Raw genomic sequence first — 57,671 nt, 5'->3', positions numbered from 1 at the left:
ATGTGACGCCGCACAGCTTCAGGCACGCGACAGCCGTGCATCTGGTCGCCGCCGGAGTCGACGTCACGGTCATCCGAAGCTGGTTAGGTCACGTTAGCCTCGAAACCACAAACCACTATGCCCAAGCGAATCTGGAGACCAAACGCAGGGCGCTGGAACGGGTCGAAAGACCGAAGACCGATAGCCAGCCTTCATGGCGACGCGACCAGAGCGTGCTCGACTGGTTGGATACGCTCTGACGCGCATCAAAATAATGTGGAGGCCATAAACCGGAAGTAGCGAAAAACCAATATTTTGGCGGACTTCCTCCGCATTATACTCTCCTCGCGATAATTCAGAGAAGCGTTGGAAGACAAGGGGATAAAGGCGTGCATCCCTGGCCGCAAACAGCGTAAAACCCCTGTCAAGTACGACAAGCGCCGTTACAAACGCCGCAACCAGATCGAGATCATGTTCGGCAGGCTGAAAGACTGGAGAAGGGTCGCAACACGATACGACAGATCACCAACAGTGTTCCTGTCAGCTATCGCTCTCGCCGCTCTCGTCATCTTCTGGCTATGAAGGATAACGAGTCCTGACCCTAGAGGCATGAGACAGCTTAAACTGATCCCGATGTCAGATGGTGAAAAAGGGAAACCCGGCGCACAATGGTGGGACGGGGCATATCAATGCCGGAATTTCGAAGGGTATTTCCAGAAACGTAAACAGGGCAGGGGGCCTTGGAAGTTTGACATCGAGGGTGTCGGGTTCGATGGTATTTCAGCCTATGTCTATCGGGTTCGTGAGGATGGAGAACTTGAAGAGGAGAAAGTTCCAATCGACGATCAAGACAGGATCACAGTGAATGGACGAAAGTATGGGTCCAAGAACTGGGAACCCTGTATCGAATTTTTTGTCCAATCAGTAAGCAAAAATTTGCTTCGAGATCCGAAGGCATTATTTGGAAGGTTTTGAATGTTCGTTGCTACAGGTCGGAATTTATGCTTTCTGGTAGCAATCACATATCTAGAGGGGCATCATGAATATTAACCTTGGTCAACTCAGCCGCACTGAACTCGAAATCTTGGCGAAAGATATAGAGGTCCGCATGGTTGAGCTTGAAAAAGAAAACAAGGAGCGAGCCTATTTTGACATGCTCGCCATCGCTGCAAAATACGAAGTAAGTTTTCAGGAGGTCGTCGATAAATTTGCAAAGCCGACGAAGAAATCGACTTCAAAAAGGGCTCCAAGATATGCGAACCCTGAAGATCCTTCACAAACGTGGACAGGGCGCGGTCGTAAACCTATCTGGCTGATCGAGGCTGTTCAATCCGGGGTTTCAATGGAAGAGCTTGAACTCAAATCCTGATTTCTCCACAGCTACAAGAGACCAGTATATCTATCAAAGGTGAGGTTATAGGCCTCACCTTTCTTTTTTAGGAGAACCTGATGAAGGTACTTTCAACGCTATTGATCATACTCACTGCATCAGTATCTCAGGCGGCCCCGGTGAGCAGCGGAGACATCTACATGATCGACGGAGATACGGCTGATATCGGAGGGCAACGGTTTCGGCTGGTTGGCTACGATACGCCCGAGACCTACAAGCCAAGGTGTGGGTACGAGAAAGCGCTAGGAACAGAGGCGACAAAGCGTGCCCGTCAGCTGGTCGATAACGCGGGCAGGGTAGAGGTGGTCGTCCTCCCAGGGCGCGACAAGTACGGTCGAGGACTCGCCCGTTTCTATGTCGCTGGCGTCGATCTGGGCGAGATCCTGATCTCAGAAGGTTTAGCCAGGTCCTACAATGGTGGCCGTCGGTCGAGCTGGTGCAAGTGATAGGGTCAGTGCCGACATAGGTTCACCAGTCCCGTGAACGGTTCGCAAGCGAAGGGTCCGATTGCGGCCGTAGTCCTGGGAGGTCGGGCTTGGAAGGTGTCTCCGGACACGAGCTGCATCATAGCCCAATCTGCTGCTGACATGTCTGGGTCCAATGACATCCTACCTGCTGGCGGGTGATGTGATCCGAGCGGCGTTGAGTTCTGCAGGCCCGTTCTTGGTTCCAGCTTAAAACACTCAATACCAAAAACGTGTTATCATCAGAACGGCTTCAGACTGATCCGAGTCGAGCCGATCTGTGGAGGTGCGTTTGACCGTTCCATCGCTCTTTATTCTGACGCTAGGTTGGGCCGCGATCTTCGGGATTTGGTCAGGTGTTTTAGCGGCCCTCGATTACCTTTTTTTCTTGAGCGTCCTGTCAGGGAAATTCTCGGCGTACTGTGATCGTGTCGCGATCTGGGAGCTGAAACGCTGAATATTTCAGAAGGTCGCGAGACGGGGAGCTGGTATCTTTTTACTCTCCTTATGCGGGTGATTTGAGTGGCGCTGAGTGTTGACGTGGATCGCCAACACTCCCGGCCGAGGATCATTCTCCAAGTTTACTCCAAGTGCCTGTAACCGGGGCTGAAGACACATCGGATGTGGCCTTGGCTACACGGCTCTCACCACCTCCAAAAATCAACTGCATCTTCTGATCGTAGAACGCCCGTGTGATGGTCGCACGGTTTCCAGCGTACCCATGATAAGCAGACTTGCCAGATGTGAGCGGAAGGCCGGCCCAGATGCGCGCCAGGTTGTTCTGATAGGTCGCCAAAGAAATCTTCCCCGATCCAAACTTGTGATGGCCGGCGTCAGCAAGGAGAAGCGCGGCCATTCGGTTCTGAGTGGAGCGGTTGAAGAGAACACCGTCAGGCAGTCCAAGACGTTTTTGCAAATTAAGTAATGTCGAAGGAATGATCTGAAAGTTTCCGATGGCGTGAGGCTGGCCAGGGGTGTCGCCGATCCACTGATAGATTTCTGCCAAGGTCATCTGAGACGGTTGCTTGGCGGGCCGGATTTTGGCGTCATGGTGGATGGAGTCATAGCGACCCTTTGGAGCCTCGGCGAAGGCAATCAGTGCAAAGAGCTGATCGACACTGGATCCTGATGGGAGCTGGAAGGTGCTCGGGGCAGGTGGTCGCTTGCCGGGGCGAGCGCGTTCAAATTCATCGAGAGCGACCCACTGATTTGCCCTGTCCGTGGATCTCCATGGGCTGTGATCGGAGGCGGGGTTTTCCACGAGAGATTTCCGGATCTGAGCCGCTTCTTCGAGGTCAAAACTACCTGAGCTCGACCAGTCATCAGCAAGGATCGCCGTAGGGGGCAGGAGAGCCATCAGGAGCGCAAGGTAGGCCGTCCGTAGCCCAGAGGTGCGGAGGGTAAAGGAAGCGCTCAGCGCCTTCTCGTTGGCGGGCATGAGGCCACGATCTCCTTTGAATATCGGGCCGTCAAAGCTGTGTTCGGCCCTTTGGTCCTCATAAAAGGTCCACACATAACGCAGCAAGCTGTCAGAGCGCATTTTCATATGGCTGCCCACATGAACCTGTATATCTACGAAAACAGCTCCGAAATGCTGATTGCCGATTGACCGATTTTTCCTGAAGTCGCTGACCTCAGGAAAAAATATAGGGCAAACAGGGGCGATATGCCAGCCCTTGCGACGCTCCACACTTTTCTTTTCAGAGCCCTTGTATCGGAAGTTTTGAACTTAATACGGCCCGGCTTAAGAGGGCGCTCCGTTAACTGCAGAGTGGGCGTCATAACTCACTAACCGCCAAAGCTCACGTCTGAAGAACCTGCGTTAACCGCGCCCCCGCAGGAAATGCATCACCCATACGATCAGCAGGTTTCCCGTTCACAAAAACTGATCCTGAGCCCCCCGACAAATTCCGCCCGTGAGCTGGAGCCGGGCAAACACCGCACCCATGGTCTGCATAAGCATCACCTTGACGAACGACATGGTGTGATCGCGGTGGTCGCTCTCCGATGGCGAACGAGGTCTGATAGTATCAGCCTCACCAATCAAAAGCCGTAAGGAGAACGAACATGAGCCATTATGTTGGGTTAAATGTTTCATTGAAAGAAGTTTCGATTTGTGTGGTGGACGCAGGCGGTGAAGTCTTGAACCGCGCGTCTGTGCCGACCGAACCTGATACCATTGCGGAATATGTTGCGCAGAATGCCCCAAGTGCCGAACGCGTTGTGCATGAAAGTGGGGTACTGGCCACCTGGTTGACGCGTGAGCTGGAAAGACGCGGTGTGCCGATCACATGTATCGATGCCCGCATGGCGCACAAGGCGCTGTCAGCGCGCCTCAACAAATCGGACAAGGCGGACGCTGAGGGTCTGGCGCAGCTGGCGCGGACCGGGTGGTTTACGAAAGTCCATATTCGCAGCGAAGCCTCGGACCGTGTGCGGACGCTGGTTGCAGCGCGCGAACGGCTGATCCGCATGCGCAAGGACCTTGAGGCCCACATCCGTGGTGTCCTTAAAACCTTCGGGATCCGCATGGGTCCTGTCTTGCGCGCCCATCATCGCCAGGGGTTCCGTGACCAACTCGCCGAGGCAGGCGCATGTGATCCAATGCGGGGGCTTCTGGCACAGACCATGATACCCATTCACAAAACGCTTTGCGCCTCGGCAGGGGCCCTGGGCGATGAGCTGATGCATGTTGCAAAGCAGAATACACTGGCCCGTCGCCTCATGACGGTGCCGGGCGTCGGCCCACTCGTGGCGCTCAACTTCATCGCAACAATAGATGATGCAAACAGGTTCCGACGATCAACCGATGTCGGCGCGTTCCTTGGCCTGACACCGCGACGATACCAGTCAGGTGAGATCGACAGATCGGGCCGCATCTCCAAATGTGGGGATGCTGAGATGCGCCGCCTGCTGGTCTCTGCCGCAACGTCGCTGATGACGCAGGTCAGGCGGTACTCACCTCTCAAATCCTGGGCAATCCGGCTCAGCGCGCGCAAAGGCTTCAAGAAAGCCGCTGTGGCAACCGCACGCAAAATCGCTGTGATCCTCCATGCGATCTGGCGCGATGGGACTGAGTTCAATTGGACAAAGGAGCCTCTAACCTGACAAACAGCATACCCGCCTGAGGACAGGGCGGGTTCGGCGTCCTCCGGGACGGAGGCAGATCGATCTTGCGTAAAGCGGTCGAGGTGGCGCAACCGGCATCAACCTCGTGAATGACATTCAAGACGATCAGCCCCGGACGCCATCATGAAGCAGCATCGCCTGACTTCGGAGAGAACCACGACCCCGGCGGACAACAAACCCAACGCCCTTGACATAACCGCGATCAGAGAACCGCGATGCGGTTGACGTATGCGTCAGGAGAAGCTCCGGTCGATGGGGTCGGCGGGAAGTGGCATCCGTGACCAGAGCCGATGTCGCCTAATCGAGTTGCTTTTGGCATTATTTGCTCCCCTCCTCCTCGCCAACATCATATTCAGTATCTTTAATTGTTTGCGGCCAAATCTCTATCAAGCTGCTGTCGTTTACTTGGTGTATATCACTCCGAAGCATGCGCGACCTTAGAAAACTGGCTATTTGTGGAGGTGAAGTGCGTAGGAGCTCATAAGGCAAGTCGAAGTTTAGCGGCTCTTTGAGCGCCGCGATCATGGCGCAAATAGGTAGGCTTTTATTGTTACCCGCCTCTGCTATTTCGGCAAGGCTGTTCGTATTAGGCCGTGTTGACAAAAGGGATTCACATCGCGGTTCGGGCATGATTCAAGCTGGTATCTGCGATGGAGACCAGCTTGGCACGAGACCTGATGTCGGACGAGGAATGGGCGTTCTTTGAGCGGTTCATCCTGGCTGTCCGTGCGCCGAACGGGCGCAAGCCGACCAACCACCGGCTTGTTCTTGATGGGATTTTCTGGATTGCCCGCACCGGAGCGCCGTGGCGCGACCTGCCCGAAGAGTTCGTCAAATGGTCGAGCGTCTACCGCCAGTTCCGACGCTGGACACTGGCGGGGCTTTGGGAAGAGATTATGGACGTCCTGAACCATAGCGGGGCCGTGCCGGACGCCCTGCAAATGATCGACAGCACCGTCGTCCGCGCTCATCATCAGGCAGCGGGCGCAAAAGGGGGACTCTGCGCCAAGGTTTTGGCCGCTCAAGAGGTGGTTTCACGACCACGATCCACCTCCGCGTCAATGCAGCGGGCCTGCCCATGAGGAGCGAGATCACTCCGGGCCAGACATCCGATTACCGCGGTTTCGATCTGGTCATGGCCGACAACCTGCCGGAGCCGAGCGTCTTGCTGGCAGATAGAGGTTATGATGCTGACAGCATTTGGAAAAAGATGGAGGTGCGCGACGTGCTCGCCCAAATTCCTATGCGCAAATCACGTAAGATGCGCGTCGGTGTAGATCACTCGCTGTACTCCTTGCGAAACCTTGTCGAACGGTGCTTCAACGGGCTGAAAAAACGCACGCCGGGTCGCCACACGCTACGACAAAACCGCTGAAAGCTTCCTGGGCTTCGTCGACATCACATCTATCCGCCTCTGGGTCCGCCTTTTGTCAACATGACCTAGGGAACAATGATGGATTAATAAAACGTGCTGGACGTTCAAATTCAGGAGTGGGCTTGAGTGGGAAAGCAGAAGCTCTCCAACTGCTCCACACATTCTCAATTTGCGCTCCTTTACACCACGAAAGAGCTAACGCGCCGTAAACAGTCATCCCAACATTTTCACAAAACACTTGCCATTTCTGAGCATCAAAATTCACTAGTTTTTTCATAGCTTTCATGTTGAAGGCATCCAGCGCATCCCCATTCGTTATTCTTGGCTCGGAGCCCTGAGAGTTGAACTGCGTGTTGGCACTGCTATGTATAATAGACCATACTATTGGAGCCGTTGTCTCACCATCATCAAATAAAGATGTTTGGTATTTAAAGTTCATGCGAACTCCTATCAGGGTTTCAAATTCCGCTCATGGCAAGCAGCAATCTCATTGCGAACGTCATCGAGACTATCCATGGGGTCGCCCCTCATTAGATGAACAGGTAAAGTGCATCTTCCATAAAGCTTAAATTTCTCCTGAAGTCGTGGAATGCAACGAAACCCTTCCAGTCTCGGAAGTGTACTACAAGCTTTCAGGGCTTCACGAACGAAAATAAACTGGCCCAACTCATCTGAGTTAACTTCCTTCTCGTATTGCACCGGATCGTAGAAAAGAGAAGAAGCGGGAATTGATTTATTGGGGGGGCGATATGAGCACCGCTACAAACATCGGAGTTCACAACAGGAATCATCACTCGTGGATCATCAAGTAGTTTCGTGTTCTCCGATGCCATCACAGTTGCTCGCTCAAAGGAGAAGAACTGAAGGGTATCAACATCCAAGAGATTTTCATCTCCACTAGATAGATAGACCTCATCATAAAGAAGAGCCAACTCCATCTCAGATAGGGAAACTATCCCTGGCTTTTCCTTCTCAACCAACCCTTCAAATACAGCCTTAAAGAAGTTTAGAAGCTCCTCCTCTCCAAAGTGTTTAAAGTCACCCTGTAACTCATTGAAGTTTTGGCGAAGATGATTTCGCACTGATCCAAATCAGCAACTGCAAACGAATAATATGCAACCGATAGGTCGCTCGCTTCATTTTTAGGCTTGTAGTCCTTTATAGATGCTTGAATCTCTTCCCTGTGCGACTCTCTGTATTCAGGGTTATCGATGGCGATATATAGCTGTTGTTCCAGTAACGTCGGACTATCTGGGGTTCGATTTGGTGATGGATGACAACCTGCCAGAGCCGCGCGTGCTACTGGCCGATCGGGGCTATGACGCTGATCGCATTCGAAATACCATGCGCGAGCGCAATGTCATGCCCCAAATTCCGATGCGCAAAACCCGCAAGATGCGCGTCGGAGTCGATCATGGGCTGTACCGGCTGAGGAGCTTGGTCGAGCGCTGCTTCAACAAACTCAAAAACGCCCGCCGTGTCGCCACCCGATACGACAAAACCGCAGAAAGCTACTTTGGTTTCATCGACATAACTTCGATCCGGCTCTGGGTGCGCCATTTGTCAACATGACCTAAGGCCGCTCAGATCAACTTTCGCAACTGCGATAGAATTCAATGCGCCTAGACGCTAGAAACTGAACAGCTCGGTAGGGTTGGTTTGCAATATAGCTTGCTGAAGTTTGTGTTCAGGGATCGCTCGCAACAATGCTGCGGACAGATCAGGCACTCTTGGCTGATTTGCTCCACCCAACATGATGAATGGCCAGTCGCTTCCCCAGATGCAACGAGTTGGATTGACGGCAAGCGCGGCACGGACAAAGGAGTCAGCTTCAGAAAAGGGGCTTTCGCTGAAGCGGTAGACTCCCGAGAGTTTGAGCCAGACGCGGTCATCGGCTAGCAATGATAGCAGTTGGCTGAAGCCTGCCTCATTCGGGCCCGCGGCCATATCCGGCCAGCCCATGTGGTCGATCACGGTGTCGCATTCCAGCTGTTTCAGGGCGGGAGCGATTTCCGTCATGTGTTTGTGACTGTGCAGCAAGATCTGCACATGCATTCCGCGGGCACGCAGCCTCGGCGCCAGGGCTTGCGTGCCACGCCAGTCAAGAGTGCCTCCATGCACATAGTTTAAGCGCACTCCCTTGAAGCCGTCTTGGGCCATTTTATCAAGCTGGGTTTCGCTAACTTCATTGTCGACAAGTCCTATAGCCCGGAAGTTGGTCTGGCCCAGCTGACGGATGGCCTCTGCTGTAATGCTGTTGTCGAGGCCATAGAGCATGGAATGCACTATGACACCACGTGACAGACCCAGCGACCGCAGATGCGTGCGGTACTGGTCCAGCCAGTAGTGCAGAGAGCCTTGTTCGGGGTCTTCTGCGCGGCTTGATGATAAGGGGAACCGGGGATCATATCCGATCATGTGAGCGTGGCAGTCACAACCTCCGTCAATATCGCCGAACGGCTTGGCATCCGTGATGACCTGCTGAGTGGTTTCGGCGTCAGGCATGCCGGTTCTCCTGATTGTTCGGGGCCAGCCAGTCTAGGGATGGCGGCGCGGGGATGATCCCTGTCGGATTGATGTGAAGGTGAGTTCGGAAGTAATGGGTCATGCATGCCTTCAGATCGAAGGTTTCGGCCACGCCGGGGAGCTGGTGCGTGTGGGCCAGAAAGCGGCTGAGCGCCGGCATGTCCGCTATCCTGCGGGTGGTGGTGCGAAACAGTGGGATATAGATTGCGTCATAGCGCGCCAGTGAGGTGTAAAGCATGAAATCCGCCTCGGTCAGAATGTCTCCGAGCAGCCAGCGGTTCTGGGCCAGATGCGCGTCCCAGTAATCGAGCGCAGTCTCCAACTGGTGCAGTGCGGTGTCGTAGACTTGCTGGTCACGGGCAAAGCCGCATTTGTAGACAGCAGAGGTGACGCCTGAGTAGATCTCGTCGATCATTGCCGTAATCTGCGCGGTTGCAGCATCGGGCAACAGGTTGCTGACTGCCAACGCATGTGCATCAAACTCCGAGTTGAACATCGCAAAGATGTCGCGCGTATTGTTGGACAGTATGCAACCCCGTTCGAGATCATACAGCACCGGCGTTGAGGCTCTACCGGTATAGCTGGGGTCGCTGGCCTGATAGGTTTCGTATAGAAACCGAAATCCGGTTAGCGGTTCGGGCTGGTCTGGCCGAGTAGAGCGAAACACGCGGCCATGGTCCCCCATTTCCGGTAGCACGGACACGGTCGGTACGACAGTTTCAAGGCCTTTCATCCGGTGCAGCATCGAGACCCGCTGTGCCAGTGGGCAGCCGGGGCATTCGATCAGCAGGTAGCGGCCGGGGGTCGGCGGAAAAGGCGTAGAGCCGTCTGCCGAGACCCGTCCGCGGAAGCCTTCTTTGCGCGGTTCCCAGCCAGAAGCGCCGATCTGCCGTTGGGTTCCGCTGATCCATTTGCCATTGACGAGCTGTCCCATTTCGCGAGCCTCCTTGACCTTGCTCTAAATGTACACGTTTACTTTTGTTTAGGCGTGCGTATATCACAAGCGCATGCTATTGAACGATATTTATCCGTCATTGAAATAATTTCATAGCAATGGACACGTGTACATTTTATGTGTCAGCATCAGGGCGACGTTATCGAGTCGGCCGCAGGTCCGGACCATCAGGGAGTAAAAATATGAAAATCGACCGTATAATTACTGCAGCGCTTGTCGTCGCTTTTCCGGCTGTGGCCGGTGCCGATGAGGTGCGCCTGCCGCAGCAGATGACCTGGGCAAGCTATGACAGCCAGTCCATCGTCTATGCAGAATCGATCGCTATCGGGAAGGTGCTGGAGGGCCACTATGGAATGAAGCTGCAGGTGGTTCCGGTGCGCAACGGGTTTTCCCGGATGCTGCCGCTGCTTTCTAGCAAGGCGGATATCGTCACCACCGGCAGTGATGGCTATTTTGCCCAGGAGGGCGCGTTCATCTTTGCCAAGCAGGGCTACGGTCCGCAGCGCCTGCGGCTGGTTTCCTACAATGAAATCAACCCCGGCAATGGTGCCGCGGTCACCGCCGACAGCGGCATCCGGACCTGGGCCGACGCCAAGGGCAAACGGGTCGCTGTGGTGCAGGGTAGCGCAGCCTCGGCCAAGGTCGTCGAGGCCTCGCTGGCCTTTGCAGGCCTGACCTGGGGCGACGTGGTGCGGGTTCCGGTGTCGTCCTGGTCAGCGGGCCAGGAAGCGCTTATCAACGGCCAAGCGGATATTGCTGCCGCCAATACCACCTCGCCCAGCGTCGAGCGTCTGGCCAACTCGCCGCGTGGCATCTTCTGGCCGCCGACGGCCCATGACGACACCAAGGGCTGGGAGCGGCTGACCGCCGTTGCGCCCTATGTCCAGAAGGCCGAGATCTGCCAGGGCATCGGTATCCCCGAGGGCGAGTGCGTAGAGATCAACGGCTATGGCTACCCGGAGTATCTGGCCCGCCCGGATCTGTCCGATGACACGGTCTACGCGCTGATCAAGGCGATGGACGTGCATGCCGAGGAAATGGCAACGGCCTTTCCCCGCGCCAAAGGGTATGCTTTTGACAAGCAGCGGATGCAGCAGGCTTGGCCCTGGCATGATGGCGCCATCCGCTATTTCAAGGAAAAAGGCGTGTGGGATGCCGATGCTCAAGCGCATCACAACATGTTGCTGAAGCGGCAGGATGTGCTGGCGGCTGCCTGGCAGGAGCTGAACGTGGGCGAAGTGCCGGGGGATGAGGCCGATTTTGCCGCCAAGTGGTCCGAAATCCGCGCCAAGCATCTGCGTGAGGCCGGGCTGGCGGTCGTCTATGACGACGTTTGGAACTTCTGAATAACTCTCTTCCCCCGACTGCGGCTCGGCGTTCTGTCGGGCCGATTTTTCCCGAGGTCCGTCCCATGACTGATGCTGCCCCTTCGTCTAACGCGCCTGAACAGGGCCGCCAGCGCCGGCTTTCACCGGGCTGGCAGGCCGTGGTTGGCCTTGCCGCTGCCGCCAGCATCGCGATGGTGGTCTACATGGTGTTCAACCTAGGCCTTTATGCCGGGTATATTCCAATCCAAGCGGTGTATTTCTACGCCGCGCTGACACTGTTGTGCCCGTTGGTGTTCATCCTGTTTCCCGCCCATAAGGGTGCGCCGCGCGACCGAGTGCCGTGGTATGACGTGGCGCTGTTTCTGGTGTTTCTGGCCGCGGGAGCGGTCTGTACCTTCAACACGCGGACGATATTTGACTACGGCTGGGATTACCTGGCGCCGGATTGGGCGCTGTGGATGGCGCTGGCGGTCTGGCTTCTGATGCTGGAAGCAACGCGCCGGGCGGCCGGGTTCGCGGTGTTTGCGGTTGTCGCGGTGGCCAGCTTTTACCCGTGGTTCGGCAGCGCCTCCTTCCTGGGCCTGTTCCAGGTGCCGGGCAGCACGTTGTTGGAAACCGCGCAATACCACCTGTTCGGCACCGAAAGCCTGATCGGCGTACCGATGCAGGCACTGGTTAATATCGTGATCGGCTTTCTGCTGTTCGGCGTCGCGCTGCAAAAGACCGGCGCCGGGCAGTTCTTCATTGATCTGTCCTTTGCAATCCTTGGCGGCACCCGCGGCGGGCCGGCCAAGGTTGCGGTTCTCTCCAGCGGGCTGATGGGGTCGATCAGCGGCAGCCCCGTCACCAATGTGGTGACCACCGGCTCAATGACCATTCCCGCGATGCGCAAGGTCGGCTTCCCGGCAGTCACCGCCGGCGCGATCGAGGCCTGCGCCTCGACCGGCGGGGTGCTGATGCCGCCAGTCATGGGGGCCACAGCCTTTATCATGGCGACCTATCTGGAGATTTCCTACCAGACCATCGCCCTAGCGGCGATCATCCCGTCGTTTCTGTTCTTTCTGGGCCTGTTCCTGCAGATCGATGCCATGGCCGCACGCAAGGGGTTGGTGGGCTTTCCCCGGGAAGAACTGCCGCGTCTGCGCAGCGTGCTGCGCGACGGCTGGTATTTCCTGCTGGCGCTGGTCCTGCTGGTCTGGCTGCTGTTCTTTCTGAAGCAAGAGTCGCGCGCGCCTTTTTTTGCCACGCTGGCACTGATCGCGCTGAACCAGCTGAATCCGACCCGGCGCTGGGGGCTGCGCGACCTGGCAGCCTTTGCCGTGGATTGCGGCCGCCTGTTTGTCGAAATCGCGACCATCCTGGCGGGCGTCGGGTTGCTGCTGGGCGCCTTGGTGCTAACCGGCAAGGTCGGATCCCTGGCCTATGACCTGATTGCGATGGCGGGGGACAACACCTTGGTGCTGCTGCTGGCCGGAGCGCTGACCAGCATGATCCTGGGCATGGGGATGACCATCAGCGCCGCCTATCTATTCCTTGCAATCGCCTTGGCGCCGGCGCTGACTGAAAGCGGGCTCAACGTCCTCGCCATCCATATGTTCATGCTTTACTGGGGTATGATTTCCTACATCACGCCGCCCATTGCCTTTGCGGCCTTTGCTGCGGCGCCGATCAGCGGATCCTCGTCGATGAAAACCGGAATTGAGGCGATGCGCCTAGGCACCATTATCTATTTTATTCCCTTCTTCTTTGTTCTCAACCCGGCGCTGATCGGGCAGGGCAGCATGGCCGAGATCCTGTCTGTGCTGGGCACGGCGGTGATCGGCGTCCTGCTGCTTTCGTCAGCGCTGCAGGGGTATCTGCTGGGAGTTGGCCGGCTGGGCGGCGGTGGCTTGTTTCAATGGCCGATCCGGATGGCGCTGTTTGCAGCGGGCCTGCTGCTGCTGGTGCCGGGCGGTGAGAACTTCGGCAACATCGGGGCCGGCAGCTTTCTTGTGGCAGCGCTGGTCTGCATCATGGCTGCACTGCTGCTGCAGATGGCGCCGAGCTTTTTGCGGAAACATCAGGCATGAACGGCAAGGGGATGCGGCACAAGGCAACCTCAGCCGATGTGGCTAGGCTGGCAGGGGTCTCGCGGGCAACGGTTTCGCGCTGTTTTTCCGAGGCTGACACGGTGCGCAAGGACACCCGCGATCGGGTTATGCAGGCGGCTCGCGACCTCGGCTATGAACCGAACCAGCTGGCCCGGATGCTGCAGACGCGCACCAGCGATATGGTGGCGGTGCTGACGGCTGACTTTGCCAACCCGTTCCAGCCGGCTCTGCTGGAGGCCCTGACCGGCGGACTGGCCGAGATGGGAAAGATGCCGCTGCTGCTGAAAGCAGAGCTGACGCCGGATGCGGCGGATGACCTAGTGCAGGTGGCGCTGGCCTACCGGGTTGCTGCCGTGGTGGTGACGGTTCTGCCGGTGTCCGATCTGGCGATCCGGCGCTGCGTCGAGGCGGAAACACCGCTGATCCTGTTGAACCGGGTGGCGGAAGACAGCCAGGCGATTTCGATCTGCGGCGACCTTCAGGCCGGCGCGCGGCGCGCTGCGGACGTGCTGGCTGATGGCGGGCACCGGCGCATCAGCATGATCACCGGCCGTGCCGGGCACTGGACAACCCGGATGCGGCGCGGCGGCTTTAGCCACCGGCTGGACGAGCACGGGATTGATCTGCTTGCTCAGACATCGGGCGATTATAGCTACAGCGGCGGCTTCCAGGCCGCGCTTCAGATCATGGAGGCCTTCCCGCAAACCGATGCCATCTATGCCTGCAACGATGCTATGGCCTGCGGCGCGATGGATGCGCTGCGCAGCCGCCTGGGCCGCAAGGTGCCCGATGACGTTGCGGTTCTGGGTTTTGATAACGTGCCGGTTGCGGGCTGGGAGGGCTATGGGCTGAGCACCATCCACCAGCCGATCAACAGGCTGATCGGCAATGTTTGCAAGCTTCTTGAAACCCCCGACCGGGGCCTGTCGCAGGCAGGCATGGTGATGCTGGAGGGGTGCCGCTTTGTTCAGCGTGGCAGCACCCGCCCGGTGCCGCTGCAGACAGGAGACATCGACGGCTGCGCCGTCCCGAAAAAAGGAACAGACATTTGACCGGCCATATCGCAATCATCGGCAATTCCATGCTCAATATCGGCGCTGTAATGGCGGCGGATCTTACGCTCGGCGGTGAGGACACGCGGCTGTTCCTGTGGCCTGATCAGGCGGAGCTGGCTGAGGAGGCTGCGGCCAATGGCGGCCTCACGCTGCTAGAGCCGCGTGCGCAGACACAATCCGGCCAGACCGGCTTGGCTGCGCCGCGGATTGTGACCGGATCTCCGGCAGAGGCGGTTGAGGGGGCCGCGCTGGTAGTCATGGATGTGACCGGCGACGAGGTTGAGCGCCGCTTCCGCGATTTGCTGCCGTATCTCTCGGATGGGCAGGTGGTGCATGTGAACACGCACGGCTACTGGCCTTCGCTGCGTGTGGCGGCGATGCTGCGCAAAGCGGGCAAGTTCGGCGTGACCCTGACCGAAGGGGTGACGCCGTCTATCGCCGCCGGGCGCGAGGGCGCGGTGATCACGCCGCATACCCTGCGCCAGAACGTTTTGGCGGCGGCTTTTCCCGCCAACCGCAGCGAGCAGGCCCGGGTGCAGCTGCACCGGATTTTCCACAGCTTCGAGATGGCCCGGGACGTTCTGCACAGCAACCTGTCGGGGATGAATTTCCTCATCCATCCCGGCATTGCGCTGGTAAACATCGGCTATTTCGATCGGGCGGGCAGCCGGGGTGAAAAGATAAGCTTCTACGGCACAGGCAACACCGAGAACGCCATGCGTATGACCGAGCTGCTAGATGCCGAGCGCCCCGGCGTGGCCGCACAGCTGGATGTGCCCTGTCCCAGCGTGGCAGAACAGGTCTCGAAGATCTACGGGCTGGAGCATAAACCTCTGGGCGCGCTTGTGGCTGAAGTTCCCTTTTACCGGGACTTGCCGCCGCTGCCTGCCGATGTGTGGAAGGCCTGGATGCGGTGGGACATTCCCAATGCGCATGTGCCTTTCGTGCTGCTGGCCGAGGCCTTGGGCCAGCCCGCTCCGCTGCATCGCGCTTTGGTGGAAATCATGGATGGTTTGGTGGGGATGTCTTCGTGGCAGGACGGGGTCACGCTGTCCCGGCTGGGGCTGGAGGGCATGACGGCAGATGCAATGACCCGTTTAGTCAGGACGGGCCAAGCCTAGCGTCTGGAGCAAAGCCCCCAGCATAGAAAGATGCTGTGCTGGGGGCACGCGGTGCGCTAACCCGCCACCATGTCCGGGTCGAGCGCGTCGGAAAAAAAGTCCAGCACGTTTTGGCAGGAGCGTGTTGCCATCCGGCGCGCGCCTTCTTGTGTCATCGCTGCGGAATGCGGGGTGACGATCAGCTGGTCGCTGGCCAACAGAGGATCACCGGCGCGCGGCGGCTCCTGTTCCAGTACGTCGGTGGCATAGATCGCGGGCCGGCCTTCGGTGAAGGCAGCTGGCAGTGCGGTCTCATCGACGATGCCGCCGCGGGCGGTGTTCACCAAGATCGCCCCCGGTTTCATCTGCTGCAGCCTGTCGGCGTTGAACAGCATCGCGGTTTCCGGCGTGCGCGGCATGTGAAGGCTGACGATATCGGCCGCCGCCAGCGCTTGCTGCAGGTCGGTCAGGCGCCGGACGTCATTGGGAAGGGGGGCGTCTTCTGGCATGAAGGGATCGTAGACCGTGACATGGGCGCCGAAGGCACGGGCGCGCTCGGCAAAGGCGCGGCCGATGCGACCGAAGCCTGCAACCAGCACTGATGCGCCCATTACCTCGCGCGCATTGAGATTGTCGCGCAGGTCCCAGTTGCCGCTGCGCACCGCCGCATCCGCCGCCACCAGCCGCTTGCAGCCCGCCAGCATCAGCGTAAAGGCCTGTTCCGCGACCGAGATGTAGTTGCTGTCGGCGGCAATCGCCACGGCAATGCCACGGGATTTCAGATACGGCAGGTCCAGATTGTCGCAGCCGACCCCGTGGCGGGAGATCAGCCGTAGCTTCGGCGCTCTGTCCAGCACCTCCCGACTGAGCACCCGGGCCCGCAGCACGATGGCCTCGGCATCGCGGATCTCGCGGGCGATGGCGGCGTCGTCCGGTGCGGGCAGATAGACGGTTTCGGCCTCCGCGCAGGCCTGCAGCAGCGCCACCCCGTCGGGGTGGACCTGGTCAAGGACGAGAGCTTTGGGCATTGGTTTTCCTTTGTTTTTTCAGACACCGGCCGGTTCGGCCGCAAGAAGGCTGCCCTGATCCACCGCCAGCCGCACATCGTCGGCGATGGCCAGGATGTCGCTCCAGACCGCGGCGGCGACCGGCACGCTGTCGGCGCGGGCTGCGCGCAGTTCGCGTTCGATGTCGCCGGGGATACGCACCGCGTCATGGCCCTGCGCCGGGGTCAGCGCGTTCACGAATGCCAGGTACTCCGCGATTTCACCGGCAATGCCGCCGGGGTTATCACAGTGCGCCGGGTCGATGAAAACCGCAAACATGCCGTTGCCGAATCGGTGCCCAGCGGGACCGTTGGTGCCGTTCCCGGTGAGCGCGCCGCCAAGCAGCTCGCATGCCAGCATCAGGCCAGAGCCTTTGTGGCCGCCAAAGCTGCGCAAGGCACCGTCGCCTGTGCGCGGGTTAGGCGTCGGCGCGGTCAGGGTCTCGCCATACAGCACCGCCGGATTTCCGGTGAGCGCGCCGTTTGCGTCAACCAGCGCATCACCGGGCAGGGTGCCGCCGGATTTCGCGGCAACCAGCGCCTTGCCCTCGGCCACCAATGAGGTGGCGAAATCGAGGATGAAGTGCCGCCCGTTCGCCTGCGGCACGCCGACGGTGACCGGCGCGGTGGAGGCGGCGCGCTCTGCCGCGCCAAAGGGCGCCACCAGGCGCGAGCCCGCGACATTGGTGAAAAACAGGCTGATGATACCCTTTTCCGCAGCCTGTTCGGCAAAGGCGCCGACGCGGCCGATATGGCCCGCGCGGCGCAGCAGCACAACGGCGGCTCCCTGGTCCTGCGCTCGCTGCATGCCCGCGCTGGTCGCGCGGTGCGCGGCCCATTGGCCCAGCCCGTCGCCGCCGTCGAATTGCATCAGCGCTCCAAGGTCTGCGACCTGCGCAAACGGCGCGCACGCCACCAGCTGGCCCGATTGCAGCCAGTCGTGATAGCGGCGGATCCGCACGATGCCGTGGCTGTCATGGCCGCTGCGGCTGGCCTCGACTAGATGCCGCGCAACATGGGCGGCCTCCTCGGCGCTGCAGCCATGGGCCGCGAGAAGGCGGGCCAGCAGTTCGGTCAGCGGGTGGGGGCGGAGCTGGATCCTGTCTTGGATGGTCATGCAGGCAGTTCCTCTGTCTGGGTGGAGGCGGCACTGTCCGTGCCGCCAAATAGCCGGTTCGCGATCATCTCGCCGATGGGCAGCGCCGAGGTTGCGGCGGGGGAGGGGGCGTTGAGCACAAACACCGCCCCCGGCGCGTCGGCAAACTCAAAATCATGCAGCAACGCGCCGTGAGCTGAAACCGCCTGCGCACGAATGCCTGCGCCGCCGTGCTTCAAGTCCTCCAGCTGCAAATCGGGGCAGTATTTCTGGCACATTTTCAGATAGCCGCGCTTGTTCAGGGAATTGCTCAGTTCTGCCAGGCCGGGACCGAGATTCCGGTGCAGCATTTTCCAAAAACCGGGGAAGATAGCAATCTCGGACAGGTCGCGCAGCGAGACCGCTGTTTTGGAGTAACCCTCGCGGGCGCGGGCCAGCACGGCGTTCGGGCCAACGGTGACGCTACCGTCGATCATCCGGGTCAGGTGGATGCCCAAGAATGGTAGATCAGGGTCTGGCACCGGGTAGATCAGGTGCTTGAAGCGGCTGTTCCATTTGTCAGCCAGCCGGTAGTATTCGCCGCGGAAGGGCACGATGCGGGTGCGGATATCCAGTCCGGCCATGCGTGCTAGACGGTCGGCCTGCAAGCCGCCGCAGACCGCCAGATTGCTGGCATGGATGGCGTGGCCACGAAGCGCGATCCCATGACCGGTGCTGGCGCTGCGACGAATGCCGCGCACTTCTGCGCCGGTGCGGATGAGACCGCCGGCCTGCCGGATGTCGTTGGCCATGGCCTGGCACAGGGCCGGGTAGCTTATGATGCCGCTGTCTGGGATGAACAGCGCGCCTAGGCCAGTGATGTGGGTTTCGCGTTCGCGCAGCTGTGCAGCGCTGAGCCGTTTGTACGACAACCCATTGCCCGCGGCGCGGGTTTCCAGCGCCGCCAACCGCTCCTGTTCAAGCGGGGTGGTTGCGACGATCAACTTGCCGCAGGTCTCAAACGCAACACCGTGTCGGCGGGCCAGATCCTTGGTCATCCTGGCGCCGCGGCGGCACAGTTTCGACTTCAGCGAGCCGGGCGCATAATAGACGCCAGCGTGGATGACGCCGCTGTTGTTACCGGTCTGGTGACGGGCCAACGCGTCCTCTTTCTCCAACAGGATCAGCGAGGCACCGGGCCGCGCCGTAAGGATCGCCCGCGCGGTCGCCAGACCAACAATGCCGCCGCCGATGATGCAATAGTCATAGGTCATCACGGACCCTCAGGCTGCGGCGGCCCCAAAGCGCGGGACCGCCTGTTGTGGCTTACTTGACTTCGGCAAAGAATTTGGCCGAACCGGGGTGTTGCGGGATGCCGACATCCTGGCCCAGCATGTCCGGCGTGGTCTTGCTGACCGCGGCGACGGCGATGCCGATGTCGTCCAGCCGGTCATGAATTGCCTTGGCGACCTTGTAGATCGCATCCTCGCTGGCATTGCAGTCGGCAATCACATGGGTGCCGAAGCTGACCGACTGTACCGGCGCGTTCATGAAGGGATAGGCGTCCTGCGGGATGGTGATCTGGCCGAAGCCTGCGTTGACCTCCTTCATTTTGGCGAACATCTCGTCAGTGATCGGCAGCAGCCGCAGATCGCGCGAGGCGCCGACGTCCATGATGACGCCCGCGGGCACGCCGGTGGCCTGGAAGAAACCATCGACCTGGCCGTCCTTCATCATGTTCACCTGGTCGGACATCGAGGCAAAGTTGACCTGCCCGAGGTCGTCATAGTCCAGCCCGACGGTGGACAGGGTCAGCCGGGCCAGCTGCTCGGCGGTGTTGCCGCGCGGGGTGACCGCCAGCCGCTTGCCCGTCATGGCAGCGAAATCCGCGATGGAGCTGTCGGTGACCGCGGCCTGGATCACCTGTGGATAGAGATAGGCAACGTTGCAGATATTGCCGATGGGCGTATCGAAGGGCGCCTTGCCCGCGGCGGCATCCACGGCGGAGATGGTGTTGGACATGCCCAGCTGCGCCTTGCCGGCCTCAATCGCCTTGATGTTGGCGAGGCCACCGCCGGGTCGAACCTGGATACCGACGTCGTCGAAGATATCCTCGACCGCGGATTTGATGGCGCCGCCCGCGGGATACCACGAGCCGCCAGGCGAGCCGGTCACGAAGACCAGATTGTCTGCCGCCAGTGCGGGCAGGGCTGCCATGGTGATCGTCGCCGTCAAGGCAAGTTTCAGTGATCCGATCATGTGTCTTCTCCTCCAAGATTGATCTGATGGGTGTCGGGGTGTCCCGGCGCGATCTAGCGTGGCGCGGTGACGGTTTCGTGCGGGCTGGCAAAGCGGTTGGCGATCTGCGCCAGCGCCGCCAGACCGAGGCCGAGGGCATCGCCGACCAGTCCCTGGTCGATCAGCGCGAAGGACGCGCAGACTAGCAGCGCGCGGCTTAGCATGCTGAGGCGCGAAAGCAGGTAGCCATGCAGTCCCGCCGCCATGAAGGTGACCCCGATCAGCGCAGTTGCGGCGGCGAACAGGATCTCGCTCCAGCTGCCCTGCATGATGAGGGCGGGAGAATAGACGAACATGAAGGGCACCACATAGCCGGTCAGCCCCAGCTTCATCGCCGCCGCGGAGGCGTCCCACAGCCTGGCGCCCGAGATCGCGTTGGCGGCAAACAGGCCGATGGCGACCGGCGGGGTGATTGCCGAGAGGATCGCAAAGTAGAGCGCAAAGAGATGCGCTGCCTCCAGCGGCGTACCCAGCTTGACCAGTGCAGGCACCAGCAGCGCGGTCTGCAGGATATAGGCCGGCGTGGTCGGCAGGCCCATGCCAATGACAATCCCGGCGGCGGCGGTCAGCAGCAGCGCCAGCAAGAGCGAGTTCTGGCTGAGACTGCGCACCATGCTGGAAAATTCCAGCCCGAGGCCCGAATGTACAATGATGCCGACCACAATGCCCGCGCAGGCGCAGGCCATCGCCACCTGCACCGCGTTGCGCACGCCGTTCTGCAGCCCCTCGAGGATCTGCTCCAGGCGGAACTCGGCGCGGGTGCTGCGGCGCATCAGGGTGACCGGCAGGATCGACAGGATGCCGAACAGCGCGGCATAGGCCGGGGAGTAGCCGGAGAACAGGCAGCTGACGATGACCAGAAGCGGCAGGATCTGGTGCCCGCGGTCGCGCAGCACCGCGCGGCCGTCGGGGATCTGGTCCTCGGGCAGGCCCTTCAGGCCCTTGCGCTTTGCCTCGAAATGGATCGCCAGGAACACCGCGGTGAAGAACAGCAGCGCTGGGATCAGTGCGATCATCATCACATCAAGGTAGCTGACGCCCATCATCTCGGCCATGACAAAGGCGGCAGCGCCCATCACCGGCGGCATGATCTGGCCTCCGGTCGAGGCGACGGCCTCGACGCTGCCGGCGAAGGCACGGCTGTAACCCAGTCGCTTCATCAGCGGGATGGTGTAGGTGCCGGTTGTCATGATGTTGGCCACCGCGCTGCCGGAGATCGAGCCGAACAGCGCCGAACTGAGGCTGGCGACCTTGGCCGGGCCACCGGTGGATCGGCCGGCGATGGCGGTGGCGAATTCGATGAAGAAGCGGCCGGTGCCCAGCCGTTCCGCCAGCGCGCCGAACAGCACAAAGAGGAACAGGAAGGTGGCAGAGACATTCAGCGGGATGCCAAAGATGCCTTCGGTTGTAAGGAAGTTCACGTCAACCACATAGCCGGGGGTCAGCTGGCCGGTGAACAGGGCAAAGGCGATGAATCCGATGGCGGTCAGCGGCAGTGCAGCGCCCAGGGTGCGGCGGCAGCCTTCCAGCACTAGGAAGATCAGCCCCCAGCCCAGCCACTTCTGCACTATTTCTGGCTCATCCACGAATTGGAAGCGGGAATAGAGCAGCTCTTCGTTGACGATGAGATAGCCAATCGCGGCGGCGGTCAGTACGCCATAGGCGGCATCCAGCCGCGCGCCGAAGCGGCCCTTGGTGCGCGCGTCCGGAAACAGCAGGAACACGATCAGCAGCGCCAGCCCCAGGTGGGTGCCGCGGAAGGTGAACGGCTGCGGCGCCCCGGCCGCGACCACGTAGATGTGAAAACAGATCATTGCCGCCATCAGCGGCAACGCCAGCGCCTCGCGGCGGCCGGCCAGTTGATTTCGCAACCAGTACATGCGGTGTCCTCCCCCATGATATGTGCCGCCGGGGCGCCGCAGCGGGCGCTTGCCGACGGGGTCTTATGCTCAGCCGCCGAAAGCGTCCTGGCGGATGCGGGCCATGCCCTGCATCATCAGTGTGTGTTCGGAACCGATCACGAACATGCTGGCGCCGGCCTCCCGCCAGCGGCTGATGTCCTCGCCCGGCGCGCAATAGAGGCCTGTGGCGGACCCTTTCGCGCCCAGCACGTCGGCGCATTTCTGGCCGATCTCCAGCGCGTGAAAGTCATTGGCGCCGTAGGATACCGCTAGGTCGGCGCGGCCGACAAACAGCGCATCGACCCCGTCGACCGCGGCGATGTCTTCATAGGCGTCATAGCCTTCGGGATCTTCGATCTGGCAGATCACGCTGACCTCGCGGTTGGCGAGCTCGAAATGCTCGGCCAGGCTGCGGCGGGAATAGTCGGCGGCGCGGGTGGTGCCGGCAAAGCCGCGGCCCTGGCCCTGGCCGTAGCGGGTATTGCGCACGATGTCCGCCGCCTGCTGCGCCGATTTCACATGCGGTACCACGATGCCTGCGATGCCGCAGTCCAGCATGCCCAGGATGGTGTCGGGGCTGGCATTGGGAATGCGCACCAAAAGCGGGCAGCTGGTCGCCCGCGCGGCAATTGCGCAGGTGTCGACCGCGGCGCGGTCAAACGGCGCGTGTTCGGCATCAAGGATGACGAAATCGGCGCCGGAGTGGCCCAGCACTTCGGTGACCATCGGATGCGGCGTTTTCACAAACAGGCCGAGCAGCTGCTCGCGGCCAGCCAGGCGGGTTTTGAAGGTTGCGTTCAGTGTCATCTGCGCCTCTGTCTTCGAGTTGCACTAAGGAGGAGAGGCGGCCGCAGCAGGCCGTTGCCGCAGCGGGCGGTGGGTCTGTGCCAGTGTCTCCTCAGCGCGTCCGGCGCTGCCGTCGCGTTGCAACATGCATAGGAAGCAGATACCAGTGTTGCAATATTTACAATATTTCAGTGAAAAATTTCAGCCACTACTGCGTTCGACCAGATAGCAGGGGGTGATCTTGATAGTTCCCAACGCGCCGGGATCGTTGATCAGCTCTGCCATCATGGACAGGGCGTTGCCGACCATCAGGCGGATGCGCTGGCGCACGGTGGTCAGCTTGTAGGATTCCCAGGCCGCCATCGGAATGTCGTCATAGCCGATAATGCCAAGGTCGCTGCCGGGGCGGATGCCCGCCTTTTTGGCGGCATCAATCGCTGCCACCGCCATAATGTCATTGGCGCAGAAAATGGCATCGGGGCGGGCCGGGGCCGCGAGCGCCGACGAGACGGCGGCGTGGGCCTGATCGTACTGAAAGCCACCGGACCAGTCGCCGGCGGGCTGCATTCCGGCCTCGTCCATCGCGTCAAGGAAGCCGCGGCGGCGCTCCAGATGGGTGGAGGCATTGGCGATTCCACCCAGAAAGGCGATGCGCCGGCGGCCCTGATCGATAAAGCGGCGTGCCACCAGGCGAGCGCCATTGTAATTGTCGCCGCTGACGGCGCTGAGCTGGGCATCGACCTGTACCCGGCCAAACAGCACCACCGGCAGGCCGCGGTTGCGGCACTGCCGCGCTAAGTCCGAATTCAGCGTCGCCGAGGTGATGATGGCACCGTCGCTGCCGTCGCGGAACACCTGCGACATGATGCTGTCCACCGTCAGCCCGTTGGGCACCGCGTGGAACAGCAGTTCGATGTTCTGTTCCGCCGCCACCTTGGAAAACTCCTCGAGCACCGAGGCGAAATAGGGGTTGCGGATGTCGCCGACCACCAGCGAGATCGCCAAATTGTTGCCGCGCCCCGAGGGGCGCCGTCCCGGCGGCACATATCCCATCTCATGCGCGGTCTGCAGGATCTGGCTGCGCAGGGTTTTTGACAGAGGAGAATCAGGTTTGAAGGCGCGCGACACCGAGGCCTTGGAGGTGCCGAGCCGTTTGGCAATGTCTTCGGCGGTGACTTTCACGGACGGCCCCTATTGTTGTGCAATTTTTGCAATAAATCTACATCGGCAGGCCGCAAACCGCAAAGGCCAATACACTGCGCCCTGACGGCGGCGCGGTGCGCGGCAGGGGGAATTGCGCTTGGCGACGTTATCCGCTCTATGATCGTGGCATGAAAAAAGTGACTTCCAAGGACGTGGCGGCGCTGGCTGGTGTCTCGGTTTCGGCGGTGTCGCGCGCTTACCGCGCCGATGCGCCGCTATCGGATGACAAACGGCGCCGGATCTTTGCCGCTGCGGCAGAGCTGGGCTACGTCAGTCGCGTCGACCACATCCTGTCGACGCAGTCGAGCAACACCATAGCCATGGTGGTCGGCGACATGCGCAACCCCTTCTATCCCACCGCTGTGGACGAGGCTGCGAGGCTGCTGTCGGAACGCGGGTTACGGCTGATCGTACATGCGGTGCCGACGGGCGAGGATGTGGATCTGGTGATGCGTCAGGTGCTGGACTACCGCGCCGAAGGCGTGATCCTAGCCAACTCGCTGATGGGGTCGAAATTGGCGGCGAAATGCCGCCAGAACAGGATGTCGGCGGTGCTGCTGAACCGGGTGCAGTCAGACAGCCATATGATGGCGGTATGCTGCGACAACTACGGCGGCGCACGGATGATCGCTGAGCGTTTCATCAGCAGCGGACGCCGCCGGATCGCCTTTATCGGCGGCCAGCGCAACACCTCGACTCACTTGGAGCGGATGCGCGGGTTTACCGATCACCTGGCGGCACAGGACGTTGATCTTGAGGTGCAGCTGGACGGCGGCTACAGTTATCGACAGGCGCATGAGGCCGCACAGGGGGTGCTGGCAAGGCGTCCGCTGCCGGAGGCAGTGTTCTGCGCCAATGACATTATGGCGATAGCGATGCTAGACGCCGCGAGGATGCTGGGCGTCCGGGTGCCGGGTGATATTGCGATCGCCGGATTCGATGATATTCCAATGGCTTCCTGGGATGCTTACCAGCTGACCACCGTGCGCCAGCCGTTGCGGCGGATGCTGGCCCAGGCAATCGGCATGATCGGCGGCGGCGATCCGGGCGAGGGCGATATCCGCATCCTGCCTGGGGAGCTGAAGATCCGCCGTAGTGCATAGTGAAAAATTTTCACCACCTGACGCAACAGTTGCGCAGTGATGCACATTTCAGCATGTCTTTCTGATCCGCGTCTGTTGTTTCAGCGTGTTTTTAATCGGGAGGATACATCATGAAGCTCACATCACTTGCCCTTTCCGCGGCCCTGGCGCTGACCGGAGCGGCTGCGGCAAGCATCGCATCGGCGGAAACCCGGCTGGCCTTCGGCGCCACTAACTCGCAAAGCGCGCATTACGCCTATTTTGCCTCGCTCGCGAAAATCGTGAACGACACCTACCCGGACGCCTACCAGGCCTCGGTGGTGGAAACCGGTGCCACCGTCGACAATCTCAAACGGATGGCGCGCGGGCAGCTGGATATTGGGCTGATCACCACCTCGACGCTGTACCATGCCTATAACGGGGTGAAGAGCTTTGACGGCCGTCCGATCGAATCCAAACTTCTGTGGGCCTATTCGCTGGCGCCGCAGAACGCCGTGGTGCGCCGCGATTCCGGCATCACCGAGCTGCCCGGCCTGTCCGGGCAGAAATTCGGCCCCGGCATGCGCGGCTCCTCCACCGAGGCCACCGCGCTGGAGGTGTTCGAGCTGCTGAAAATCGAGCCCGAGTGGGTGCGCGGCACCAATGGCGAGCAGGCCAATGCGATCAAGGACGGCCGCTCACAGGGGTTTGTCAAAAGCGCCGTGGGCACCTCTTTTGACGCGCTGACCACCGACATCGCCGCCTTCACCCCGCTGCAGGTGCTGGGCATTGACGACGCGCAGGAAGAAAAGATCCGCGCTGAGCTGCCGGAGCTGTCGATCGTGGAAATGCCGGGTGGTGAGATTGAAAACTCCGGGCCCTACACCGCATGGGGCTTTATGATTGGCGTCTCCGCGCGTCCCGATATGGACGAGCAGACCGCCTATGACCTGACCAAGGCGGTGATGGAATCGATGGATGAGCAGGCCGCTGCCTTCCCGGCGGTCAAGGGGCTGAACCTGCCCGAGCTGACGCTGCAATATGCCACCAGCCCGCTGCACCCCGGCGCCGTGCGCTACTACGAAGAGATCGGCCTGACCGTGCCGGACCACCTGAAGTAACCTGCAGTTGGGGCCGGTGCCTGTCTGGTGCCGGCCACGCTGCCTGCAGCCGAGCGAGGCATTGCCATGACTGCGTCCCCCCCGTATTCCACCCTGCGCCAGAAGGCGATTGCGGTTCTGTCCGTGATGCTGGGCCTGTTTGTTTTCTACACCTCCTTCAACGGACCATTTGAATCGCTGGTGCAGCGGGCGCTGTTCGTGATGACCATCGCCGCACTGGCGGTGCTGATGCATCCCCTGTGGCACGGCACCCGGCTGCGCTGGCTGGGCATCCTCATCGACACCGCCATCGTTGCTATGGTGACAGTCTCTGGCTGCTACATCATCGCCAATTACGAGACGATCATGACCGATCTGCCCTGGGCAGGGCCGCTGGACATGATCATGGCCTTCGGCACGCTGGCGAGCGTGCTGGAGCTGGCACGGCGCACCTCGAACTGGGTGTTCCCGATGATCGTGGCGCTGGCGGTGGCCTATGCCTTCCTCGGCTATCTGATCCCCGGCCAGTTCGGCCACCGCGGTTTTGACAGCGCTTACCTCAGCGAGATCATCTTTCTGTCGGATCGCGGCCTGTGGGGGATGCTGGTCAATGTGGCGTCGACCACGCTGGCGGCCTTTGTGCTGTTCGGCGCCATCCTGCTGCACACCGGCGCGGGCGAAACCTTCTTTGACCTCTCCGCCCGCCTCGGCGGTTCGCGCCCCGGCGGCGCAGCCAAGATTGCCACCTTCGCGTCCGGTTTCTTCGGCGCTATCAACGGCTCTACCGTGGCAAATGTGGCGACCACCGGCAATTTCACCATCCCGCTGATGAAGCGGTTGAAATACCCGTCCGCCTATGCCGGAGCGGTGGAGGCGATCGCCTCCACTGGCGGCCAGCTAGCACCGCCTATCATGGGCACCGCCGCCTTTGTGATGGCAGAACTGGTGGGCGTGAATTACTGGTCCATCGCCTTGGCCGGGGTTCTGCCCGCGCTGCTGTTCTATCTTGGCATCTATTCCACGGTGCATGTGATCGCCCGTCGCCAGGGCTTCCGCCCGGTGACTGCAGATGATCTGCCGGATTGGCGCGGCGCGATGAACTTCACCCGTCTTGCCCCAATCGCGGCGGCGCTTGGCGGCTTGGGGTTCGGCGTGCTAAACGGCAACTCGGTCGAGCTCACCGCCTGCTACGGCATGCTGGCGATGCTGGCGGCGGTGCTGGTGGCGCGCATTGCCAACGGCGAAAACCCGCGCGAGGTGATCTCGATCATCCTGCGCGCGCTGGAGGCGGGCGGCAAGGGCGTGGTCATCGTCGGCATCCTGCTGGTCGGAGCCCAGGTTTTTGTCGCGATGATCAACCTGACCGGCTTTGGTGTTGCCGTCACCTCGGCGGTGCTGGCCATCGGGCAGGGCAACATATGGCTGATCGCCGCGCTTATGGCAGTGGTCTGTCTGATCGCGGGTATGGGCCTCCCGACTTCGGCCGCCTATGTGATGGTTGCAGCGGTGTTTGCCCCGGCGCTGATCCAGCAGGGCATCGATCCTCTGGTGGTGCATATGTTCGTGCTGTACTACGCGGCGCTGTCGGTGATCACACCGCCGGTCTGCCTCGGCGTCTTTGTGGCCGCAACCATTGCGCAGGCGCCCTGGATCAAGGTCGCAGTGGAAACCCTGCGGTTGGGCGCTACCGCCTATGCGCTGCCGATGCTGTTCCTGGCCTATCCCGGCATGCTGGGCGGCGGCGGAACTGAGGGCATCCTGCTGGCGGCAGTGTCGGGCGTCGTCTTTGCCGTCTCCATCGCCCATCTTCTGGGTGGGGCGCGGCTGCCTTGGGGCGGTGCTTCGCGGTTGCTGTGGGCATTGCCCGCTGGCCTCGCACTGCTCGGTCCCTGGTTGAGCGTCGCCGCGGCCGCGCTGACCCTTGCTACACTGGTCGTGATTGCCCGGCGGCAGCTGGAGCAGCGGCCCGAAACCGCCCCTGCCTGACAACAAGGGCCGGGCGCCACTGACTGTGCCCGGCCAACCAACTTCCCCGGTCTCCCTAATCCGAAAGCAACGCAAGCCTTGGCCCGCTGCCGGTCGCCTGTTTCTGTTTGACTGGAAGTGAAAGTTTTTCACTATGCGTGGAAAATATTGCGAAGCGACGGCCGATGTCTGAAACCTCTGCCAACCCCTGAAAAACAGCCCGTAAAGGAGCCTCCCATGACCATCGAATACCTGAAACGCGGCAAGCCCGAGTCCGACCGTGCTGAGGACGACGCCAAGACCCGCGCCGTGGTCGAAGCGACGCTGAACGACATTGAGACCCGCGGCGACGCCGCCGTGCGCGAGTTGTCCGAGAAATTCGACAATTACAGCCCCGAAAGCTTCCGCCTCAGCCAGCAGCAGATCGACGAGCTGATCGCCTCGCTGACGGAGCGCGAGCTGAAGGACATCAAATTCGCGCAAAAGCAGGTGGTGAACTTCGCCCAGGCGCAGCGCGATTCCATGCTGGACATCGAAGTGGAGACCCTGCCCGGTGTGATCCTCGGCCATAAGAACATCCCCGTCCAGTCAGTCGGCTGCTACGTGCCGGGCGGCAAGTTCCCGATGGTGGCCTCGGCGCATATGTCGGTGGCCACTGCCAAGGTCGCGGGCGTTCCCCGCATCATCGCCTGCACCCCGCCGTTCCAGGGTAAGCCGAACGCGGCGGTGATTGCCGCGATGCACCTGGGCGGCGCCCATGAGATCTACGTGATGGGCGGCATTCAGGCGGTCGGTGCCATGGCCATCGGCACCGAAACCATCGAGCCGGTCCACATGCTGGTCGGCCCTGGGAACGCCTTTGTCGCTGAAGCCAAACGCCAGCTATTTGGCCGCGTCGGCATCGACCTGTTTGCAGGCCCGACCGAAACCATGGTGATCGCGGATGAGAGCGCCGCAGACGCCGAGCTTTGTGCCACCGATCTGCTGGGCCAGGCGGAACACGGCTACAACTCTCCCTGCGTGCTCCTCACCAACTCGCACAAACTGGCCGAGGAGACGCTGAACGAGATCGACCGCTTGCTGGGCATCCTGCCGACGGCGGATACCGCCAAAGTCAGTTGGGAGGAATACGGCGAGGTGATCGTCTGCGACAGTTATGACGAGATGCTGCAGGTCGCCGACGACATCGCCTCCGAGCACGTGCAGGTGATGACCGACCGCGACGACTGGTTCCTGGAATACATGACCTGTTACGGTGCGCTGTTCCTCGGCCCGCGTACCAATGTCGCCAATGGCGACAAGGTAATCGGCACTAACCACACCCTACCGACCAAAAAGGCTGGCCGCTACACCGGCGGGTTGTGGGTGGGCAAGTTCTTGAAAACCCACAGCTACCAGAAAGTCACCACCGACGAGGCGGCGACCATGATCGGCGAGTACGGCTCTCGGCTCTGCATGCTCGAGGGTTTTGCCGGCCACGCCGAACAGTGCAACATCCGCGTGCGCCGCTATGGCGGTGTGGAGGTGCCCTACGCCGGTGCCGCCGCCTGGCGCGAAGCGGCGGAATAACCGCACCTGCTATTGCTGGACCCGAGCCACGCGCCCCCGGGTCCGGCCTGTTCTCCCGGCGGACCGGGGGGCGCCAACCGGAGAGACAGATGAAACTACCGCAAACTCCGAGCCTGCGGCTCGATGGAAAACGCGCGCTGGTGACCGGCGCTACTTCGGGTATCGGACTGGGAGCTGCCACCGCCTTGGCGCGTGCCGGCGCAGAGGTGCATTGCCTGGCCCGTAGCGCCGATCAGCTAGATGCCGTCTGCCACGAACTTGCGGCCGAGGGTTTTACCGCGCTGCCGCTTCCGTTGGACCTAACGGACGTGAAGGCGCTGGAGGTCGAACTGGCGGCAGGCGAGGCCTATGACGTCGTGGTTAACTCCGCTGGCATGGCCCGCCACAGCGCAGCGCTGGACACTGCCCCCGAAGATTTTGATGCAGTTATAGGGCTGAACCTGCGTGCGGCCTACTTTCTCTCCACCGCCGCGGCGCGCCGCATGCTGGAAGCCGGGAAACCAGGCTCAATCATCCATATGAGCAGTCAGATGGGCCATGTCGGCGGCATCGACCGGGCGGTCTATTGCGCATCGAAACATGCGCTGGAGGGCATGGTTAAGGCGATGGCGATCGAATGGGGGCCGCAGCTCGTCCGGATCAATTCGATCTGCCCGACCTTCATCCGCACCCCGCTGGGAGAGCAGACGCTGGCCGACCCTGAACGTCGGCAATGGATTGAAAGCAAGATCAAACTGGGCCGGGTCGGTGAGATCGAGGACATCATGGGCGCCGTCGTTTACCTGGCGTCGGAAGCTTCGGCGCTGGTCACAGGCACGTCGCTGATGATCGATGGTGGCTGGACTGCCGGTTAACCCTGCGCAAGGAAGAAAATATGAAAATAGGCACACCAAAAGAGATAGCCGAGGGCGAGTCGCGCGTAGCGATGACGCCATTGTCGGCGCTTGATCTTCAGAAGCTGGGGTTTGAGTGCTGTATTGAGTTCTGGCGCGGGTGAGGCTGCGGGGTTTACCGATGCGGCCTATGCTGAGGCGGGGGTGGAGGTGATCAAGACCGCCGCCGGGCTGTGGAAGGCCGCCGATATCATCGCCAAGGTCCGCGCACCCAATGAGACCGAGCTGAAGCGGCTCAACAAATCCAAGACGCTGATTTCCTTCTTTAATCCGGGCGGCAATGAAGAAGGGCTGGAGCTGGCGAAATCCAAGGGCGCCACCGTGATCGCCATGGAAATGGTGCCGCGCATCAGCCGCGCGCAGAAGATGGACGCGCTGAGTTCGATGGCCAATATCGCCGGCTACCGCGCGGTGATCGAGGCGGGCAACAATTTTGATCGGTTCTTCACCGGCCAGATCACGGCGGCAGGCAAGGTGCCCCCGGCCAAGGTTCTGGTGGTGGGCGCCGGTGTTGCGGGCCTCGCAGCGATCGGCACCTCCACTTCGTTGGGCGCGGTCACCTACGCCTTTGACGTGCGCCCCGAAGTCGCCGAGCAGGTCGAGTCCATGGGCGCGGAATTTGTCTACCTCGATTTCGAGGAAGAACAGCAGGATGGCGCGGCCACCGGCGGTTATGCCGCTGTGTCGAGCCCGGAGTTCCGCGAGGCCCAGCTGGCCAAGTTCCGTGAGCTGGCACCTGAGGTCGATATCGTCATCACCACCGCGCTGATTCCCAACCGCGAGGCGCCCAAGCTGTGGCTGGCCGATATGGTCGCCGCGATGAAGCGTGGCTCGGTCATTGTGGACCTTGCGGCAGAGCGCGGCGGCAATGTCGAGGGCACCGTTCGGGATGAGAAGATCATCACCGACAATGGTGTGACCATCGTCGGCTACACCGATTTCCCCAGCCGGATGGCGAGCCAGTCCTCCAGCCTCTATGCCACCAACATCCGCCACATGATGACCGACCTGACGCCTGAAAAGGACGGCCAGGTGGTGCATGACATGGAGGATGACGTGATCCGTGGCTCCACCGTGACCCACGCGGGCGAGATCACTTTCCCGCCGCCGCCGCCAAAGGTGCAGGCGATCGCGGCGCAGAAGAAACCCGAGCCGCCCAAAGAGCTGACGGCAGAGGAAAAACGCGCTCAGGAAGTCGCTGCCTTCAAGCAGCAGACCAAGAACCAGGTCACCCTTCTGGCGGTGGGCGCAGCCCTGCTGCTCGGCGTTGGTCTGGTGGCCCCTGCGAGCTTCATGCAGCACTTCATCGTCTTTGTGCTGGCGGTCTTTGTCGGCTTCCAGGTGATCTGGAACGTCTCGCACTCCCTGCACACGCCTTTGATGGCTGTCACAAATGCGATCTCCTCGATCATCATCCTGGGCGCGCTGATGCAGATCGGCTCTGGCTCCTGGCTGGTGATTTTCCTTGCGGCGCTTAGCGTCTTTATGGCCGGAATTAACATCTTCGGCGGCTTCCTCGTGACACGGCGCATGCTCGCCATGTTCCAGAAATCCTGAAGGAGGAGAGATCATGGACTGTGGATTCACGACGGCGGCCTATGTGGTCGCGGCGGTTCTCTTTATCCTCAGCCTCGGCGGTCTGTCGGGACAGGAAAGCGCCAAGCGCGCGGTCTGGTACGGCATTTCCGGCATGGGGCTGGCGGTCTTTGCAACCCTGATCGGGCCGGGCTCCGGCCTTTGGTTCCTGTCGTTGGTGCTGATCGGTGCCGGCGGTGTGATCGGCTATATGCTGGCTTCGAAGGTCGAGATGACCCAGATGCCGGAGCTGGTGGCAGGCATGCATGCGCTGGTCGGTCTGGCCGCCGTCTTGGTGGGCTTCAACGCCCATATCGAACTGGGCCGGGTGCTGGCGATGGACGAAGGCACGCGCAAGACGCTGGAAGGCTTTGCCGCGCTGCTGGCCAAGAAAGACAGCATCGAGATCAACATCCTGCGGGTCGAGGTCTTCCTTGCTGTATTCATCGGCGCGGTGACATTCACCGGCTCGGTGATCGCCTATGGCAAGCTGTCGGGCAAGGTGTCGTCGAAGGCGGAGAAGCTGCCGGGCGGCCATATGCTGAACCTAGGCGCCGCGGTTCTGTCGCTCCTGTGCCTGTTCTGGTATCTCGGCTCCGGTGGTTTTGTGCCGCTGGCCCTGATGACGCTGGCCGCACTGTTCATCGGCTATCACCTGATCATGGGCATCGGCGGCGCCGACATGCCGGTGGTGGTCTCCATGCTGAACAGCTACTCCGGCTGGGCGGCGGCGGCGATCGGCTTCTCCTTGGGCAATGACCTCCTGATCGTGGTCGGCGCACTGGTGGGCTCGTCTGGCGCGATCCTGAGCTACATCATGTGCAAGGCGATGAACCGGTCGTTCGTGTCGGTGATCCTGGGCGGCTTTGGCGGCACCACGGGTCCTGCAATGGAGGTCGAGGGCGAGCAGGTGGCGATCGACGCCGACGGCGTTGCCACGGCGCTGGACGAGGCCGACAGCATCGTGATCATCCCCGGCTACGGCATGGCGGTGGCGCAGGCGCAGCAGAATGTGGCGGAACTCACCCGCCGTCTGCGCGCCAAGGGCAAAAACGTGCGCTTTGCGATCCACCCGGTGGCGGGCCGTCTGCCGGGGCATATGAACGTGCTCTTGGCCGAAGCCAAGGTACCCTATGACATCGTGCTGGAGATGGATGAGATCAACGACGACTTTCCGGAGACGGATGTGGCCATCGTGATCGGCTCCAACGACATCGTGAACCCGGCCGCGCAAGAAGACCCCAACTCGCCCATCGCCGGCATGCCGGTTCTGGAGTGCTGGAAGGCGAAACAGGTGTTTGTCTCCAAACGCGGTCAGGGCACCGGATATTCCGGCATCGAGAACCCGCTATTCTTCAAGGAAAACACCCGCATGTTCTACGGCGACGCAAAACAGAGCCTCAGCACGCTACTCAATATCATCGAGTGAGCGACGTGCATAAAATCCAAAGAAGGGCGCCCTGAGATCGGGGCGCTTTCCTCGGTGGCCATTATTCAACTACTCTAAAATGGCCTCGGCGGGATAAATTCACGACACTATCCCGTGAACCTGATGGACCCACCGAAATTCTAACAACGGCCGAGGGCACGTTGGTTAGCACATCATGATCAGCACGGGCTACCTTCAAACCGCAGACTATTCAGGTGAGCAGGCCATCACCGATATACATTGACTTGTTCAATGACTCTGATGATGTAACCGGCCCCCCGACGGCATCAATGTGCCAAGGTGGGTCTGCAACGATCCACATAGGAGAGCGGGGTTTAGAAGTTTCCCTTTGCTGCCTCAGCCAAGATCAGCTTGTCCAACGTAAGATCAGAAACGGCCTTGCGGAGCCGCTCATTCTCTTGCTGCAGCCGCTTCAGTTACTTCAATTGTTCTGTGCCCATCCCACCGTACTTCTTCTTCCAGCGGTAGAACGTCTGTTCAGTCACACCAATCTGCCGGATCGCATCCAGACGCGGCGTGCCTTGCCCCGTCAGAACCTCAACCTGTAGTAACTTCGTGACAATCTCTTCGGGCTTGGGTCGCTTGTTTGCCATGGCCTTCCTCCGTTTCCTAAACATAGCGGAGGACCACTTCAGTGGGGGAGGACCAGAGCTAGGTGCCGCCAGAGGATCAGATCTGTACCGTATCCGGTGATGGCGCCTACGACACGCGCCGATGCCATAAGGCCATCCTGGATCGAGACGCCGCCGCCGTCATCCCCATCCGCAAGAACGGGCGCCTTTGGAAGGAAGACTGTCCGGCCGCAACGGCTCGCAACGAGATCCTGCGCGCCACCCGGCACCTCGGGCGAGTCATCTGGAAGCGATGGACCGGCTATCATGCCCGAAGTCGGATCGAGGGAAAGATGCGATGCCGGAAATCCTTCGGCGAAAGCATCGCCTCACAAGACCCCGACCGCCAGACCGCCGAAATCCACAACCGTATCGCTCTTATGAACCGCTTCAACGAACTCGGCATGGCCGAGATCGAACGCGTGGCCTGAAATCAATGGGAAAGGGAAAACTCGCTCAGTGGCTGGGTTCTGCAACAATGCCCTGTCAAAGTACCGTTCGCTGGGGCGGCGAAAGCACAGGTCTTTTCTGACATTCAATCGTCTGGTCAGTAGCCGTAACTTCTATAAAACATCCTCCGGGATCCTGGTGGCTGCTTTGTGGGCCTTGCGTTGCTTGAATGCTCGAGAAAGAACGCCGAGTTTTCCCCGCAAACCCGCAAACCCGCAACTTGGCGGTGTGGGAAACTTTCAGCTCTCATCCACTCCCCACCAGCGCATTGTCTGACGGCAGTGGTGGTCAATTGCCTTCGCAGCCTGTTCGGCGTCTTGAGCGCGCAGCGCTGAGATGATGGCGAGGTGTTCATCCATGGCGCTCGCAATGCGGTTGACCAGAAAAGCGCGGGCGGCTTGAATTACAGCAAGACGGTTTCGGTTCGCCTCATAGACGTCGCGCAGAAAAGGATTGTCCAGCCCGCTCGCCAGCAGGTCGTGCAGGCTGAGATCGGTTTCGAGGGCCTGAGCCGGCAGATCTCCAGTCCTGCCGGATTGCGCCAGCTGCAGCATCGTTTCATGCGCGCCCCGCAAACGGTTGAGCGGCATCGGCACGCCGCCTTGGATCAGACGGCAGGCACCCTCCTTGTCCAGTAGGGCCCGCATGTCCAGACAGGCGCGCGTCAGTTCCGGGCTCGCGTCCATCACCACGATGCCGCGCTTAGGTAGGATACTGACCAGGGATTGTGTCTCTGCCCGTTTGACGGCCTCGCGGGTGGCGGCAATCGGAAAGCCTACCAATTCGCCAAGTTTGGGCATGGAAATGAACTCATTGGCCCTGAGAGCGCCGTGCCGCAAAGCTGCGAGCAGCGCTTCAAAAGCCTGGTCCGCCTGTAGTGCTTGTCCTGATCCGGGCGCGTCTTTCATCCTCAACCCTTTGAATATCAAATGAAACAGAAAGTCCTTCAAGAAATACAGATAGATGACTTCGTGAATTCCTGATTGTCTCAGATATAGCATAACACGTAACATTTTACAAAAGATGCCAGAGAGCATGTGAAATGTGACAGCAAGGGAGGAACGCATGTCAAGACAGCAACAGGAGATTGGAGCGGGAGGTCGGGAGGAGGGAACCCGAATGCCGCACATCTATGTGATCCTATTCGTATTCACCGCATTGGCCGCGGTGGCAACGCATTTCGTGCCGGCCGGGCTCTACGACCGGGTGACATTGCCCAACGGACGCAGTGCCGTCGATCCAGACTCTTTCCGCTATGTCGAGGCCAGCCCGATAGGCTGGGAACAGTTCATGCTGGCCGTCCCGAAGGGGTTAGTGAACGCCTCGACGGTGGTGTTTTTCACCTTCATCATTGGTGGCATGTTCATGGTAATCCGCCGCACCGGCGTGATCGATGTGGTGGTGGACAAGCTGACCCGGCGCTTCGCGGCGCGCAGCGTGTTGATGGTGCCCGCGCTGATGGTGATTTTTGCCGTGGTGGCGACACTGATCGGCACTCAGGAGTTGGCGCTGGTCTACGTGCCGGTGATCCTGCCGCTGATGATTGCGCTGCGGTTTGACTCGATTACTGCCGTTGCTACCGCTCTGCTGGCCACCACTGCGGGCTTTACCGCCGGAGTGCTAAACCCGATCAACACCGGGCTGGGTCAGACCATCGCCGAGTTGCCTCTCTACTCTGGTGCCGGGTTGCGGGCGCTGCTGTTCATTTGCCTTCTGGGGGCCGGGATCGCCTACCTGATGCGCTATGCGCTGCGGGTGCAGAAAAACCCGGAGGCCAGCCTGCTGGCCAATGATCCCAAGGAGGCAGCCAAACGCGAAGCCTATGTACATGACCTGGATGCGCCGGCAATGCGCTTTACGATGCGTCAGGCCTGGGCCGGAGTTGCCGCGCTCATGTTTTTGGGCCTGATGGTCTGGGGTGTGCTGACCAGAGGCTGGTTCATGATGGAAATGGCGGGGCTGTTCGTGCTGATGGGCGCGACAGTCGGGCTGATTGCCGGGCTATCGCCGGGCAAGATCTGCGAGGCCTTCAATGAAGGTTTCCGCGACGTACTGATGGGCGCGATCATCGTCGGCTTGGCCCGTGCGGTGGCAGTCATGCTGGAGCAAGGCCAAGTGATGGACACCCTGGTTCATGGCTTGGGCAATCTGGTCGGCGACTTCCCCAGCTCTGTCTCAGCAGTCGGGATGTTCGTATCGCAGCTTGGTTTTAACTTTGTGGTGCCGTCAGGCAGTGGTCAGGCGTTGGTAACAATGCCAATCATGGCGCCGGTTTCGGATTTGATCGGGGTCACCCGCCAGAACGCAGTGCTGGCCTATCAGCTTGGCGATGGTCTCTCCAACATCTTCTACCCGACGTCCGGCTATTTCATGGCAACGCTCGCATTGGCCGGGGTGTCTTGGGATCTCTGGGTCCGGTTCTTCCTGCCGCTGTTCGGGATTTGGGTCGGAATTGCAACCGCATTTTTGATTTACGCGCAAGCAGTGAACTGGACCGGCTGAAGCGAAAACGGGAACTACACGGAACATGCGGTGGCCGCTTGGCGGCCGCCGTGTAGTGTTTGTCAGTATTGCGCAAGGTGCAAACCGGCCTGCATAAAGATGATCTGTGCATGCTGCTGCATTCCGGCTCGTCCGCGCGTGGCACAGGGATTTTCAGGGGCTGGATGATAGCTGGAAACAGGGGGGCGCTGCGGGAGCCGTTCGTACGCAGGCAGCCCCAAAGTGACCGGTGCGAAGCGAGGTTGGTTGCTGTTGCCGCACATGCACAAACCGCGCCTCGACTTCCCGGAACCTGACATTCAAGCAGTCAAACGCGGCTTTTTGCCCTCAATGTCGGCAGTGAGCCCTTCTTGCCCGCGCTGAAAATGAAGCTCTTCGCAGTTGCAGCATAGTATCCTGTGCCGCAGACGGCCCATTCCTGCCGTTGGCCGATACCTAGCAATGCTGCGATGCGGCCCGTCGAACCTGCCATTCGCTGCGACTGCCAAAAACAAGAGGGACGCGGATTCACAGTTCGCGGGACTTTGCCGCCATCTACATCGCTAAAGGCAGTGTCAGCTTTCAGTGCGAATCGTAAAATTCAAACGACGTTATTACCATCGTGCGAGATCAGGTTTCGGCCTAGTTGTTCAGTCCCGGCATTTGGTGGATCGGATTTAGGATGAATCGATCTGGCTCTGATGTCCAGATCTTGCAGATGTATTCGTAAGGCGTAAGCCCGCTGAGGGTCTTGAGGCGTCGCGCGAAGTTGTAGGCTGCCATGAAGTCGGCCAGGTGTGTTCGCAACTGATCGTGGTTTTCGTAGTGGAAGCGTTTGACGGTCGCGTCCTTTATGGTGCGGTTCATTCGTTCGACCTGGCCGTTGGTCCACGGATGGTTTGGCTTGGTCAGTCGGTGCTCGATCTCATTTGCCTCACAGATCATGTCGAACCGCATCTGCCGTGAATATGCTGTGTTCCGGTTGCGGGGCAGCTCGGCGAACTGGATGCCGTTGTCAGTGAGGATCGTGTGGATGCGATAGGGGACGGCCTTCAGCAGGTGTTCGAGGAACTCCCATGCGGTCTTACGATCTGCCTTGCCCACGAGTTGAGTGACTGCAAATTTGCTGGTCCGGTCAATACCCACGAAGAGGTAGAGCTTGCACTCCGCCGTCTGAACCTCGGCGATGTCGATATGAAAGAAGCCGATAGGGTATCGCTTGAATCGCTGCCGCTTTGGCTTGTCGCCCTCGACGTCCGGCAGGCGCGAGATGCCATTCCGTTGCAGGCATCGATGTAGCGCCGAGCGCGTCAGGTGCGGAAGCGACGGCTGAAGCGCATAGAGGCAATCATCCAACTGCAGTAGCGTATGACGCCGGAATGCGACGATCATGGCCTCTTCCGCTTCGGTGAGAACGGTCGAACGCGGCTCCCTCGGCCCAGTCTTCAAGTCCTCCACCGTCGCCCGCTTGCGCCACTTCGCGACGGTCTTGGGATTGATGCCCAGCTCCTTGCTCAGCTGCGCGAGCGAAGCTTGCGATCGCTGTATTGCAGCTCTGACGGCGTGCGTTGTCGTGGCGCTCCCGTGACGAATTTGTCCCATAATGCTTCCTTCCATTCCTGAGAAAGGATCACACCATCAAACCGTGGGATCAAACACCTAGTTCCCAGTGGCGTCGACAGCTTGAAAATGGGCCATCTGCGCAGTGTGTGCCTTCTGAAATGCAGGACGATCCGTCACGCGCTGGATGTAAGCTTCGGATGCCGGGCGATCACCAAAGGACCGAATTTTTTTCACCCGGAGCACATCAGCCAGCAGCAGATCAGCGACGGTAAAGCGATCCGATACCAACCACTCGCGTTCGCTGAGAAGCCCTTCGATATGAGACAGGCGGCTTTCGAGCCAATCGGTGAGACCGTTTTCTTTGGCGCCGGTAATTTCCAGAAACCACCACGGAACAGATACCATTTCGACAGAATTGAGCGCGGCTATTGTCCATTGAAGTGTCTCAGCTTCCCCAACAGGATCGCCAGGCATCAGATTTTCGTTCTTGCGCGCAATATGCAGCAAACAAGCCCCGCTTTCGAATATCTCGATTTCACCATCCTTTATGAATGGCACCTGACCGAAGGGCTGGCGGGAAAAATGTTCGGAGGTCTTCTCCGCGAGCGGGACAGTGCTGACATCGTAGCTGATACCGGCTTCTTCACATGCCCATCTGAGCCGCAAGTCCCGCACAAAGCCAGCGGGACCATTGGTCATTGGAACCCAATCCAGCGTCCATATTTCAAGTTTGTCTGTCATCCTCAGGCTCACGCTTCTGGCGTTCTACGTTTGGACCAAGCTCTCACAAAGCTGACGTTTGTGCAAAACGCAGCATCGGTCACTTGAGAGACTGGGCGTATTCCTCTAGCTGCGTCGCGACGGTGCCCCAACCGTCATAGAAGCCCATGTCTTCATGGTTCTGGCGTGCTTCAGGCGAGCGGTGACGGACGGTCGCGGTGTAGGTTGTGCCGCCCTTTCCGTCGTCTGCAAATTCGATAATCGCCGTCATGAACGGATCAGCAGCAGGCTTCCAGCCTTCGCTGTAGGTGTCAGTGAAGACAAGTCGCTCACCATCCACGATTTCGAGGTAGACGCCCTCGTTTTCCATGAGGTTGCCTTCGACACTCATCGTTGTGTTGAACTTGCCGCCGACCCGCAGGTCGATTTCGCAAGCGTCGATTCCATGCGGTTTTGGCACAAAGAAGTGCTTGATGTGTTCTGGCGTTGTCCAGCAATCCCAAAGCATCGAACGCGGCGCATTGAGTGTGCGGGTGAAGGTCAGGTCGGTCTTCGGATCGAGTTTCATTTGTTGCGCTCCTGCATGAGGTTCTTGATGTAATCGTCAAAGCGGTCGAGCCGTCCTTCCCAAGTTGCGCTTTGCTCGCGCAGCCAATCGTTGGCTGGCGTGAACGCATCGGGAGACAACTCGCAGGTCCGCGTTCGACCTTGTTTCTTCGAGATGATGAGGTTTGCCGCTTCAAGTTTCTTCAGGTGTTCCATGAAGGACGGCAGCGCCATGTCGTGCGGCTCGGCCAACTCGCTCACTGACGCTTCGCCACGCGCAAGGCGTTGAAGGATCATGCGCCGGGTCGGATCACCAAGTGCAGAGAAGCAAAGATCAAGATGCGATTCATACTTAGACATATCCCTTAGTAACATTTCGGGAGTGTGCGATCAAGTTACTAAGGAGAAATCCTAAGTGATGGAATGGCTGCCTTTCGTCACCACGCAGCATTTGGTAGGTGTGGGCTTATTTTGTTGAAAAACTCTTCCTTGATTGAGGCCTGAACTGCTGATTCAATTCGTCCCGTGAGCGGTAGGAGTGGCGGATGTTGGGACCTAGGCAGGAAGCGCAGGCAGCACTTTTCTACGAGTTCTCGCTGGAGGATCACATCCCCACGGATCACCTGCTGCGATCCATTGATCGTTTCGTCGACCTGAGCAGCATTCGGACACATCTGGCAGATTTCTACAGCCACACCGGGCGGCCCTCCGTCGATCCCGAACTCCTCATCCGGATGCTATTGGTGGGCTATTGCTTCGGCATCCGGTCTGAGCGGCGGCTCTGCGAGGAGGTGCATCTGAACCTCGCGTATCGGTGGTTTTGCCGCGTCGACCTGACCGACAGGATCCCGGATCATTCAACGTTTTCCAAGAACCGGCATGGGCGTTTTCGCGACAGCGAACTTCTGCGACACCTGTTCGAGACGACCGTCGCCCGCTGTATCGAGGAAGGTCTCGCCAGCGGTCAGCGCATGGCAGTTGATGCCAGTCTGATCGAAGCGGATGCGAACAAGCAAAACTCAACACCGAAGGAAGAATGGGATGCGTCGTCCATCGATGCCGTAGATGCACCCCGCGCAGTCCGAGAGTATTTCGACACGCTGGATGAGGCTGCGTTTGGCGCGGCCAGCGATGTCCAGCCCAAGTTCACTTCGCATTCCGATCCGGCCAGTCAGTGGACAGCGGCGCGGAAAGGACCTGCTTTCTTTAGCTATTCCGACAATTACCTGATCGACACAGATCACGGTGTTATCTTGGACGTGGAACCCACCCGTTCGATCCGGCAAGCCGAGGTTGGATCGACAAAAACCATGCTAACGCGGGTAAAAGACAAGTTCGGATTGGTCCCTGACTGGATGATCGCCGACACAGCCTATGGTTCCGGCCCAATGCTCGGCTGGCTTGTAGATCGCAAGATCGATCCTTACATCCCGGTGATCGACAAGGCCGGACGCCCTGATGGCACCTGGGCGCGCACAGATTTCGACTGGGATGCACAGAACGATCAATATATCTGCCCCGAGGGTCACGCGCTCAAGCAGTTCCGTCGGAATTATTCCGATCCGGACCGGGGCCCGACCGGCAAGGGCCGCGCGAAGTATCGTGCTCTGAAACTGACCTGCCAGGTTTGCCCATCCAAGCCGAAGTGTTGCCCCAATGCTGACACCAGGTCGATCACCCGTGAAGAACACGAAGATGCCCGCCAAGTTGCCAGGGATTTGGCCAAAACTGATGAATACGTGATTGCGATGAAGCTTCGGAAGAAGGTCGAAATGCTCTTCGCCCATCTGAAACGCATTCTCGGACTCGGACGACTACGATTACGTGGGCCGTGCGGAGCAAATGACGAATTCCTCCTCGCCGCCACCGCCCAAAACCTCCGCAAACTAGCCAAGATCCTTCCTGCACCGCAGCAATCGCGCAAAGCCTGATGAGAAAGGCGCTCGCGATGGATTTTGAGCAGCTATTTCTGCGTACGCAAACGTTAGTTTTTCCACAAAATCCGGACAGAGCTGGCTTTCGCTGCGGTCGCTCGAAGGGCTACTATCGGAATTTTCCAACTATATTGAAGCCTCCTCGACGGCTTCTCGAACTGTCTGGAAAACACCCTTCAGTTCATCTTTTCGAACGCCACCGAAGGCGAGACGCAAAGCCTGAGGGACTGCAATAGTCGTTGCAAATGGCTCTGCTCCTGACGCCAAAACGCCCTGCTCCTTCAGGCGTGTGACAATGGGTTCGGATCGAACACCCTTGTCGAGAGGCAACCAAGCGAAGCCTGCGTAGCGATGCGAAAGAACGGACGATCCACCAAGAACGGTTCGGCAAAGCCGCTGGCGTTCTGCGCCGTCCCGCCGCCGGGTCTCTTCGGAACCGGCAAGCGTGCCGTCCTCCACCCAGCCCGTGACCAGACCGGAGATCAGCGCCGGGGCGTTCCAGGTTGTCGCCCTGATCGCTTCAAGCAATCTGTCTGTGTGGGTCGCGGGCGCGATCAAGTAGCCCAGGCGCAAGCCTGTCGCGAGGCTCTTGGAAAAGCCCCCAACATAGACCGTTCGCTCCGGCGCGAGAGCGATGAGGCTTGGCGGCGGATCTGGCTCCAGAAACGTGTAGGCCGCGTCTTCGATGAGTAACAGGTCATGCGTGCGCGCGATTTCGATCAGACGCAGGCGAGTCGCCTCATTCATGACCGCACCCAATGGATTGTGGACAGTCGGCATCAGATAGACCGCCCGCAACTTGCGCGCGCGACACTGTCGTTCCAGATCGTCGGGGTCCATCACGCCGCCCCGTCCCTCAACCGGAACAATTTCGAGGCCCTGCAACGCCGCAACGGATTTGAAGCCGGGATAAGTCAGGGTGTCGGTTGCGATCCTCTCGCCGCGTTGAAAGAGGCCGAGGGCGATGGTCGCCAACCCATGCTGGCCGCCTGACGTGACCAGAAGGCATTCGGGGTCGATAGGACCAAGGGTCGAGGCAAGGCTTTCCGCAATGATCCGTCGTTCATGCGTTCGCCCGCCGTGAGGCTGGTAACGCAGCATCGCCTCAAGGTCGCCCGCCGCCGCAAGCCGCCGCAGGCCGGCCCGCAACATATCCGCATCGGCGGCGTCCCCCGGCATGTTGAAAACCAGGTCAATGAGGCCATCGCTGGCGGTCTGTCGGACCCCCAGCGTGGGGGGTAATCCGAGATCGCGGACAAAGGTGCCACGCCCGGCTTCGCCGACGATCAAGCCCCTTCGCTCCAGCTCGCCGTGGCAAGGGCTATGTTAAACTGTTCCGCAAACGCGCGGTGCGTTGGCAGCTTTGTGCCCGGAGTCAGCTTGCCCTCCTGAATCGCCGTCGAGAGCATGTCGGCAAGGCGTATGCATCGGGCTTTTCCCATGTTCTCACTGTATCTAGTACAATAGAAAAATTGTCCTGCAGACTACCTCGTGACATTCCGAACTCAAGTCAATCTTAAAGGCTCGCGCCCCATGTCCAAATTGATCCCGGTTTCACTGCTCGCCCTTGGTCTGTTCACGGTGACGTTCGCCGTAAACCTTCAGGCTCCGCTCTACGATGCCTATGCGGTCGAAAGTGATGTCGGGGCAACGGCGGTGACGGTCGCGTTCGCGGCCTATGTTGGGGGTCTCATGCCGACGCTGTTGCTGCTCGGCGGGCTTTCGGACCGGATCGGGCGACGTGTTCCGATTGCACTGGCGTTGATCCTCGGCGCCGTTGCGACAGCGCTTCTCGTCCAGGTGCCAAGCTGGACAAGTCTTGCCGTCGCGCGCTCCCTGCTAGGGATCGGAACCGGTCTGGCGACGACCGCCGGGACGGCTTACATGACGGAAATTCTTGGCTCGGATCGCGCTAAGAATGCCGCCCTTATCGTTACCTCTGCCACATCACTCGGCTTTGGCAGCGGCGCTCTGGCGACCGGTATCAGCCTCGGGGTGCAGGGGCCGACACTCTTGCCTGCCAGCTACATCGCCCTGTTCGTGGCGGCTCCGCTCATTGCGGTGATTACCCTCAGACTGCCCCGAATGGACAAGCCCCGGAGCGCGTCCCTTTTGCGCCTGCCGGTCTTCCCTTCCGGGACATGGATGTTCGGGGCCGCAATGGCGCTGGCCTGGTCCACGACCGGCATGACCATCGCGGTCGTTCCGCTGGAGCTTGCCGCGAACGACCTCGGTGGATGGACCGGACTCGTCATCTTCTTGGCAATCTTCGTGGGGTTTCTCTGCCAACCGATTGCCCGGCGGATGACCAATGACCGCGCGCTCGCCCTCGGGTTCGTTCTGATCCCGCTCGGCTTCCTCGTCCTTCTGGCTGGTGTGTGGCTGAAGATTCTTGCATTCGTTCTCGTCGGCACCTGCATCACCAGCGCGGCAAGCTACGGCTTCACCTATCTCGCTTCATTGGCGGAAGTTTCGTTGCGTGCGCCGGACGACCGGGCGCGGGCGACGGCGGGTCTGTTGGCCTATGCGTATTTCGGGTTCTCACTTCCCGTGATAGCCAGCGGCGCACTGGCCGATATGCTCGGTCTCCGCTCGGCGATGGTGGTATTCGCAGCGGTCCAGATCACAGTCACGGCGATCATAGTGCTGACGTGGAAACGAAGGACCGTTCCGCCCGCCGCAGCCTTCGATGCCGGAAAGTGCCGTGACGGACGCAGAGAACAGAATGCAATTACCTGACTAACGAAGTTGCCATTCGCACGGGACGCAGCATTCGGTAGAATGGGCTCAAAGCGGACATGCGGCGGTTCGGCAGCAGGGTCGCAGCGATTCCGCACCAGGTTCCAGCCGTCAGATGACTGCTGTCAGCCCTTTCCAGACATTGGTTAGATGCTTCGCCATCAGGCAAAGACAACTGCGAAGCAATCGCTCAGACTTTTTGATTGTTAGCCAAGCTGATGGGGTGGATGGCTCCTGCTTCAACCGGCGTCGCAATGCGCCATAATGCAGGTGTCTAAATCTGCTTTGAGAGGAGCCACCCCATGCAAGTTACCACAATCGGCGTTGACCTGGCCAAGAACGTTTTCCAAGTCCATGGTATCGCAGAGAACGACGATGTGTTGTTCAACAAGCCCCTGAGACGGGCGCAGTTTCTGCCGTTCTTTGCTAAGTTAGAACCCGCCTGATCGGTATGGAGTCTTGCAGCAGCGCCCATCATTGGGCCCGCGAATTGACGGCCTTGGGCCACGAGGTGCGTTTGATCCCACCGATGTATGTGAAGCCCTACGTCAAGCGAGGGAAGTCAGATGCAATCGACGCCGAGGCAATCTGTGAAGCCGTGACACGACCCACGATGCGCTTTGTTGCGATCAAAACGGTTGAGCAACAAGCTTTGCTGTCGCTTCATCGGGCTCGCGACCTTTTGGTCCGTCAAAGGACGCAGCTGATCAACGGCCTACGTGGCCTGGTTGCTGAGTTCGGTGTCTACATCCCCAGAGGACTGGCCCGCGTGATTGGGTTTGCTGAGGATATCACACTTGGTGAAGTGCTCGACTTGCCAGACATTGCCAATGAGGTGATCCGCAACCTGTCAGAACAGTTGATGGCATTGCATAAGCGGATCCGATGGTATGAAGAGCGCCTCAAGCAAGTGGCCAAAGAAGATGCGCGTGTCCGTTTGTTGCGCACGATACCCGGCGTCGGCGCGGTGACGGCTTCTGCGATCATCGCCAGCATCGGCGACGGGCATCAGTTCCGAAATGGCCGGGAGTTCGCCGCTTGGCTGGGCTTGACGCCTGCCAATAAATCCAGCGGAGGCAAGGAAAAGCTGGGACGGATCACCAAGATGGGTGACCAGTATTTACGCTCGTTGCTCGTCGTCGGCATGACATCACTGGTCCGACAAACGCGGTCCCACCCTGAACGTGCCAGCAAGTGGCTGACGTCACTGCTCGAACGCAAACCCGCCCGTGTAGCGACTGTTGCCATGGCCAATAAGACCGCCAGGATCGTCTGGGCTGTCCTGACCCGCGACGAACCCTACGGCCCCCGTACGGCAGCCTGAGAAGAAAGGAACCACGAGTTAGCAAGACCCGCGAGATGATGGTGCATAAGTCTGCCGCCAAATCCAAGACACTCCGCCGAATGTCCCGGGCGTCATAGCCCGCTAAGCTGTAAGGAACTTGGTTTGCGGCACCCATCAGGGCCAGCGGTCAAAACCGCGCAAACAGGCCGGACACATGGCTGCTTCTGACAAATGCACAATTCTGATCAAATATGTCTTGCTATGCAGGAGCCATCCACACAGGACATTCGCTGAGGGTGGGATTTCGAGGACCTCGGGCGGTCCTAATGGGCGGAAACTCATTCTGAAAGTCATTATTGCCCTGCCTTCATGTGAGACGAACCTGTAAAAGGTGCCTGAATTCTGAAGTAGCCCAACCTGGTTCTGGAACCAGATTGGGCAGCTGTAGACTTGTATCGGATCAACATGTGATATGACATTGATTCAATTGCGAATGTGTTAGAGTGCCCCCATGTCGCCCAAGTTAGAAATTACCCCAGCCTACGGCCGCAGGAGGTAGATCTTTCTCGATAGTATTTTCCACTACCGAAGACAGGCGATGGACAAGAGGAATTTGTGGTTCAGTCATTGGCTTCTCTGCACCATTTTTCTCTTTGAATTTTGAGATTTCCTGATTCAGTGTGTGCGCGTCTTTCGACAGAAGTTGGCAAGAAGCAGACGTTTGTTCTACCATTGCAGCATTCTGTTGAGTAGCTTGGTCAAGCTGGGAGACGCCCGTATTTATTTCGTTCAGCGCAATTGACTGTTCTGCAGCACCGTTGGAAATCTCACGAATGTGGTTTGAAATCGTGGTCACGCTCCCAATAATCTGTTGCAGTTCTTCGCCAGATTTTCCGACGAGCTTCACACCATTCCCCACGTGTTGGTTACTCTCGCTGATCAGTTGCTTAATTTCACCAGCGGCATCAGACGACCTCTGTGCTAGTCCCCTGACTTCCGATGCGACGACAGCAAAACCGCGCCCAGCTTCTCCGGCTCGCGCCGCTTCAACGCCAGCATTCAATGCAAGCAGGTTTGTCTGGAAAGCTATGTCATCGATAACACCAATGATCATTGAAATCTGCTCAGACGAATTTTCGATTTCAGACATTGCGGTAATGGCATTGTTGACAACCTCGCCGCTGAGTTCCGCAGACGACCTAGCTTCGGAAACAATTTCATCGACTTTTCGTGCGCCATCTGCGGAAGCATTCACCGTAGAGGTCAGTTCCTCAAGAGCTGCAGCGGTTTCCTCAAGTGTCGCGGCCTGACTTTCCGTCCGGTGGGAAAGCTCATTGGCTGCTTGGGTGATCTCTTCCGCAGTACTCCCGACACCTGCAGTTACTTGCTTGACCGACCCGATTGTATCGGACAACTGTTCAAGAGATTGATTGAAGTTGACATAGAGATCACGGAATTCCTCGCTCGCATCTTCTGACATTCGAATCGTGAGATCGCCATTGGCGAGATCTTGCAGGCCTCCACTCAAGTTCTCAACGGCCTGAGCGATTTCCTGTGAGCGTTGCTTTTCACGCTTCTCTTGGTTGCGGCGTTCGATTTCGCCGTCACGGAACACTAGCAAGGCTTGGGCCATTCGTCCCAGTTCATGTTTATGTTCGCCGCCGGTAATCTGGACAGCCATATCTCCGCCTGCCAGTTGCTCAGTTCGGTCGGCCAAACCCCGCACTGCTCCAGCGATCCAGCGACCGATCGCTACAGCAAGGACGATTGAGGTGAGCGCCGCGAGAGCTCCGACCAAAGGCATAAGCCAGCTCATCCTGTCCACAATGGTTTGACCTTCGGGACCCAAAGTGTCCTGGCGGGCAACGGCAGCTTCGATCACTGCCCCATAGCGGTTCCGAAGCTTTGGCCCGATTGCATCCAATTCGTTTGTACGAATGGTGTTACGGTTCGCGATGACGGAATGGATTTCTTCCGCTGTCGAAACGTAAACGCTTTTTAGCATTTTGACAGTTTCGGCTAGCTCTCTGCGACGTGGGTTCTGCAGGCTTTTCAGAAGGGTGTGCATTTGTTCTTCTGCACTAGAAAAATGCTGTTTTACGCGATTAAATGCCCCCTCATCGTTGTTGAGCAGGAATCGTTCCATGTAAAACCGACCCAGCATCACCTCTTGCTGGGCTATCCCCGCATAGAATGCCGCCTCAAGATCTTCATCCCGGTAGGCTGTTTCCATAATTTCTGTGAGCGCCAAACGCATCTGGGGACCGACTTCAACAATCTTCTTTACAAGATCATTGCGCTGTTTCTGCAAACCAACCATCTGATCAAATGAGTTGCCGTAAGAAACTGCAATCTGTTTTAGGCCTTGCAGCTCAACCAGCATATCTGGATGATCCGCGAAAACTGCTTCTAAGCGCGCGTCTTCGACAATATCTTGGACGTTCTTTCGGACTTCAGAAGCGGCGGCATCATCGGGAGAAATGCGGTACTTCAAAGCCGCCAGTCTCGCCTCAAAAGTCTCAGTTACGAAATGGTTAACCAGAAGTGTCTGACGCGCGGACTCGCGGTACTTCTTGAAGGTGGCTCCCAGTGTCGTTACAGCGATGAAGCCAAAAACAGCTAACCCTACCACCATAAAGAACATTGTGATGTAACCCGAAAAGACGCGGGCAGATATTGATAGTCTTTCCATTAGAAACCTCCGATAAAGACGCAAGATCCAAGCAAGGTTTCACCACTAGTTGGCGGTTTGAGCACCCAGCGAAAAAGTTGTTTGCTTTGCGATATTGCGTGGTGTGGCCGCAAGGCACTGAAATTATTAAGCTCGGAAGATCTTGATGCAGCACACTTGCAAAAAGATTAAGGAAGATCCGTTCATCTATCGGTTGTTTTTTGGGCGGGAATTTGCAAAATTTCGGATCACCGTGAGACCAAACACACGTTTGGATTGCTTTTCCACTTGCGAATCATATTCACGAACAGGCGCATCCATTGGAAACCCTCCGCACCAATTCGGGTCAGCCAATTTTTCTTGGGGAACCTAGGGTTAGCATTCAGAAATCTCCGTGGGACAAGGAGTGGAGATCGCATCTCATATGTGGTTAAGAATTCCAACACTGGCCAGAAACCCAGCTTCGGCTCTTTGCACAGTCCAAGTCGCAACCATTCACCCGTCACGACTTTTGCCTTGGGACTTGAATGACTTCTCTGGTGTAAATCCGAAGCTATGGCCATTTGTCTTGGCTATGTAAATCAGGTCTGATCTTCCAAGTTTGCAAAGTCTGCTTCCTGCGCTTCGCTGCCCTTGGAGCTGACCGCAGCATCGGCCAGGGCCGCCACCGCCTGCTGAACGGCGGCTTTCGGGAAAGCTCTCGCGCTCGCAGCAGCGCCTTCGCTGCACCCTGCATGAATGTCGTGATTGGGCTGGGAGCCGCCGATTGCACCTGCAGCGAAGGGTCGTAGCCATGAGCTCAAGTGAGACTTGAGCTGCACAGAGCACGTAGGTCAGCTTCTTGCTTCCAAGTCATTCTGCCTAGTCGACAACAAAAAAACCGAGCCACATTGTCCAGCGGCACAAAAAACCCTCGACAGGGGGGGAGCATGGAAACCGCACGAAACGCGCAAGCTTATAGTACGTTGGCATCCATCCTACTCATGAGTTGGAGCCTCCGGCAAACCTGGCGCGGTTCACTCGACGAAACCGGTCGTCTGTCCGAGCGCCATGCCGAAGAGGACCTTCATGGTCGGGCACGTCTGGATCGCGGCGTCGCTATACTGCGGCTGCCGGCCGCGCTTGCCGTTCGGTAGCGGCACCCAGACCAGTTCCGGATCGAACCAGATCGTCAGGGACCCACGCTGCTTGATGGCTTCTTTGTAGGCCGGCCAGTTCTTAGTCTTGTAGCTCGGCGGGATGGATCTGCTCATACAGTCCAACTAACATGCCGGTTTCACGACATGAATCCCTCTTCGTCTTTGCGCAGCAAAGCCACCTCAAGGCGCGCATCGGCTCTTTGGTCCATCTTGATCGGGGGGGGACATCGTACTCTGCGGCGTTCAGATTAATTCAAAGATGGCTGATATCCATCAACTCCATCAGGTCCTTATCACCTGCGCCGCCGCTGGTGCGGAGGCTAAACTCATGCCCGGCGTCGAGGGGAAGCGGCGTCTGCGTCGTTCGTCAAAGTGACGAGTATGCAGATCACGGTGTGGAGTTCGCCAGGCTCCAGCCGCATAGGCGGAATGTGTCGGGAGGCTCAGCCTTCGTGATCGGTAAGCCTGCCGGTAGAGGAGAGAGCGCGACCTCTTGTTGAAGGAGGGGCGCGCGACCAGGGCAGTCGCCCCCCCCCCCCCCGGCATCAGCGTTCGCGCGGCGGCCAGGGCGCGTCGGGCAGTCTGGTCAGCGGCTCTCCCAGCAGCGGTGACGTCAGCGCATAGACGCCATTCACGGCAAAGGCCCAGATGATATTGCGGTCATATTCCACGAATACCGCAAAGACCGCATTGTCAAAGGTCCAGTCTGGCACCTCATCCGCGGTAGGAAAGGCGGGCACGTAGTAGCCGGAGATCTCCGGCTTGGTGGGATCTTCTACGTCAAAAATCTGGATGCCGGCATTGTAGAAGGCATAGACCACCACGCCGTCGCGTCCGCCGCCCGGCTGGTCGATTCCGCCGGAGCGTTTCGGCCCGAAGCTGCCACCGCGCTGGCAGTAGTCCGTGAAACCGGCCTCTGCCGGTGGCTGTGGACGCGGGAAGGTCGCGGCAACAGCGGGCTTGGTCGGATCGGACACGTCGATGGAGAAGATGTCCTTGTAGGGCTCATAGCAGTTCGAATTCATCGGGTAGCCGTTTGAGAATACATGCCCGGTGCGGGCGTACTGGCTGACGTCAACATTGTCGAACTCTGTGCCCGCATAGCTGGGTGCGACCTGCAGGTCGCCCAGCGGTGTGGGGTTGGCCGGGTCGCTGACATCGAAGGTCCAGAAGCCCAGTCCGCCCATGCCACCAAAGCCAAGCGTGCCGCCGTCCTCTATCGGGACGGGCAGGGCCAGCGGGTTGCGTGATCCCATCCAGGAGGTGCGATTGCCTGCTCGCGGATTCTCTAGATAAGCGGCGAGGTCCGCGGCGTTGTCGATGTCCTGTCCCGGTACCGACAGCTGGCTGACGAACACAGGGTCGGCCGGATCTCTCATGTCCCAGATTTGGTAGCCGGGAGAATGCACATAGTCGGGGTATTCCGTCAGCGCAAAGCTATCGTCGGGGGCTGCGGACAGAACCATGTAGCGCCCGCCGGTCCAGGCCGGGGCATCCAGAGATCCAGACCCCTGCTGTGCACCGATGGGCGCGTCCGGGTTGGCACGGTCGGTGGTGCGCTCGGCGATCATCGTCCAGTCGTCCGGGGTGGGACCGTTCATCTCGTAGACCCGAAAGCCCTTCAGCGAGGTATAGTTGCGCACCAGGGCAATGCCCTCGGGGTCTTCGGATTTGCGCCCCATGACGCCAAAGCGGCCGATCTCATATGAGGCGACAGCAACGTGCTTTTGCAGCCCTGCGTGCCAGACGATCGTCAATCCGCCGAAATACTCGGTGACGCTCTTGCTGTCGAATTCTTCGCTGGAGCCCTCCGGCCCCCAAACGCCGCCATCGCTGTAGACCTCGACCGCATTGGCCGGATCCGTAATGTCCAGCACCCGCATGTAGTCGCGGTCATGGGTGTAGAGATAGCGTTTGCCATCCATATCGACGGCATTGGCCCAGGCATGCCAGGGCGAGGTGACCGTGGGGTAGAAAGCCAGCACATCGACGTTTTTCGCATAGGAGTTCTGGTCCCAGCCGTCCAGCTGACCGGGGAAATTTGGCGCCCAGGACGACAGCGGTGCGGCGTCTGGCGCAACAAAGGCACCGCCTTCGCCGATCAGGCCGTAGTCGCGTCCCGGCTCTGGCAGGGCAGGCGGGTTGTGCGGTGTGGCCTCGAACCAGCGCTGGACGATCGGGTCGCGGATGTCGATGACACCGGGTTCTCCGCCGCCGCCACCCGCGGCGTATGCTGCAGATGCAAGCAGGCTCGCGGCGAGGGTCAGAGATACGGGCAGATGGTGAAACTCAGGCATATAGGCCCCCTGTTTTGACGCTGACGTGAGGCTGTTGCGGTTCCGTCAGCTTGTTGTGATTGCTCGAAAGCCTACGTCATGCCCGGCCTTGCTCAATTCGCATTCCGGGAAACTGGATAGCCAATAATCGAATAGCTGGGACTGCGGAGTTGCGCTCTGCTCTGAGCCACAGGCCGGTCCGTAGGGGGAGTTTCATGCCCAGCCCGCGCGGGGGTCAGTTCAGAAGCAGCAGCGCGCTACCCAGTCCGACCAGCAAAGCCGCGATCAGCCCGCGTGGAGTCAGTTGCATCCGCTGGCGCAGCAGCAGCGTGGCAAACAGGGCGCTGAACAGCACATCCAGAGCCCCGATCAGCGCCACGCTGGTGACAGAAGTGTGCAGCAGGGCCGCCAGCTGCAGCGTCTGCCCTGCGGACAGCAGCAGCGCTGTGCCAAGAAATCCGGCGCTGCGGTCGACCAGCAGATAGTGCAGCCTTGTAAGTCTGCTGTCGCTGCTGCCGTACAGAAATGCCCAACCAAGATAGCACAGGCAGCCTGCACTTGCGCCGGCGCAGGTCGCCAGCAGCGGGTCGGGTAGCTGCATCAGTCCCAATTTGCGCAGGCCGTAGGACAGTGCGTAGCTGGCCGCCGACAGCAGCCCCAGCGACACGCCCGCCAGCGCTCCCACTGGAGCCGCGCTGCCGGAGAAAGCGAACACCCCAGCCACCACCAGCCCCCCGCCCACCAGTTCGGCAGGACCAGGCCAGTCGCCGATCAGCAGGATGGCAAGCGGTATGGCAAAGAGCGGGATCAGGCGGCGCAACATGGCGGCACCGACCGGACCCAGGATTTCGGTCGACCGGTACATAAACAATCGCCCCAGAACTGTCGCACAGACACCGGCCACGGCAAACAGGCCAAGCGCCCGCCAGTGGGTGCCATCCGCTGGAAGCACCGGTGCGCTACCAGCCAGCAGCCACAGCGCCCCGGTCAGCAGTGCAGTCACCAGCACCGACAGGAACACCCCGCCATCGCCGCGCCGCTGGTTGCGGCTGCGGGCGATGGTGACGCCGGCCATCCCGTAGCAGGCGGCAGAACACAGGGCAAAGAGCTCTCCCAAAGGGACCTCAGCTGGCTGAAAATCAAGGGGCAGGGGGAATGATCAGGCCGCGCGGGTGTATGTCCGCGCGGCCTGATCAGTGCAGGGCCGGGAGATCAGGGCAGAAAGGCCGCCGCCCGGCGGGCGCTGCCGTTCAGAGCTTCAGCCCGCAGCCCTCGAACGCCTCGCGGATGGTGGCTTTTTCCGTCTCGGTCAGGTTCAGCATCGGATGGCGCACCGGGCCGCCGACCTGACCCAGCAGCTCCTGCCAGTATTTGCCGAAGGCCTGCGGCTTGTCCGCCGGGCGGCTGCTGGCGATCGCCTCGCGCACGGGGTTCAGGCTGTCGCGCAGGGTGCGGGCCTCGTCGAATTTGCCCTGGAAAGCGAGCTGGGTGTAATCGTGCATGCGCCGGTCATTGCGGGTTTGCAGCTGATAGGGCGGCGAGGAGCAGAGATAGAGCTTCCAGTTCAGCTCCTCGATATTGTCCAGCCATTCATCCTCCGAGGCGGTGGAGACATGGATCTTGTCCCCCACCATATGCGACAGGCGCACGTACATCTCGCGCGGGACCGAGTATTTGATGGCGACGATATTGGGCAGCTCGGCGATGCGGGCGCATTCCTCGGGCTGCATCAGGTAGCCGCTGTCAGGGTGGCTCCACATGGCGATGCCGATGTTCAGCTGATCGCAGAGCGCCTTGAAATACTGATACAGAACCTCACCCTTGTCCTGCACAAAGCTCAGCACCGGGGCATGCACCACGATGTAATCCGCACCGCAGTTTTCGGCGTGTTTGGCTAACTCCAGCACGGTGTTGAAGTTCTGGTCTGACACCGACATGATGGTGCCCGCCTTGCTGCCGCATTCGTCGACCGCGATTTCAAAGTTGCGCTTGCGCTCCTCCAGGCTCATCGAGAAGAACTCGCCCTGTTTGCCGGCGATAAACAGGCCCTGGATGGCCAGATCGTCGATCCAGTGGCGGATGTTGCTGCGCAGCCCGACCTCATTCAGGCTCAGATCCGCGTTGAACGGGTTGAGGGCTGCGGCCCAGATCCCCTGCATATGTTCGCGGGCATAATCCTTGGCTTCGTGTCTTGAGTATTTCATGCGCCGATCCTTGTTCGCTGAATGGCCGGGCGCGCGCCGCGCGGGGCCATCATTGGGTCAGTGCGGAGCATCCCGATCAGCCGGGCAGAAAACAAATCCAAAGAAGTGATCTTGGTATAACCAGAATTAGCATCAGGCCATCCTGAACTGCAGTTATCACAGTGGCAAATGCAAGGGGACTGCGGAATGAAAATTGCTCTCATCGGGTTTGGCGCCATGGCGCAGTATGTTGTGGACCAGTTGGCAGGCAGCCAGACAGACATTGCTGCGGTCATTGTGCCGGAGAATCAAATCGTGCCGCGGCGAGGTGAATTCGGCACCCAGTTCAACTTTGTAACCGAGGCCGCAGACGCCGGGGAGGGCATCGATCTCTTCGTGGATTGCGCGGGCCATGGCGCGCTGCTGCAGCACGGGGTGAAGATCCTTCGGGCGGGGCATGATCTGCTGACGGTGTCGATCGGGGCGCTGGCGGATGCGGCGCTGCTGCAGGAGCTGGACCGCGCCGCAGAGGAGGGCGGCGGCAGTATCCGTCTGGTCTCCGGTGCGATTGGCGCGTTGGATGCGCTGCGCGCGGGCCGGATTGGAACGCTGCAAGCGGTACGTTACATCGGCCGCAAGCCGCCGCAGGGCTGGGTTGGCTCTCCGGCCGAGGCAGTGCTGGACCTTGGCGCGCTGACCGGTGCGGCGCAGGTGCATTTCCGCGGCAGCGCCCGCGAGGCCGCGCTGCAGTACCCCAAGAACGCCAATGTCGCCGCGGCGGTGGCCCTGGCAGGCATCGGTTTTGACGACACGCAGGTAGAGCTGCTGGCGGACCCCGGCATCAGTCGCAACATCCACGAGATCGAGGCGGAGGGTGATTTCGGCTCTTTCCGTTTTTCCATCGAGGGCAACCCGCTGCCGTTGAACCCGCGCACCTCTTCGCTTGCTGCTATGAGCGTGATAGCAAGCATCAATCAATATGCCGAGCGCATGAAATTCTGAAACGCTAGGAAGATGCCACATGGTCAGCCGCCACACCCGGATCGTTGAAAAGGTACAGACCCGGCTGAAGTTCCGGCAGCTGCGGCTGCTGGTTGCGGTGGGGCAGCATCAGAACATTCAGGGCGCGGCGCGGGAGCTGAACGTCTCGCAGCCGGCAGCCACCAAGATGATCAAGGACCTGGAGCTGGACTTTGAAGTCCAGCTTTTTGACCGCACCAACCGCGGCGTGATCCCCACCGCCTATGGAGAGGCCTTGATCCGGCAGGGGCAGCTGATCCTGGCGCAGGTGTCAAACGCGGCGCAGGAGTTGGATGATCTGAACGACGGCAGCAGTGGCCGGGTGGTGATCGGCTCGCTGCTGGCGGCCTCTTCAGGGCTGCTGCCGCAAGCGATCGACCAGCTGATGCACGAGCGGCCGCATGTGGCGGTGAAGGTGGTTGAAGGCACCAATGACGCGCTGATGCCCGCTCTGCGACGCGGCGCGATCGACATGGTGGTTGGGCGGCTGCCTACCCATCGCCACCGCGACGAGATCGCGCAGAGCAAGCTGTTCGATGAAACTATCGTGGCGGTGACCGGCCCGGATCATCCGCTGGCGGGCCAAAGTGGGCTGAGTTTCGAGGATCTCAAGCCCTTCGGATGGATTCTGCCCCCGCCGGAAACCAGTCTGCGGCGGCAGGTCGACATGTTTTTTGGCGGCCAGGGCATGTATGCGCCTGCGTCTTACGTGGACTCGGTCTCCTTTCTGATCAATCGCAGCTTGCTGCAGCGGCGTCCGCTAATCTGCCTGATGCCACGCCATGTGCCGGAGCAGGACATCGCCTGGGGTAGCCTGGCCAGGCTGGACTGGCAGGTGCCCTTTGGTGCCGGGCCGGTCGGCATTTCACTGAACGCCAAGGCGCGGCTGTCGCCGGCCGCCGAGGCGCTGATCGGCTATCTTGAGCAGGCCGCTGCCGAGCAGTTATAGCAGCGCCGTGGACAGCAGCGGCCAGTAGCTGAGCGCCACGAGAACCACCGCCACCGACAGCAGGAACGGCCACAGCGCGGACAGGATCTCGGCCACCCGGATGCCGGTCATAGACGAGGTGATGAACAGCCCCACGCCGACGGGCGGCGTCAGCAGCCCCAGCACCAGGTTCAGGCACATCACCACGCCGAATTGGAACGGGTCGATATCATAGGACCCGGTGGCGATCGGCAGCAGGATCGGAGTGACCAAGATCACCGCCGCGATGCCGTCGATCAGCATCCCCACGAACAGCAGCAGCGCGTTGACGATCAGCAGGAACAGGAACGGGTCGCTGGTGATCGCAGTGATCGATGCGGCCAGCTTCTGCGGCAGCGCCTCGTAGACCACTACCCAGCCGAACACATTGGCCGCCGCGATCATGAAGACCACCATGCCAGAGTTAACGGCGGTGCGGCGGAACAGGCGAAATAGCCGCGGCAAAGTCAGCCGCTGGCCGGAGAACCAGGCCATGGTAAAGGCCGCCAGCGAGGCGACGGCAGCAGATTCAGTGGGCGTGGCGATGCCGAACAGAATGCCGCCGATGATGGTTACCGGTATCAGGCTGGCGGGCAGGCAGCCCAGCAGGGCCTGTGCAGCTTCTGATCGCGACATCCATTGCCCCTGCGGGAAGCCCTGTGCGACCCCGATGAGGGTGATGACAATAACAAAGGCGCCAAACAGCAATAGCCCCGGCAGGATGCCAGCGATGAACATATCGCCGATCGGCAGCTGCGCCAGCACGCCGTAGATGACGAACATCATCGAAGGTGGCACCACCGGCGCCAGCAGGCCACCCGCAGCGGTGGTGGCCGCGGCAAAACCGGGACGGTAGCCTTCCTGCTTCATCTCGGGCACCATGGCGCGACTCATCACTGCGATTTGACTGGCTGCAGAGCCGATGATCGCCGCCATGAACATGTTGGCCAGAAGGTTGATATAGGCAAGACCCCCACGAAAACCGCCGACAAATACCCGCGCCGCCTGAACCAGCCGCCGGGTCATGCCGCCCTCATTCATCAGCTCGCCAGTCATCATGAACAGCGGGATCGCCAGCAGGCCGTAGTTTTCAAGCCCGGAAAACAGCTGCTGGGCGAAACTGTCGAGCAGCACCGCGTTGCCGCTGGCCTGCACATAGGTGATTGCAGTCAGGATCAGCACAAAGGCGACCGGCACCGCGCAAAACATGCAAAGAATGAAAACGGCGATTGTCATCAGGATGTGCCCTTGCGGTCGGTTGCGGTGGTGAGATTGCTGAGGCTGTGCAGGATCAGGCCGAAGGCAAACACCCACATGATGGACCAGACCCAGACCTTGCGCAGGCCCAGCGTGTTGGTGGGCTCAGAATAGATGAAGTTGAAGGTGGCGCCCTGAAAGGTCTCGACGTCAAAGCCCGCGCGCGCAAATTCCAGCGGCAGGAACCAGCGCCAGCAGAACCAGGCTGTCAGCAGCGCCAGCGCAAAAATCACCGCGTCGACGAGGCGTGAAAGGACACGCGCGGCATCCTGCGGCAGGGCGTCGGTGGCGATGGTGACGGCGACCGCGTCCTTGTGGTGGACCGCCGCCGAGGCCGCCAGCAGCGTCATCCAGATCATGGCATAGACCGCAAGCTCATCGACCCAGTAGAGCGCAAAGCCAACGCTGCGGGTCAGCACGTTCAGCAGGATCAGCGCGGTGATCGCGGCGGCGAGGGCGGCGGCACAGGCCAGTTCCGCCCGCGCCCACCGCCGGGAAAAAGTCTGAAGCATCAGGG

45 protein-coding genes and 8 pseudogenes (1 of these 53 cut by a window edge) are annotated in these 57,671 nt (G+C 60.0%); 26 read left to right on the top strand and 27 right to left on the bottom strand.

Annotation, left to right across the window (positions count from 1 at the left end):
- From R1T40_RS21900 to R1T40_RS21880, 5 genes and pseudogenes are all read left to right on the top strand, one after another.
- Positions 1 to 239: the end of a site-specific integrase gene (locus tag R1T40_RS21900; protein ID WP_317387104.1), read on the top strand. Its footprint begins 760 nt before the window's first position; only the last 239 of its 999 coding nucleotides appear in the window; its start codon lies beyond the left edge, outside the window; it ends in the stop codon at positions 237 to 239.
- Positions 240 to 333: 94 nt separating this feature from the next.
- Positions 334 to 561, top strand: a pseudogene (locus R1T40_RS21895) (transposase); the annotation flags it as partial.
- A 27-nt stretch (positions 562 to 588) separates the two neighbouring features.
- Entirely contained in the window at positions 589 to 954 is a 366-nt protein-coding gene (locus R1T40_RS21890) for a hypothetical protein (RefSeq protein WP_106165035.1), read from the top strand.
- A 64-nt stretch (positions 955 to 1,018) separates the two neighbouring features.
- A complete protein-coding gene (locus tag R1T40_RS21885) occupies positions 1,019 to 1,348 on the top strand; it encodes an H-NS histone family protein (RefSeq protein ID WP_317387103.1) in 330 nt (109 codons plus the stop codon).
- A gap of 80 nt (positions 1,349 to 1,428) precedes the next feature.
- A complete protein-coding gene (locus R1T40_RS21880; RefSeq protein WP_106165033.1) occupies positions 1,429 to 1,815 on the top strand; it encodes a thermonuclease family protein in 387 nt (128 codons plus the stop codon).
- Between the two features lie 586 nt (positions 1,816 to 2,401).
- Here R1T40_RS21880 and R1T40_RS21875 read toward each other — a convergent pair.
- Entirely contained in the window at positions 2,402 to 3,523 is a 1,122-nt protein-coding gene (locus tag R1T40_RS21875) for a hypothetical protein (RefSeq protein ID WP_317387102.1), read from the bottom strand.
- 377 nt (positions 3,524 to 3,900) lie between these two features.
- Between R1T40_RS21875 and R1T40_RS21870 the strand changes: the two genes are divergently transcribed.
- Positions 3,901 to 4,941, top strand: coding sequence for an IS110 family RNA-guided transposase (locus R1T40_RS21870; RefSeq protein ID WP_317387101.1), 1,041 nt, complete (start codon positions 3,901 to 3,903; stop codon positions 4,939 to 4,941).
- Positions 4,942 to 5,612: 671 nt separating this feature from the next.
- Positions 5,613 to 6,401 (top strand): annotated as a pseudogene (locus tag R1T40_RS21865) (IS5 family transposase).
- On the opposite strand, the gene R1T40_RS21860 reads toward R1T40_RS21865, so the two are convergent.
- Together R1T40_RS21860 and R1T40_RS21855 are read right to left on the bottom strand one after the other, a co-directional pair.
- Positions 6,393 to 6,776 (bottom strand): hypothetical protein, encoded by a 384-nt coding sequence (locus tag R1T40_RS21860; RefSeq protein WP_317387100.1) that lies wholly within the window; start codon positions 6,774 to 6,776, stop codon positions 6,393 to 6,395. The pseudogene R1T40_RS21865 and the gene R1T40_RS21860 overlap by 9 nt on opposite strands.
- Positions 6,777 to 6,969: 193 nt before the next feature.
- Positions 6,970 to 7,419, bottom strand: a complete 450-nt coding sequence (locus R1T40_RS21855; RefSeq protein ID WP_317387099.1) for a hypothetical protein — start codon at positions 7,417 to 7,419, stop codon at positions 6,970 to 6,972.
- A 160-nt stretch (positions 7,420 to 7,579) separates the two neighbouring features.
- Here R1T40_RS21855 and R1T40_RS21850 point away from each other — a divergent pair.
- A pseudogene (locus R1T40_RS21850) lies at positions 7,580 to 7,909 on the top strand (transposase); the annotation flags it as partial.
- Positions 7,910 to 7,966: 57 nt separating this feature from the next.
- Here the strand turns inward: R1T40_RS21850 and R1T40_RS21845 are convergent.
- A complete protein-coding gene (locus tag R1T40_RS21845; RefSeq protein ID WP_317387098.1) occupies positions 7,967 to 8,842 on the bottom strand; it encodes an amidohydrolase family protein in 876 nt (291 codons plus the stop codon).
- Positions 8,835 to 9,797 carry a glutathione S-transferase C-terminal domain-containing protein gene (locus tag R1T40_RS21840; RefSeq protein ID WP_317387097.1) on the bottom strand — a complete coding sequence of 321 codons (963 nt, stop codon included), beginning with the start codon at positions 9,795 to 9,797 and terminating at the stop codon, positions 8,835 to 8,837. The genes R1T40_RS21845 and R1T40_RS21840 overlap by 8 nt, the downstream gene beginning before the upstream one ends.
- Positions 9,798 to 10,000: 203 nt before the next feature.
- On the opposite strand from R1T40_RS21840, the gene R1T40_RS21835 reads away from it, so the two are divergent.
- The 4 genes from R1T40_RS21835 to R1T40_RS21820 all read left to right on the top strand — a co-directional run bounded on the left by R1T40_RS21835 (position 10,001) and on the right by R1T40_RS21820 (position 15,412).
- Positions 10,001 to 11,164: a TAXI family TRAP transporter solute-binding subunit gene (locus R1T40_RS21835; protein ID WP_317387096.1), complete on the top strand. Its 1,164-nt coding sequence runs from the start codon at positions 10,001 to 10,003 to the stop codon at positions 11,162 to 11,164.
- A 65-nt stretch (positions 11,165 to 11,229) separates the two neighbouring features.
- Positions 11,230 to 13,215 (top strand): TRAP transporter permease, encoded by a 1,986-nt coding sequence (locus R1T40_RS21830; protein ID WP_317387095.1) that lies wholly within the window; start codon positions 11,230 to 11,232, stop codon positions 13,213 to 13,215.
- Positions 13,212 to 14,288: a LacI family DNA-binding transcriptional regulator gene (locus tag R1T40_RS21825; RefSeq protein WP_317387094.1), complete on the top strand. Its 1,077-nt coding sequence runs from the start codon at positions 13,212 to 13,214 to the stop codon at positions 14,286 to 14,288. Before R1T40_RS21830 ends, R1T40_RS21825 begins: the two co-directional genes overlap by 4 nt.
- Positions 14,285 to 15,412, top strand: coding sequence for an NAD/NADP octopine/nopaline dehydrogenase family protein (locus R1T40_RS21820; RefSeq protein WP_317387093.1), 1,128 nt, complete (start codon positions 14,285 to 14,287; stop codon positions 15,410 to 15,412). The genes R1T40_RS21825 and R1T40_RS21820 overlap by 4 nt, the downstream gene beginning before the upstream one ends.
- 56 nt (positions 15,413 to 15,468) lie before the next feature.
- Here R1T40_RS21820 and R1T40_RS21815 read toward each other — a convergent pair whose 3' ends face one another.
- The 7 genes from R1T40_RS21815 to R1T40_RS21785 all read right to left on the bottom strand — a co-directional run bounded on the left by R1T40_RS21815 (position 15,469) and on the right by R1T40_RS21785 (position 23,678).
- Positions 15,469 to 16,419 (bottom strand): hydroxyacid dehydrogenase, encoded by a 951-nt coding sequence (locus tag R1T40_RS21815; protein WP_317387092.1) that lies wholly within the window; start codon positions 16,417 to 16,419, stop codon positions 15,469 to 15,471.
- 18 nt (positions 16,420 to 16,437) lie between these two features.
- The gene (locus R1T40_RS21810; protein ID WP_317387091.1) at positions 16,438 to 17,553 is read right to left on the bottom strand and encodes an Ldh family oxidoreductase; all 1,116 of its coding nucleotides are present in this window, start codon (positions 17,551 to 17,553) and stop codon (positions 16,438 to 16,440) included.
- On the bottom strand, positions 17,550 to 18,785 hold the full coding sequence (lhgO, locus tag R1T40_RS21805; RefSeq protein ID WP_317387090.1) for an L-2-hydroxyglutarate oxidase: 1,236 nt from the start codon (positions 18,783 to 18,785) through the stop codon (positions 17,550 to 17,552). Before lhgO ends, R1T40_RS21810 begins: the two co-directional genes overlap by 4 nt.
- A 52-nt stretch (positions 18,786 to 18,837) precedes the next feature.
- Positions 18,838 to 19,770: a TAXI family TRAP transporter solute-binding subunit gene (locus tag R1T40_RS21800; RefSeq protein WP_317387089.1), complete on the bottom strand. Its 933-nt coding sequence runs from the start codon at positions 19,768 to 19,770 to the stop codon at positions 18,838 to 18,840.
- Positions 19,771 to 19,823: 53 nt separating this feature from the next.
- Entirely contained in the window at positions 19,824 to 21,689 is a 1,866-nt protein-coding gene (locus tag R1T40_RS21795; protein WP_317387088.1) for a TRAP transporter permease, read from the bottom strand.
- Between the two features lie 69 nt (positions 21,690 to 21,758).
- On the bottom strand, positions 21,759 to 22,517 hold the full coding sequence (locus tag R1T40_RS21790) for an HpcH/HpaI aldolase family protein (RefSeq protein ID WP_317387087.1): 759 nt from the start codon (positions 22,515 to 22,517) through the stop codon (positions 21,759 to 21,761).
- Between the two features lie 180 nt (positions 22,518 to 22,697).
- Entirely contained in the window at positions 22,698 to 23,678 is a 981-nt protein-coding gene (locus tag R1T40_RS21785) for a LacI family DNA-binding transcriptional regulator (RefSeq protein ID WP_317387086.1), read from the bottom strand.
- A gap of 149 nt (positions 23,679 to 23,827) precedes the next feature.
- Between R1T40_RS21785 and R1T40_RS21780 the strand changes: the two genes are divergently transcribed.
- From R1T40_RS21780 to R1T40_RS21750, 7 genes and pseudogenes are all read left to right on the top strand, one after another.
- Positions 23,828 to 24,802: a LacI family DNA-binding transcriptional regulator gene (locus R1T40_RS21780; protein WP_317387085.1), complete on the top strand. Its 975-nt coding sequence runs from the start codon at positions 23,828 to 23,830 to the stop codon at positions 24,800 to 24,802.
- 110 nt (positions 24,803 to 24,912) lie between these two features.
- The gene (locus tag R1T40_RS21775) at positions 24,913 to 25,881 is read left to right on the top strand and encodes a TAXI family TRAP transporter solute-binding subunit (RefSeq protein ID WP_317387084.1); all 969 of its coding nucleotides are present in this window, start codon (positions 24,913 to 24,915) and stop codon (positions 25,879 to 25,881) included.
- 66 nt (positions 25,882 to 25,947) lie between these two features.
- Positions 25,948 to 27,846: a TRAP transporter permease gene (locus tag R1T40_RS21770; protein WP_317387083.1), complete on the top strand. Its 1,899-nt coding sequence runs from the start codon at positions 25,948 to 25,950 to the stop codon at positions 27,844 to 27,846.
- Between the two features lie 216 nt (positions 27,847 to 28,062).
- Positions 28,063 to 29,394 carry a histidinol dehydrogenase gene (hisD, locus tag R1T40_RS21765; protein ID WP_317387082.1) on the top strand — a complete coding sequence of 444 codons (1,332 nt, stop codon included), beginning with the start codon at positions 28,063 to 28,065 and terminating at the stop codon, positions 29,392 to 29,394.
- An 89-nt stretch (positions 29,395 to 29,483) separates the two neighbouring features.
- Positions 29,484 to 30,248, top strand: coding sequence for an SDR family NAD(P)-dependent oxidoreductase (locus tag R1T40_RS21760; protein WP_317387081.1), 765 nt, complete (start codon positions 29,484 to 29,486; stop codon positions 30,246 to 30,248).
- A 20-nt stretch (positions 30,249 to 30,268) separates the two neighbouring features.
- Positions 30,269 to 31,844: pseudogene (locus R1T40_RS21755) on the top strand (Re/Si-specific NAD(P)(+) transhydrogenase subunit alpha).
- 13 nt (positions 31,845 to 31,857) lie between these two features.
- Positions 31,858 to 33,291, top strand: coding sequence for an NAD(P)(+) transhydrogenase (Re/Si-specific) subunit beta (locus R1T40_RS21750; RefSeq protein WP_317387080.1), 1,434 nt, complete (start codon positions 31,858 to 31,860; stop codon positions 33,289 to 33,291).
- Between the two features lie 344 nt (positions 33,292 to 33,635).
- On the opposite strand, the pseudogene R1T40_RS21745 reads toward R1T40_RS21750, so the two are convergent.
- Positions 33,636 to 33,905 (bottom strand): annotated as a pseudogene (locus R1T40_RS21745) (transposase); the annotation flags it as partial.
- A 71-nt stretch (positions 33,906 to 33,976) separates the two neighbouring features.
- On the opposite strand from R1T40_RS21745, the pseudogene R1T40_RS21740 reads away from it, so the two are divergent.
- A pseudogene (locus R1T40_RS21740) lies at positions 33,977 to 34,354 on the top strand (transposase); the annotation flags it as partial.
- A gap of 258 nt (positions 34,355 to 34,612) precedes the next feature.
- On the opposite strand, the gene R1T40_RS21735 reads toward R1T40_RS21740, so the two are convergent.
- Positions 34,613 to 35,440, bottom strand: a complete 828-nt coding sequence (locus R1T40_RS21735) for a GntR family transcriptional regulator (protein WP_317387079.1) — start codon at positions 35,438 to 35,440, stop codon at positions 34,613 to 34,615.
- A gap of 52 nt (positions 35,441 to 35,492) precedes the next feature.
- On the opposite strand from R1T40_RS21735, the gene R1T40_RS21730 reads away from it, so the two are divergent.
- Positions 35,493 to 36,875, top strand: coding sequence for a YfcC family protein (locus R1T40_RS21730; RefSeq protein WP_317387078.1), 1,383 nt, complete (start codon positions 35,493 to 35,495; stop codon positions 36,873 to 36,875).
- 621 nt (positions 36,876 to 37,496) lie between these two features.
- On the opposite strand, the gene R1T40_RS21725 is transcribed toward R1T40_RS21730, so the two are convergent.
- The 4 genes from R1T40_RS21725 to R1T40_RS21710 all read right to left on the bottom strand — a co-directional run bounded on the left by R1T40_RS21725 (position 37,497) and on the right by R1T40_RS21710 (position 40,043).
- Positions 37,497 to 38,456, bottom strand: a complete 960-nt coding sequence (locus R1T40_RS21725) for an IS481 family transposase (protein WP_317387077.1) — start codon at positions 38,454 to 38,456, stop codon at positions 37,497 to 37,499.
- Between the two features lie 57 nt (positions 38,457 to 38,513).
- Positions 38,514 to 39,158: a glutathione S-transferase family protein gene (locus R1T40_RS21720; RefSeq protein WP_317387076.1), complete on the bottom strand. Its 645-nt coding sequence runs from the start codon at positions 39,156 to 39,158 to the stop codon at positions 38,514 to 38,516.
- A 79-nt stretch (positions 39,159 to 39,237) separates the two neighbouring features.
- Positions 39,238 to 39,705: an SRPBCC family protein gene (locus tag R1T40_RS21715; RefSeq protein WP_114963889.1), complete on the bottom strand. Its 468-nt coding sequence runs from the start codon at positions 39,703 to 39,705 to the stop codon at positions 39,238 to 39,240.
- Positions 39,702 to 40,043 (bottom strand): ArsR/SmtB family transcription factor, encoded by a 342-nt coding sequence (locus R1T40_RS21710; protein WP_114963890.1) that lies wholly within the window; start codon positions 40,041 to 40,043, stop codon positions 39,702 to 39,704. The genes R1T40_RS21715 and R1T40_RS21710 overlap by 4 nt, the downstream gene beginning before the upstream one ends.
- 185 nt (positions 40,044 to 40,228) lie before the next feature.
- Here R1T40_RS21710 and R1T40_RS21705 point away from each other — a divergent pair, with 185 nt between their 5' ends.
- The gene (locus R1T40_RS21705; protein ID WP_317387075.1) at positions 40,229 to 41,614 is read left to right on the top strand and encodes an IS1182 family transposase; all 1,386 of its coding nucleotides are present in this window, start codon (positions 40,229 to 40,231) and stop codon (positions 41,612 to 41,614) included.
- 129 nt (positions 41,615 to 41,743) lie between these two features.
- On the opposite strand, the gene R1T40_RS21700 is transcribed toward R1T40_RS21705, so the two are convergent.
- Positions 41,744 to 42,907 (bottom strand): aminotransferase-like domain-containing protein, encoded by a 1,164-nt coding sequence (locus R1T40_RS21700; protein WP_317387074.1) that lies wholly within the window; start codon positions 42,905 to 42,907, stop codon positions 41,744 to 41,746.
- Positions 42,904 to 43,026, bottom strand: a complete 123-nt coding sequence (locus tag R1T40_RS21695; RefSeq protein ID WP_317387194.1) for a hypothetical protein — start codon at positions 43,024 to 43,026, stop codon at positions 42,904 to 42,906. The genes R1T40_RS21700 and R1T40_RS21695 overlap by 4 nt, the downstream gene beginning before the upstream one ends.
- A gap of 124 nt (positions 43,027 to 43,150) precedes the next feature.
- Between R1T40_RS21695 and R1T40_RS21690 the strand changes: the two genes are divergently transcribed.
- A complete protein-coding gene (locus R1T40_RS21690) occupies positions 43,151 to 44,356 on the top strand; it encodes an MFS transporter (protein WP_106165679.1) in 1,206 nt (401 codons plus the stop codon).
- 302 nt (positions 44,357 to 44,658) lie between these two features.
- A pseudogene (locus R1T40_RS21685) lies at positions 44,659 to 45,680 on the top strand (IS110 family RNA-guided transposase).
- Positions 45,681 to 46,164: 484 nt separating this feature from the next.
- On the opposite strand, the gene R1T40_RS21680 reads toward R1T40_RS21685, so the two are convergent.
- The 5 genes and pseudogenes from R1T40_RS21680 to R1T40_RS21660 form a co-directional block, all read right to left on the bottom strand.
- Positions 46,165 to 48,333 (bottom strand): methyl-accepting chemotaxis protein, encoded by a 2,169-nt coding sequence (locus R1T40_RS21680; RefSeq protein WP_106165677.1) that lies wholly within the window; start codon positions 48,331 to 48,333, stop codon positions 46,165 to 46,167.
- A 998-nt stretch (positions 48,334 to 49,331) separates the two neighbouring features.
- Positions 49,332 to 49,565, bottom strand: a pseudogene (locus R1T40_RS21675) (transposase); the annotation flags it as partial.
- A 431-nt stretch (positions 49,566 to 49,996) separates the two neighbouring features.
- Positions 49,997 to 51,748 (bottom strand): LVIVD repeat-containing protein, encoded by a 1,752-nt coding sequence (locus tag R1T40_RS21670; protein ID WP_317385323.1) that lies wholly within the window; start codon positions 51,746 to 51,748, stop codon positions 49,997 to 49,999.
- A gap of 214 nt (positions 51,749 to 51,962) precedes the next feature.
- Positions 51,963 to 52,844 carry a DMT family transporter gene (locus R1T40_RS21665; protein ID WP_317385324.1) on the bottom strand — a complete coding sequence of 294 codons (882 nt, stop codon included), beginning with the start codon at positions 52,842 to 52,844 and terminating at the stop codon, positions 51,963 to 51,965.
- Positions 52,845 to 52,977: 133 nt separating this feature from the next.
- On the bottom strand, positions 52,978 to 53,931 hold the full coding sequence (locus tag R1T40_RS21660; RefSeq protein WP_317385325.1) for a dihydrodipicolinate synthase family protein: 954 nt from the start codon (positions 53,929 to 53,931) through the stop codon (positions 52,978 to 52,980).
- A gap of 186 nt (positions 53,932 to 54,117) precedes the next feature.
- Here R1T40_RS21660 and R1T40_RS21655 point away from each other — a divergent pair, with 186 nt between their 5' ends.
- Positions 54,118 to 54,912 (top strand): aspartate dehydrogenase, encoded by a 795-nt coding sequence (locus R1T40_RS21655; protein ID WP_317385326.1) that lies wholly within the window; start codon positions 54,118 to 54,120, stop codon positions 54,910 to 54,912.
- 19 nt (positions 54,913 to 54,931) lie between these two features.
- Positions 54,932 to 55,879 (top strand): LysR substrate-binding domain-containing protein, encoded by a 948-nt coding sequence (locus R1T40_RS21650; protein WP_317385327.1) that lies wholly within the window; start codon positions 54,932 to 54,934, stop codon positions 55,877 to 55,879.
- On the opposite strand, the gene R1T40_RS21645 is transcribed toward R1T40_RS21650, so the two are convergent.
- Positions 55,874 to 57,133, bottom strand: coding sequence for a TRAP transporter large permease (locus R1T40_RS21645; RefSeq protein ID WP_317385328.1), 1,260 nt, complete (start codon positions 57,131 to 57,133; stop codon positions 55,874 to 55,876). The genes R1T40_RS21650 and R1T40_RS21645 overlap by 6 nt on opposite strands.
- A complete protein-coding gene (locus R1T40_RS21640) occupies positions 57,133 to 57,666 on the bottom strand; it encodes a TRAP transporter small permease (RefSeq protein WP_317385329.1) in 534 nt (177 codons plus the stop codon). The genes R1T40_RS21645 and R1T40_RS21640 overlap by 1 nt, the downstream gene beginning before the upstream one ends.
- Between the last annotated feature and the right edge of the window lie 5 nt (positions 57,667 to 57,671).

It is taken from the genome of Tritonibacter scottomollicae (genome assembly GCF_032924845.1).
GTDB classification, from domain to species: domain Bacteria; phylum Pseudomonadota; class Alphaproteobacteria; order Rhodobacterales; family Rhodobacteraceae; genus Epibacterium; species Epibacterium scottomollicae.
Note: the sequence above shows the minus strand (reverse complement) of the source record. Positions and strands in the feature narration are given on the sequence as shown.

Bases quoted from the DNA above. Each gene is read 5' to 3' on its own strand.
- R1T40_RS21890 (WP_106165035.1), top strand. From the start codon at position 589: ATGAGACAGCTTAAACTGATCCCGATGTCAGATGGTGAAAAAGGGAAA.
- R1T40_RS21885 (WP_317387103.1), top strand. From the start codon at position 1,019: ATGAATATTAACCTTGGTCAACTCAGCCGCACTGAACTCGAAATCTTG.
- R1T40_RS21880 (WP_106165033.1), top strand. From the start codon at position 1,429: ATGAAGGTACTTTCAACGCTATTGATCATACTCACTGCATCAGTATCT.
- R1T40_RS21870 (WP_317387101.1), top strand. From the start codon at position 3,901: ATGAGCCATTATGTTGGGTTAAATGTTTCATTGAAAGAAGTTTCGATT.
- R1T40_RS21860 (WP_317387100.1), bottom strand. From the start codon at position 6,776: ATGAACTTTAAATACCAAACATCTTTATTTGATGATGGTGAGACAACG.
- R1T40_RS21845 (WP_317387098.1), bottom strand. From the start codon at position 8,842: ATGCCTGACGCCGAAACCACTCAGCAGGTCATCACGGATGCCAAGCCG.
- R1T40_RS21840 (WP_317387097.1), bottom strand. From the start codon at position 9,797: ATGGGACAGCTCGTCAATGGCAAATGGATCAGCGGAACCCAACGGCAG.
- R1T40_RS21835 (WP_317387096.1), top strand. From the start codon at position 10,001: ATGAAAATCGACCGTATAATTACTGCAGCGCTTGTCGTCGCTTTTCCG.
- R1T40_RS21830 (WP_317387095.1), top strand. From the start codon at position 11,230: ATGACTGATGCTGCCCCTTCGTCTAACGCGCCTGAACAGGGCCGCCAG.
- R1T40_RS21825 (WP_317387094.1), top strand. From the start codon at position 13,212: ATGAACGGCAAGGGGATGCGGCACAAGGCAACCTCAGCCGATGTGGCT.
- R1T40_RS21815 (WP_317387092.1), bottom strand. From the start codon at position 16,419: ATGCCCAAAGCTCTCGTCCTTGACCAGGTCCACCCCGACGGGGTGGCG.
- R1T40_RS21810 (WP_317387091.1), bottom strand. From the start codon at position 17,553: ATGACCATCCAAGACAGGATCCAGCTCCGCCCCCACCCGCTGACCGAA.
- lhgO (WP_317387090.1), bottom strand. From the start codon at position 18,785: ATGACCTATGACTATTGCATCATCGGCGGCGGCATTGTTGGTCTGGCG.
- R1T40_RS21800 (WP_317387089.1), bottom strand. From the start codon at position 19,770: ATGATCGGATCACTGAAACTTGCCTTGACGGCGACGATCACCATGGCA.
- R1T40_RS21795 (WP_317387088.1), bottom strand. From the start codon at position 21,689: ATGTACTGGTTGCGAAATCAACTGGCCGGCCGCCGCGAGGCGCTGGCG.
- R1T40_RS21790 (WP_317387087.1), bottom strand. From the start codon at position 22,517: ATGACACTGAACGCAACCTTCAAAACCCGCCTGGCTGGCCGCGAGCAG.
- R1T40_RS21780 (WP_317387085.1), top strand. From the start codon at position 23,828: ATGAAAAAAGTGACTTCCAAGGACGTGGCGGCGCTGGCTGGTGTCTCG.
- R1T40_RS21775 (WP_317387084.1), top strand. From the start codon at position 24,913: ATGAAGCTCACATCACTTGCCCTTTCCGCGGCCCTGGCGCTGACCGGA.
- R1T40_RS21770 (WP_317387083.1), top strand. From the start codon at position 25,948: ATGACTGCGTCCCCCCCGTATTCCACCCTGCGCCAGAAGGCGATTGCG.
- hisD (WP_317387082.1), top strand. From the start codon at position 28,063: ATGACCATCGAATACCTGAAACGCGGCAAGCCCGAGTCCGACCGTGCT.
- R1T40_RS21760 (WP_317387081.1), top strand. From the start codon at position 29,484: ATGAAACTACCGCAAACTCCGAGCCTGCGGCTCGATGGAAAACGCGCG.
- R1T40_RS21750 (WP_317387080.1), top strand. From the start codon at position 31,858: ATGGACTGTGGATTCACGACGGCGGCCTATGTGGTCGCGGCGGTTCTC.
- R1T40_RS21735 (WP_317387079.1), bottom strand. From the start codon at position 35,440: ATGCGTTCCTCCCTTGCTGTCACATTTCACATGCTCTCTGGCATCTTT.
- R1T40_RS21730 (WP_317387078.1), top strand. From the start codon at position 35,493: ATGCCGCACATCTATGTGATCCTATTCGTATTCACCGCATTGGCCGCG.
- R1T40_RS21725 (WP_317387077.1), bottom strand. From the start codon at position 38,456: ATGGGACAAATTCGTCACGGGAGCGCCACGACAACGCACGCCGTCAGA.
- R1T40_RS21720 (WP_317387076.1), bottom strand. From the start codon at position 39,158: ATGACAGACAAACTTGAAATATGGACGCTGGATTGGGTTCCAATGACC.
- R1T40_RS21715 (WP_114963889.1), bottom strand. From the start codon at position 39,705: ATGAAACTCGATCCGAAGACCGACCTGACCTTCACCCGCACACTCAAT.
- R1T40_RS21710 (WP_114963890.1), bottom strand. From the start codon at position 40,043: ATGTCTAAGTATGAATCGCATCTTGATCTTTGCTTCTCTGCACTTGGT.
- R1T40_RS21705 (WP_317387075.1), top strand. From the start codon at position 40,229: ATGTTGGGACCTAGGCAGGAAGCGCAGGCAGCACTTTTCTACGAGTTC.
- R1T40_RS21695 (WP_317387194.1), bottom strand. From the start codon at position 43,026: ATGCTCTCGACGGCGATTCAGGAGGGCAAGCTGACTCCGGGCACAAAG.
- R1T40_RS21690 (WP_106165679.1), top strand. From the start codon at position 43,151: ATGTCCAAATTGATCCCGGTTTCACTGCTCGCCCTTGGTCTGTTCACG.
- R1T40_RS21680 (WP_106165677.1), bottom strand. From the start codon at position 48,333: ATGGAAAGACTATCAATATCTGCCCGCGTCTTTTCGGGTTACATCACA.
- R1T40_RS21670 (WP_317385323.1), bottom strand. From the start codon at position 51,748: ATGCCTGAGTTTCACCATCTGCCCGTATCTCTGACCCTCGCCGCGAGC.
- R1T40_RS21660 (WP_317385325.1), bottom strand. From the start codon at position 53,931: ATGAAATACTCAAGACACGAAGCCAAGGATTATGCCCGCGAACATATG.
- R1T40_RS21655 (WP_317385326.1), top strand. From the start codon at position 54,118: ATGAAAATTGCTCTCATCGGGTTTGGCGCCATGGCGCAGTATGTTGTG.
- R1T40_RS21650 (WP_317385327.1), top strand. From the start codon at position 54,932: ATGGTCAGCCGCCACACCCGGATCGTTGAAAAGGTACAGACCCGGCTG.
- R1T40_RS21645 (WP_317385328.1), bottom strand. From the start codon at position 57,133: ATGACAATCGCCGTTTTCATTCTTTGCATGTTTTGCGCGGTGCCGGTC.
- R1T40_RS21640 (WP_317385329.1), bottom strand. From the start codon at position 57,666: ATGCTTCAGACTTTTTCCCGGCGGTGGGCGCGGGCGGAACTGGCCTGT.